Origin of the sequence: Streptomyces sp. NPDC048269 (genome assembly GCF_040652395.1) — a bacterium.
In the GTDB taxonomy this organism is placed as follows: Bacteria; Actinomycetota; Actinomycetes; order Streptomycetales; family Streptomycetaceae; genus Streptomyces.
In genome coordinates this window covers 56277-111465 of sequence record NZ_JBEZLW010000019.1, presented here as the reverse complement: position 1 = coordinate 111465, position 55189 = coordinate 56277, and the positions used below count along the sequence as shown (strand labels likewise).

Sequence of the window (55189 nt, the reverse complement as noted above, 5' to 3'; positions counted from 1 at the left end):
CGTGGCCCAGGCCGCCGCGTGCTCGGGCAGGGCGGAGGCGGGCAGTTCGCGGATCTGCTGCCGCGCGGGGGTGCGTACCTGCTCGTAGCGGTTGGAATTGGCGTGCCGGACCAGGACGTCGCTCGCCTCGCGCACCGCGGACTCGGCGGCCGAGAGGTCGGCCGCGCAGCCGCGCAGGGAGCGGCGGGCCTCGGTGGCGGACTGACGGGCCTCTTCCAGGGTGCCCGGGTGGGGCACCGGTTCCTGCTCGTCCTCGGCGTGCGTGTGGTCGCGCAGCAGGTCGCGCAGCATGGCCGCGGTCTCGTCGAAGCCGCCGGCACCGTCCTCGGCGGTGCGGTGGGCGCGCAGCAGGTCGGCATGTGCGGCGCGGGCGCTCTCCACCGCGGCCGTGTGGGCGGCGAGCTGGGCGGTGGCCGTACGCAGCAGGGCCTGCGCGTGCTCGACGTGCTCGGGGACCAGCTCCTCGGGCAGTTCGGTGTGCGCCTCGCCCTCGGCGGGGGCGTGGCGTTCGGCCTCGCCGCGCAGCCGGCCGAGCTGCTCGCTGGCGGCGGACGCCCGGGTCTCCAGCATCTGGACGAGCGACTCGGCGCGGGCCGCGGCCGCCTGGCGGGAGGGGCCGTCGGCGCCGTCGGTGCTTTCGAGGAGCTGGGCGGCGCGGGTGCGGACCTTGTTGGTGAGGCGGTCGAGCTCGGCGAGGGCGGCGCTCTCGTCGCTCTCGGCACGCGCCTGTTCGGCCCGCAGGTCGGCGCCGACGCCGACCTTCTCGTAGAGCTGGGACGCGGCGCGGTAGGCCTCGCGGAGGTCGGGGAGCGGCGCCTTGACCGTCCCGTCGTCCTCGGGGAGGGGTTCGGGGGCGCCTGCGATCTCGGCGCGCTCGGCCCGCAGGGCGCGGGCGGTGCGGCGGGCGTCGTCGGCGGCCCGCTGCGCGGCACGCCGGTCCTCGTCGGCGGCACGGGCCCGGTCCAGGCAGACCTCGGCGCGGGCCTCGGACTCGGCCGCCTCGTCGGCGAGTTCACGCAGCCGGGCCTGCCAGCCGGCGCGTTCGCGCAGGCGGTAGGCGAGGCCGGCGAGGGCGTCGGCGACGCGGCGGGCCCGCTGGGCGGTGTCCTGGCGCTCGTCGCGGACCCGGGCGGCGTCGGCTGCGGCCTCGTCGGCCTCGGCGCGAACGGTACGGGCCTCCGCGAGTTCGGCGTCGGCCTCCTCGGCGAACGCGCGGGCGGCCTCGGCCTGCTGCGCGAGCTCGGCGAGACGGCCGGGCGGGCAGCCGGTGCGCCAGGACGCGAGGCGGGCGGCGAGTTCGCGGTCCCCGGCGAGGCGCGCGGCCAGGTCGCGGATCTCGGTGTCGCGGGCGGTGGCGCGGGTGCGCAGCGCCTGGCGCTCCTCGTCGGCGGCGTGCTCGTCGTGCATGGCCGGGTTCGGCGGTACGAGGAACACCGCGTTGTCGTCGGCCTGTGGGAGGGGGGCCAGCAGAGCGGCGGCCGTGCCGACGGCGACGGTGGAGCGGGGCAGCAGGGCGGCCCCGGAGAGGACCTCGCGGGCGCGGCTGTGGGTGTCGGGGTCGGTGATGACGACGCCGTCGACGAGTTCGGGGCGGGCGGCGAGGACGGCGGCGTGGTCGGCGGGGTCCACGGACTGGGCGAGGTAGCGCCAGCCCGGGAGCGCGGGGATGCCGTGTTCGCCGAGGTACTCGACGGTGGCGAGGACGTCGGGGCCGGGCGGCAGCAGTCCGCCGTCGCCGAGGGCGCCGAGGATCCGGGAGTCGTCGGCCGCGGCGGTGCGCAGCTCGAACAGCTGGCGTTCGGCCGCCGCGACCCCGTCGGTCAGCAGGTCGTGGAGGTCCTCGGCGTTGCGGTCGAGGTCCTCGGCGGTGAGCCGGCCGGCGGTGGCACGGTGGTCCAGGGCTGCGGCCGCCGACGCGCGGCCCGTACCGGCGGCGGCGCCCTGCGGGGCGCCGGGGGCGCCACCGGGCGTATCGCGGCGCCCGTCGGACGGCGCGCCGTCGGCGGCCCGGGCGGCGCCCCGGCCCGCGGCGTCGGCCGCGGACGCGCTGGTCGGCGTACCGCCGTCGGCGCGTGTGGTGGAGCCCGGGGCGGCCGGACCGTCCGGGTTTCCGACCCCCCGGCCGGCCTCGCCCCGGGGCCCGGGAAGGCCCGGTACCCGGGCGGGGGCCTCCGGCAGGCCCAGGAGGGCGGCCAGGCGCGGGGATGCGGCGAGGGAGGCTGCGGCGCGGTGTTCGGCGTCGTGGGCGGCTTCGGCCGCGTCGGCGGCGTCCGCGGCGCGGGCGGCGGTGAGTTCGGCCCGGGATTCCGCGGCGGCGGCCTCACGGGCGGCTTCGGCGGCGCTCCGGGCGGCCTCACGGGACTCGTCCCAGGCGGCGACGGCGGTCTTCTCCGCGTCGGTGGCGGCGAGGGCGGCCCGGGCGGGGTCGGCGTCGGGCGCGGAGTCGTCGAGCCAGCCGGCCCGGACGGCTTCGGCGGTCTCCTGCTGGACCTCGCCGAGGCGCGAGCGCAGGTGCTCGGCCTCACTGCGCGCCCGCTGCGCGGCGGTGGCGGCGGCGGTGGCGTCCCGGTGGGCGGTCTCGCCGATGGCCTGCAGTCCGGCGGAGCGCTCCTCCTCCTCGTTGGCGACCCGTTCGCCGTGCTCGGCGGCGGTGTGCAGGGCCCGTACCAGTTCGGCGGCGGCCGTGGCGCGCGCGGCAAGCGCCGGGGCGGCGTCCCGCTCGGCCTCCAGGATCGCGGCGGCGACCCGGGCCGAGCGGTCGGCGGCGGCGCGGTGGCGCAGTACGTTCTCGGCGGCCTGCCAGGCGGAATGCAGCGTGCGCGCTTCGAGGAGCTCGCGGCGCTGGGCGGCGGCGGCCTTGTCGGCGACGGTCAGGGCCAGGGAGGCGTGCCGGTAGGCGAGTTCGGCGGAGACGGCGGCGCTGCGGGCGCGCGCGGACTCGGCGGCGGTGACCTCGTGGGCGGCGCCGGTGACGCGCTGGGCGAGGTCGGCGGCGCGGCCGCGTTCCTCGGTGGCGCGGGCGGACAGCCGCCGGGCGAGCGTGCGCGTACGGCGCTCGGCGCCCGCGTGGACGTCGCGCAGCCGGGAGCGGGTCTCGGCCGCCTCCACGATCTTGGTGAGCAGGTCCACCGAGCCGGCGGTGAAGTCCCGTTCGGCCATCAGCTCGGCGCGGCGGCCGAGCTTGTTGCCGAAGCCGTGGACGAGGTCTGCGAGGCCGTCCGTGTCACGGGTGTCGGTGACGGCGCGCAGCAGGAGGTCGGTGAAGTCGGAGTCCTTCTTGACCGCGAAGAGACCTGCGGCCTCGCCCTCGTCGGCGTTCATCTCGCGCTGGTAGCGGAAGAGTTCGGGGTCGAGGCCGAGGTCGGTGAGGTGCTCGTTCCAGCGGTCGTGGATCTCCTCGAAGCAGACCTCCAGGTGCGGGTACGCCTTGCCGGCCTCGGTGAGGGCGTCGCGGAAGCCCTTCATGGTGCGGCGGCGGCCCTGGGCGCCGGAGGCGCCTTCGACGGGCGGGCGGACCGCGGTGGCCTCGGCGACCGGCAGGTTGTCGAGGCTCAGGCCGGGGCCGGGACGGAAGGAGTACCAGGCTTCGGCGAACTTGCGCGGGTCGTTGGAGACCTGGCGGCCGCGCCATTCGCTGACCTTGCCGACGACCACGCACTCGCCGGTCTGGGTGTGCTGCCACTCCAGGGCGACGTGGCCGCAGTCGTCGGCGAGCAGGAACTTGCGCAGGACGCCGGAGCTGGCGCCGCCGAGAGTGTTGCGGTGACCGGGGAGCATCACCGAGAAGATCAGCTTGAGGAGGACGGACTTGCCGCCACCGTTCTCCAGGAAGAGCACGCCGGCGGGCGCGGGGCGGCGCGGCGGGCCGGTGGGCTCGTCCTCGAAGAACTCCGCCTGGGCCGGTGCCGGGTGGGGCACCGGCTCGCCGACTCCGCGCAGGTCGAGCACGGTGTCGGCGTAGCGCGCGCCGGCGGGCCCGATGGAGTAGAGGCGGATCCGGGACAGCTCGTACATGGCGGCGGACTCTCGTGGTCTTTCGTAGGTCGTACGGGGACGGGTGACTCAGGCGTGGAAGGGCAGGCCGGCGTCGGCGGCGAGCTCCAGGTCGTCGCCCTCGGGCGGCGGCAGGAGGGTGGCGGAGCCGTCACTGACGGGGACCACGCCCAGTTCCAGGAGCTCGGCCATGGCCGCGCTGCCCGCCATGTCGCGGACCTGGAGCTGGTAGCGGGGGGTGGTGCGGTAGGTGCCTCCGGCCTCGTCGCCGGTGCGCTGGAGGAAACCTGACTCGGTGAGGAAGGCGGCGGCCTTGCCGACGATGCCGGTGGTGGACCCGGCGAGGCGGCGGGCGTCCTTGGTGGCGCCGGTCGCACTGCGGCGGGCGTAGACCCGCCAGGCGGCCTCCAGGCCGGGGGCGTCGGAGGCCGGGTCGGTGTTCTCGCCGAGCTCCTCGGCGCGCTCCTCCAGACGGCGGCAGGCCTGCCGGACGAAGGAGTCGACGCCGTTGACGGTGATGCGGCCGATGTAGCCGTCGTCGGCGAGGTCCTCGGGGCGGGGGAAGGCGAGGGCGGCGACGGCGAGGTGGGCGAGGCCGTGCAGGAAGCGGTCGGCGGAGTCGGCGGCGGTGCGGCGGGCGTAGTCGCCCATGCGGACGGCGAAGACGGAGTCCTCCCCGGCGGCCACGGCCATGCCGGCGCGCGGGGACACCTCCAGGACGACGAGGCCGAGGCCGGTGGCGACGGCGTCGGCGAGGCGGCCGAAGGCGGTGTCCTCGCGGTAGCGGCGGAGCAGCTCGGCGTACTCGGCGTCACGGGCGGGGAGCAGCTTGGGCTGCAGCCCGAAGGCGACGAGCCGGGCCGCGTCCGCGGCGTCCGCCGGGGTCACGGGGGCGGCGGCGTGCGCCGGCGCGGCCGGGACCGTCTGCGCGGGCTCGCTCCACGCGGGGGGCTCGGCGTGGTGGTCGCTCACGGGTGCGTCTCCTCGGCGGTGCGGGTGTTCCGGGTGCGGGGGCGGGTGTTTTGGGTACGGGGGCGGAGGTTTTGGGTGCGGGTGGGGTGCGGCGCCGCGGCTTCGACGGGCCCCCGCACCCCCGGGCGGTGCCGCCCCATCGGGGGCTCCGCCCCGGTGACGGGCCCGGACCCGGTCCGCGCCGGCGCGGCGGCGGCAGCCCGGCCTGCGGGGCCAGCCCACCCGCCCGGACCGACGGCCCGGCGGCGCCGGGCAGGCGCGGGGCGGGACGGAACAGGTGCGGAGCTGGTCGGCTGCGCGCCTGCAGGCACGGCCCGGCCCACCACCGCGGGTACGGCTCCGACGGGTACGGAGACGGCCGCGGCCGCCCGGGCAGCGGCCCGATCGCGGCGGTCAGCGGGTACAGGCCCACACACCCCAGCCGCGGCACGGCCGCACCGAGTAGTGGTCCCGGCACCAGACGCGGCCGCCCGGACAACGCCACGGCCACACGCACCCGAAACAGCCGCTCGACCGCAACCTGCGACGACGCGTACAAGCCGACAAGATCCAGCCGCGGCACGGCCGCACCAAGTGGCGGTCCCGGCACCAGACGCGGCCGCCCGGACAACGCCACGGCCGCACGCACCCGAAACAGCCACTCGACCGCAACCTGCGACGACGCGTACAGGCCGACGGGCCCCAGCGGCGGCACGGCCGCACCTTGTGGCGGTCATGCCGCCTCCGCGCGGTCCGCGGCCATGCCGGCCGCGTCGAGGAGGGCGGTGCCGACGATCAGGTCGGCGCCGCCGAACTCGGGATCCTCGAGCTGGGTGCCGTCGTCCACCGCGAAGAGCAGCCGCTCCTCGCCCTGGCGGTAGGCCGTGCCGACGGCCGGGCTCGCCGCGTGGACGGCCAGCAGCGCCACCAGGTACGGCAGGTCGGGGTCGCTGCGGCGGGCCTCTGCGAGGAGGCCGGACAGCCGGCGCGGGGCGTCGTGCGGAAGGTCGAGGAGCTCCATCGCGGCGGTGAGCTGCTCCTCGCTGAAGCGGCTGTCGTCCGGGGTGGCGATGAGGTCCGGCTCGGGCATCTCCGCGCCCAGGTGCTCCCGTTCCACGGGCGGGGTGAGCAGGATGTCGACCAGGTCCCCCACCCGCACCGAGACCGGCGTGCGCAGTCCCGCGCCGGAGGCGAAGAAGGCGTCCGTCACCTGCCTCGCCCGTTCCAGCGGCAGCGGCAGCAGCGGGGCCACCAACTGCCCGTACAGGTCGATGCCGGAGCGCCGCGCGGGCGCGGCGAAGGCCTGGCGGTCCTGCTCGGCGCGGAAGAGCGGCCCCGCGTCCAGGAGCCGGGACTGGAGCTGGGTGTGGCGGCGGATGCAGTCCTTGACGATGTCGACGAGTTCGGCCGCCCGCCGCTTGTTGTCCGGCTCCTCAGCCTCGTCACGCGCCTTGCGGATGTTGGTCAGGATCGCGTTCTCGTGGCGGTAGCGGTCGGCGACGTGGTCGAGAGCCTCCGCGATCATGTCCGGGACGGCCTGGAGCCAGTCCACCGCCCGCACGTTCCGCCGCGTCGCGTCCAACGTGCGGCGCAGGGTCTCCGCGTACTGGACGGTGCGGTAGCGGGCCTGTTCGGCGGCGAGCTGGGCGTCCGCCAGCCGGCCCCGGCTGATCAGCACCTCCAGTTTGACCTCGGCCGCGATCTGCGCGCTGGTGACGTCGGTGTCGAGGGCGCCGACCAGGACGTTGACGGCCTCGTCGGTGGTGCGCAGGTAGACCGCGCCGCCGTAGCCGGGGACCTCTTCGATCAGCTTGAAGTCGTAGTCGCGGCGGACGTAGACCCCGTCCGGGCCGAACGTGCCGTAGATCGCGCGGAAGCCGCGGTCCACGCTTCCGACGTTGATGAGGTTCTCCAGCACCCAGCGGGCGACGCGCTCGTGCTCGGCCGCCGGGCGGCCCGGGGCCTGGGCGGCGACGCGCGGCAGCAGCCTGGCCACTATCTGCTCGTGGTCGGCGCCGGTGTCGAAGTCCATGTTGAGCGTGACGAGGTCGATCGCGGCCAGCGCGACCTCCGCCATCGCGTAGACCCCGTACTCGCCCGCCAGATTGGCCTTGCGTACGTCGAGGTCGTGCAGCGGGGCGGTGCAGGCGAGGGCGCGCAGCCGCCGGGCCAGGCCCTCGTCGGCGGCCGGGCCCGGCGCCGGGGACGGAAGGGTCTTCGCCGGGGCGGGGAGAGTCACGGACAAAGACTAGGCGGTGTCACGGACAACATCCCAAACGGCATGGTTCGGCCGGATCGTCCCCGGCCGCCTGCTCTACGCTCGGCGCATGGCTTCCATGATCGCATCCACCCCGGTGGTCGACCTCAACGCGGATCTCGGCGAGGGCTTCGGCCGGTGGACCCTGACCGACGACGAGGCCCTGCTGTCCGTCGTCACGAGCGCGAACGTGGCGTGCGGTTTCCACGCCGGGGACCCGTCCATCATGCGCCGGGTCTGCGAGCTGGCGGCCGAGCGGGGCGTACGGATCGGCGCGCAGGTCTCCTACCGCGACCTGGCCGGCTTCGGGCGGCGCTCCATGGACGTGCCGGCCGGGGAGCTGGCCGATGAAGTGGCCTACCAGATCGGGGCCCTGGAGGTGTTCGCGCGGGCAGCCGGTTCCCGGGTGTCGTACGTGAAACCGCACGGCGCGCTCTACAACCGCACCGTGCACGACGCCGGCCAGGCCGCCGCCGTGGTCGCGGGCGTCCGGATGGCGGCCGGGGCCGGCGCCACGGGCGGACTGCCGGTGCTCGGCCTCCCCGGATCGCTGCTCCTCTCCGCCGCCGCGGAGGCCGGGCTGGCGCCCGTCCCGGAGGCCTTCGCCGACCGCGCATACACGCCCACCGGCACCCTGGTGCCGCGCACCGAGCCGGGGTCGGTCGTCCACGACCCGGCCGCCGTGGTGGCGCGGGCCGTACGGATGGCCGCCGAGGGGGCGGTGACGGCGGCCGACGGGTCGCGGGTGCCGGTCGCCGCGCGCTCGCTGTGCCTGCACGGGGACACCCCGGGCGCCGCTGAACTCGCCCGCCGGGTCCGGGAGGCGCTGGGCGCGGCCGGGGTCCGGGTGGAGGCCTTCGCGTGAGGCCCCTGGTGGTGGGCGGTGAGGCGCTGCTGATCGAGCTCGGCTCGGCGGCCGAGGTCGCCGCGCTCCACGCCGAGCTGCTGCGGCGGCGGGACGCGGGCGAGCTGGGCGCCGTACGGGACCTCGTGCCCGCGGCGCGCACGGTGCTGCTGGACGGCGTACGGGACCCGGTCGGGCTGGGCGCCCGGATCGCCGGGTGGGAGGTGCCGCCGCTCACGGAGACGGAGGGTCCGCTGGTGACCCTCCCCGTGCGGTACGACGGACCGGACGTGGCCGAGGCCGCCCGGCTGTGGGGCGTGGCGCCCGGAGAGGTCCCGGGCATCGTCGGCGGCACGGTGTTCCGGGTGGCCTTCTGCGGCTTCGCCCCCGGCTTCGGCTACCTGACCGGTCTGCCGGAGCGGTTCCACCTGCCCCGGCGGGCCACGCCCCGTACGGCCGTCCCGGCGGGCTCGCTGGCGCTGGCCGGCGAGTACGCGGGGGTGTACCCGCGCTCCTCCCCCGGCGGCTGGCAGCTGATCGGGTCCACGGACGCGGTGCTGTGGGACCCGGAGCGCGAACCGGCGGCGCTGTTCACGCCGGGGGTACGGGTGCGGTTCACGGAGGAGACCGGATGAGCGGGCTGCTGGTGGTGCGCCCAGGGGCCTTGACCACGGTCCAGGACGGCGGCAGGCCGGGGTATGCGCAGCTGGGGGTCCCCCGCTCGGGGGCCTTGGACACGGCGGCGTACGCGCTGGCGAACCGGCTGGTCGGCAACCAGCCGGACGCGGCGGCGCTGGAGACGACCGTGGACGGGGTCGGGCTGCGGGCTCTGGCTCCGGTGACCGTGGCGGTCACGGGCGCGCCCTGTTCCGTACGGGTGGCAGGGCGCCCGGTGGCCTGGGGAGCCGCGGTCAGGCTGGCGGCGGATGCGGAGCTGGAGGTGGGCCGGGCGGAATCGGGGCTGCGCGGCTACGTCGCGGTGCGGGGCGGCCTGGCCGTCCCTCCGGTCCTGGGCAGTCGCTCGACGGACCTGCTGTCGGACCTGGGGCCGCCGGTCCTGTCGGCCGGGACGGTGCTGCCGGTGGGCCCGCCAGGGCCGGACCCGGTCCCGGGGGCAGACGCCTGCGGGCTGCCGGCGGCGCCTTCGGAACTGCTGCTCCCGCTGTGGCCGGGGCCGCGGGCGGACTGGTTCACGGAGGCTTCGCTCGCCGGGCTGTGGCGTTCGGTGTTCCGGGTGTCGCCGAAGTCCAACCGCATCGGCCTGCGCACCGAGGCGGGGCCGCCGCTGGTCCGCGGCCGGGGCGGCGAACTGCCCAGCGAGGGCATGGTGCTGGGCGCGGTCCAGGTCCCCCCGGACGGCCTGCCGGTGGTGTTCCTGGCCGACCACCCGGTGACGGGCGGCTACCCGGTGGTGGGCGTGGTCCCGCCGGGTCCGGCCCTGGACGCGGCAGCGCAGGCCCGGCCGGGTACTCCCGTCAGGTTCCTCCGGTCGCGATGAAACGGTCGAGGGGGCTTCGGCCAAGCACTGGGTGAGGGGGCCCGAGATCATGCAGCGCGGTGGTGACGGCCTCAGACTCAAGGTCAACGCGAAAACGGTCCCGCCGGGCTACACGCTCACGTTCCGCTGGTCGGACCACTACCCGCTCGGGAGCAGGGGGTCGGCTTCGGCGTGATCGACACCTCCAAGGTCCCGTCCTGCTCGATCGACTACTCCGAGGGCCTGGAGGAACTGCTGAAGTCGAGATCGGCGTCCCCCGGCGCCACCCCGCCCACCCGCCCGCCGGCCGCCCCGGCACCGTAAGTCCGTCCAGCTCGGTCGCCCCCGCCGGGACAGCACTCGGCCCGGCCCCCCTCACATCAGGGGGCCGGGCCGAGTGCGTGTCGGAGCGGGAGCCGGCGGGGCTACACGGCCGATTCCGGCGCGATCCGGCTGCGCACGGCCGACTGGACGTCCTCTTCCTCCGCGGGATCGGCCGCCAGGCGCCGCAGCCTGGGTGCCACGCGCGCGTCGGCCGTCTCCGCGTGCCGGGCCGCGACCTCCCGGGTGGTCTCCTCGCAGTCCCACAGGCATTCGACGGCGAAGCCCGCCGCGAACGAGGGGTCCGTACTGGCCAGGGCGCGGGCTGCCCGGCCGCGCAGGTGGGACGAGGCCGTCTCGCGGTAGATGTGGCGCAGGACGGGGGCCGCGCAGCCGATGGCGAGCCGGCCGGCTCCGTCGACCAGGGCGAACAGTCGCCGCGTGTCCGGGCCGGAGCCGCGGACGGTGGAGCGCAGGGCCCCGAGGACCAGGCCGGCGTCCTCGGCCCCGCCCCGGGCGGCCAGGGTGGCCGCGGCGGCCGCTCCCAGGGCGTCGGGGCGGTGGATCCAGCGGCGGGCGCGTTCGACGGCCTCCGGGCCGCACATGCGCTCGTACGCGGCCACGGCGGGCTCGTCGACGGCGGCTTCGATCAGGTCCAGCACGGCCGGGTTGTCCGGTTCGGCGAGGACCAGGTGGTGCAGGGCGGTGGCGCGGGCGGCCTCGCCGGAGGCTCCGGCGGCCGCCGCGAGGATGGCGGGACGGTCCTCGGGCGCGGCCACGGCGGCGAGGCAGCGCGCCGCGGGCACGTGCAGCGGGGTGCCGCGGCGCAGGCCGTCGGCGGCCCAGTCGAAGACGGCCTGGACTCCCCAGCCGGGACGGGGCCCGCTGGGCGTCAGCTGCCGCTGCCAGCGGTCGAAGGAGCCCTGCTGGCGGGCGGCGCGCAGGCGCTCCCCGTACCGCGGTGACTCCTCCCACAGGCACCAGGGCCTCGGCTCGTACGCGTCGCGGACGGCGGCGGCCAGCCGGGCCTCGCCGTCCGCCGTGGCGGGGAATCTGGCGAGGACGGGCGTGGCGAGGCCGCGCAGCCCCTCGTCGTCGTCGCGCAGGGCGAGCTCGTCGAGGGCCCAGGCCCAGTTCGCTCCGGAGGCGGCGTACCGGCGCAGCAGCATGAGCGCGTCGTCGCGGCCGTACGAGGCCAGGTGTCCCAGCACGGACAGGGCGAGGCCCGTCCGGTGGTCCTCCTCGTCGACGAGGTCGTCGGCGCTGAAGAGGTGGGTCTCGATCTCGCCGAGGGGGCCGTCGAGGTCCAGGTACAGCCGGGCGTAGTACAAGGAGCGGTTCTCGACCTGCCAGTCCTGGCGCGGGTCGCGGAGCACGCACTGGTTGAGGGCCGTGAGGGCCTCCGCCCTGGGTGCCGCGAGGGCGTGCAGCGTGCCGTCGCCGCGGCCGCGCTGGAGGAGCCCGAGCAGGGTGCCGCTCGGCGCTATGACTGGTTCGAACATGGGAATGGCCTCAAATCAAGCTGGGGACGCAACCGGGAATCGGGATTCACAGGGCCGCGTAACAGCATGTGAGGACGTTCGCCGTCAGGTTCCGCTCGATGTAGACCATTGCCTTCTCACTCTCGTCGGTGCTCCGCGACCATGGCGGCCGGTCCGGCAGGGGGTACGGACACCCGTTGTGTCCAGCCCGCTCCTGCCCGTCCGTCATGTTCGCGAATCGAATCCGTCGCCATGATGACCCAGGCGGTTTGTGCGCCGCGACCACATTTACGGCCGCCGTGACCAACCTGTGAGGTCGGGGACCGGTTCGGGCCCCGCCCTGTCACGGGCAAAAGCGGATTACTTGGCTCCGAAGAGTTCCAGCAGGTCGGCCTTGGCGAACATGCGCGCCGTGTCCACGGCGGAGGGGGTCCCGGCGTTGGGATCGGCCCCGCCGGCGAGCAGGGCGCGGATGACGGCCTCCTCGCCCTTGAAGACGGCTCCGGCGAGCGGGGTCTGGCCGCGGTCGTTGGCGCGGTCGGCCTCCGCGCCGCGGGCCAGCAGGGCCGCGACGGCGTCGGCGTGGCCGTGGTAGGCGGCCAGCATGACGAGGGTGTCGCCGCGGTCGTTCGTGAGGTTCGCCGGGACCCCGGCGTCGAGGTACGCGGTGAGCGTCTCGGTCTCACCCTGACGGGCGAGGTCGAAGATCTTGGTGGCCAGTTCGATGACGTCCTCGTCGGGGACGTCCTGGGAACCGGAGCCTTCCGGGCTGTGCTCGCTCATCGTTCGTACCGCCTTTCACTCGCTGCTCGTCCCCCGGGCCGGGCGGGCAGGGGGGTGCACGGCACTGCGTCCGTACGGGTGAATCGTCAGGGTAGCGCCCGGACCTGCACATGTCCGGGCCGGGCCGAGGCAATGATCACCCTTGCCCCCCTTCGCGCCGGACGCGCCAGTCAAGGTGAGCCGGTCCAGTGAAAAACTCCTGGATTCACCCGTATGCACCTTTTGTCGCATTGATACTTGCTGTGAGCCTGGAAGAACTGATGGTGACTGTCCCCACCCACCAGGAGAAATTCTCATGGTCCTGTCCATCTCAGGCGTGGTCCTGCTCGGCATCATCTGCTTCCTGTTCTTCAAGAAGGACGGGATGAAGCTGACGCACGCGTTCGTCTGCTCGCTCTTCGGCTTCTTCCTCGCAGGCTCCGCCATCGCCCCCAGCATCACGGCGAGCACGGCGAGCCTCGCGAGCCTTCTCGGCGGGATCAAGCTCTAGGCCGCCGCCGCCCGAAGTCACCCAGCCCCACCCGTAGTACCCGAGCACCCACAACTCCAGGAGACGCCCGTGGCCCGGCGCCCACTTCCCCGCATCCTCAGCAGCGGCACCACGTCGCTGACCCGGGGCCGCGACATCGCTCGCACAGCCGCCGACAGCGCCACGGACGTCCTCCATCCGCTCCTCACCATCGGACGCGGCCTGCGCATCCTGGCCTCGGCCGGGCGGCGCAAATGGTCCGAAACCCCCAAGGACAAGCGTGGTCCCGCGCTGTTCCTGGGAGCCGCCTGCGTCCTCGTGGTCGCGCTCGTCCCCTACGGACCGCTCCTCGCCCTGATCACACTCATGGCGGCGGCGGCCTGGCGGGGACGCGACCGCACCCCGGTGAAGACCGGGCCCAGCGATGCCGAGACCGAACGGCTCGGCTCCCTCTACGAAGCCCTCGTGCCGTACTTCTCCATCCCGGAGGACCCGAGTCCGCTCTTCGCCCACGGCGGGGACTGGGACAAGGCCTTCAGCGGCTACGAGTTCGACGAGGCGGGCCGCGTCACCCGGCTCCACATCCGCTACCCGGCCTACTTCACCGATGGCGAGGCCGCCTCACGGGCCCGGATCGAGGCATTGCTGCACGCCAAGTCCGGGCGCGGACGGGAGTATCTCTTCGACTGGGACGAGGAGGGCAACCAGCTCGACCTGAGTGTGCTGGCGGCGCTGCCGACGGGCATCGCCGCCCAGCTGTTCGTCACCTCCCCCGGTGAGGCCGTCCTCGGCTTCACCGACGCCGGAAGCGTCCAGCGCACCCTGCCCGTCCTGGAGGGCGACGAGCCCCGGGACGTACCGCCGGTGATCTGGCGCACCGGCCCCCGCTCCACCGAGCCCCACCTGCTGGCCGTCGGCCAGCCCGGCAGCGGCACCTCCACCCTGCTGCGCTCCATCGCCCTGCAGGCCCTGCGGCACGGGGGCGACGTACTGATCGTCGAGGGCGGCGCCAGCGGCGAGTACTCCTGCCTGTCCGGACGCAGCGGAGTCCTGGCCGTGGAATGCGGGCTCGCGGGGGCGCTGTCCACCCTCGAATGGGCCGCGCAGGAGACCGAGCGGCGCCTCATCGCCACCCACCGGGCCCGCGAGGCCGGCCGCCCCTCACCCGATGACACCCGGCGCCCCCTGTGGATCCTGCTGGACCGCCCGAGCGTGCTGGCCCATCTCGCGACCGCCGAAGGCGCGCCCGACCCCCTGGCCCAGCTCCAGGTGCCGCTGCGCCACGGACGGGCCGCGCACGTCACGGTGGTCGTCGCCGAGCAGTTCGACCACCTGGAACTGCTGAACGACACCGTCTGGCAGCACACCCGGGCCCGGATCGTCCTCGGACCCGCCACGATCCAGCAGATCGCCGACGTACTGGGGCTGCCCCCGCACACCACCCCGCCGGCCCAGGTACCGCCGGGGCGCGGGTACGCGCGGCTCGGCTCGGGACCGGTGCACCGGCTCCAGGTGCCCGCCACCCCGGACCCGTACGACGACGGCGCGCACCCGGCGTTCCGCCAGGCGGTACTGGAGCTCCTGCCGGAGCGCCGGGCCGACGGAACGCTGGGCAAGGCCCTGCAGGGGCAGGCCGTCACGACCTCGGAGCTCCCGTGACCCGGCTGCACACAGGCCGGAGCCGCGTGGAGAACCCGTGCCCCGGCCGCACCGCGGCCCGGGGCGGCGTTACGCCACGAACGTCCGCGGGGGTTCGGCGCCGCTGCCGCCCGCGCCCGTACTGACCAGCGCGGCGGCCGCCGCCAGGCGCGTGGCGGCCTCGTCGGCCACCGGGCCGCCCACGGTGAACGGCAGCCGGACGTAGCCCTCGAAGGCCCCGTCCACGCCGAACCGGGGCCCCGAGGGCACCCGTACGCCGACCCGCTCCCCCACCTCGGCCAGCCGGGAGCCCGAGAGACCGCCGGCGCGGGCCCACAGGGTCAGACCGCCCCGAGGGACCTCGAACTCCCAGTCCGGCAGTTCCCGCCGCACGGCGGCGACCAGCCCGTCGCGGTTCTCCCTGGCCTGCTCGCGGCGGATCCCGACGGCCTCCTGCCAGCCCCCGGTCCGCATCAGCCAGTTCACGGCGAGCTGTTCCAGCACCGGCGTCCCCAGGTCGGCGTAGGCACGGGCGGCGACCAGGCTCCGGATGACGTCGGGGGCCGCGCGGACCCAGCCGATCCGCATGCCCGCCCAGAACGCCTTGCTGGCCGAGCCCACGGTGATGACCGTGCTGCCGGCCGGGTCGAAGGAACAGACCGGGCGGGGCATCTCCAGCTCCGGGTCCAGCTGCAGTTCCACCATGGTCTCGTCGGCGACCAGCACGGTGCCCGCGGACCGGGCGGCCTCGACCATGGCCCGGCGCTGCTCCTCGGAGGCCAGCGCTCCGGTCGGATTGTGGAAGTCGGCGACGACGTAGGCGAGGCGGGGCGCGGAGTCGCGCAGCACCTGCCGCCAGACGTCCATGTCCCAGCCGGTCAGCCCGTCGGCCATGGCGACGGGCACGAGGCGGACCCCTGCCGCGCGCATGAGCTGCAGGATGTTCGCGTACGAGGGGGACTCGACGGCGATCCGCTCCCCGCGCCCCGCGAAGAGGCTGCAGATCGCGTCGATGGCGCCCATCGCGCCGGTGGTGACCATGATCTGCTCGGGCATGGTGGGGATGCCCTGCTCGGTGTAGCGGTCGGCGAGCATCCGGCGCAGGGCGGGCAGGCCCGCCGGGTAGTCGCCGTGGGTGTGCGCGTACGGCGGCAGTTCCTCCAGCGCGCCCTGGACGGCCTTGGTGAGCCAGGGCTCGGGGGCGGGCAGGGCCGCGCAGCCGAGGTCGATCATGGAGCCGAGGGACTCCGGCGGCAGCGGCTCCAGACCACGGGCGGGCAGCGGGTTCCCGGCCGGTACGGAGGTCCAGCTGCCGGCGCCCCGGCGGGACTCCAGGAACCCCTCCCCGCGCAGGGCCTCGTACGCGGCGGCGACGGTCGTGCGGCTGAGGGAGAGGGCGACGGCCAGCTCGCGCTCGGCAGGGAGCCGGGCGGCGACCGGGACGCGGCCTTCGAGGACGAGGAGGCGGATCCCGTCGGCGAGGGTGCGGTACGCGGGCAGCTTGCGGGAACCGGGCACGGCGGCGCGGTCCTGCTGGGACGTGATCAGACGTGCGAGCTGTGCGGCACCGACCGCTGAGGTCCATTCGGCCATGGCGTCCGGTCCACCTTCGTCGGATTGGCCTCGACGGGGTAGCCGGAGGCCGGGATTGGATTGAAGTACGCGGACCCAGACTGCCACGGGGCGGTCCACCTCCACCAGGGGCGCCCTCGCCCGTTCATCCGGCGTACCGGCAAGCACCGGCCGGCGGACCAGCAGCATCAGGCGGCACGAGGGATACTGCCGCCGTGACACACGTACGCCTTCGCCATCCGTATCTGGACCACCCGGCTCCGATTCCCTTCGCCCACCGGGGAGGGGCCGCGGACGGGCTGGAGAACACGGCCGCCGCCTTCCGCCGGGCCGCCGGGGCGGGCTACCGGTACTTCGAGACCGATGTGCACGCCACGGCCGACGGGAAGCTCGTCGCCTTCCACGACTCCACCCTGGACCGGGTCACCGACGGGCAGGGCCGGATCTCCGAACTGCCCTGGAAGCGGATCCGCCAGGCCCGTGTGGGGGGCACCGAGCCGCTCGCCCTCTTCGAGGACCTGCTGGAGGAGTTCCCGGACGCCCGCTGGAACATCGACATCAAGTCCGAGTCGGCCCTGCACCCGCTGGTCAACCTGATCGCGCGGGCGGGCCTGTGGGACCGGGTCTGCGTGGGGTCCTTCTCCGAGAGCCGGGTGGCCCGGGCCCAGAAGATCGCCGGACCCCGGCTGGCCACCTCGTACGGCGTGCGCGGAGTGCTCGGCCTGCGGCTGCGCTCGTACGCGATCCCGGCGGCGCTGCGCGTGGGGGCGGTGGCGGCCCAGGTTCCGGAGACCCAGGCGGGCATCCGCGTGGTCGACCGGCGCTTCGTGCGGACCGCGCACGAGCGGGGCCTGCAGGTGCACGTCTGGACCGTGAACGAACCGGAACGTATGGAGTCTCTCCTCGACCTGGGTGTCGATGGCATCATGACCGACCGGATCGACATCTTGCGCGCGGTGCTGGACCGGCGCGGGACCTGGGCCTGACGAGGGCGCGGGTGCCCGCGCGGGCTCCCGCAGGCCGCGCGACCACGGGGACCAGCGAGGGGGCGCTCATGAGTGCACGGACGGAAGACGAAGCGGAATCCGGGGCCGAGGACGGCAGACCGGCCGTCGCGGCGACGGCCGCGCGCAAGCGCGAGCAGCGGGGCTGGTACTTCTACGACTTCGCCGTCTCGGTGTATTCGGCGAGCGTGCTCACCGTGTTCCTCGGGCCGTACCTGACCTCGATCGCCAAGGCCGCCGCCGACGCCGAGGGCTTCGTACACCCGCTGGGCGTTCCGGTGCGGGCCGGTTCCTTCTTCGCCTACTCGGTCTCGGCCTCGGTGATCCTGGCCGTGCTGCTCATGCCCTTGGTCGGAGCCGTCGCCGACCGGACCGGCCGCAAGAAGCCCCTGCTGGCGGTGGCCGCCTACACGGGCGCCGCGGCGACGGCCGGGATGTTCTTCCTGGGCGGTGAGCGCTACCTGCTGGGCGGGCTGCTGCTGATCGTGGCGAACGCCGCGCTGTCCGTCTCGATGGTGCTCTACAACGCCTACCTGCCGCAGATTTCCACCCCCGACGAGCGGGACACGGTCTCCTCGCGGGGCTGGGCCTTCGGCTACACCGCGGGCTCCCTGATGCTCGTGGTGAACCTCGTGCTCTACATGGGCCACGACTCCTTCGGCCTCACCGAGGGCACGGCGGTACGGATCTGTCTGGCCTCGGCGGGCCTGTGGTGGGGCGCCTTCGCGCTGATCCCGCTGCGCCGGCTGCGGGACCGGGCCGTGGTGCGGGAGCCGGGGTCCGCGCCGGCGGTCAGCGGCTGGAAGCAGCTCGTCGCGACGCTGAAGGACATGCGGCGCTACCCGCTGACCCTGTCGTTCCTGCTCGCGTACCTGATCTACAACGACGGCGTGCAGACGGTGATCTCCCAGGCCTCCATCTACGGCTCGGAGGAGCTGGAGCTGGAGCAGTCCACGCTGATCGGGGCGGTGCTGCTGGTGCAGGTCCTGGCGGTGGGGGGCGCCCTGGGGATGGGGCGGCTGGCCCGGATCTACGGCGCCAAGCGGACGATTCTGGGCTCGCTGGCCGCCTGGGCGGTGACGCTGGGGGTCGGGTACTTCCTGCCGGCCCGGACCCCGGTGTGGTTCTTCGCCCTCGCCGCGATGATCGGGCTGGTGCTGGGCGGCAGCCAGGCGCTGTCCCGTTCGCTGTTCTCGCACCTGGTGCCGGCGGGCAAGGAGGCCGAGTACTTCTCGGCGTACGAGATGAGCGACCGCGGGCTGAGCTGGGTGGGACCCCTGGTCTTCGGCCTGACCTACCAGGTCACGGGCAGCTACCGGGAGGCGATCATCTCGCTGGTGGTCTTCTTCGCACTGGGTTTCGTGCTGCTGGCCAGAGTGCCGGTGCGGCGCGCGGTGGAGGCGGCAGGCAATCCTGTACCCGAGCGGATCTGAGAGCGGATCCGCGAGCGCGCCCGGCCCGGATCCACGAACGAATTCCGAACGAATTTAGACGTTGAAGCCAAGGGCCGGTAGTGTACGCCTTTGGCCTGCCAGGCGGACCGTTACTGCGCGCTTTAGAAGTGTAGACGTTGGGTGACATCTGCTGCCAGATGTGACAAAACGGGCATTGGTGGGTACAACAAGGGGCGGCACGACGGGCGACGCGTGACCCGGAGCGGGAATCTATACCGCCGACCGGACGTTGACCGGATGACGACGACAGCGACACCTGTCCTGTGGGCGACAAAGCCCGGGAGGCACGATTCATGAGTGAGCGAGCTCTCCGCGGTACGCGCCTCGTGGTTACCAGCTACGAGACGGACCGCGGCATCGATCTGGCCCCGCGCCAGGCGGTGGAGTACGCATGCCAGAACGGACATCGATTTGAGATGCCGTTCTCGGTTGAGGCAGAAATTCCGCCGGAGTGGGAGTGCAAGGCCTGCGGCGCCATGGCACTCCTGGTGGACGGGGACGGGCCCGAAGAGAAGAAGGGCAAGCCTGCGCGAACGCACTGGGACATGCTCATGGAGCGGCGCACCCGCGAGGAGCTGGAGGAAGTGCTTGCCGAAAGGCTTGCGGTCCTTCGTTCCGGCGCCATGAACATTGCCGTGCATCCGCGGGACAGCCGCAAGTCCGCCTGACAGCCGGACGCAAGCACAAAAGCCGAGGGGCCCCGCCACACTGTGTGGCGGGGCCCCTCGGCTTTTGTGCTTGCCGGTCTCCGGCTCTTGCCCGGGGGTCTGGCGCGCGGGGGCTCTTGGGCGGGGGCCGGCCGGGAGTTCCTGCCCCCCGGGGTTCCTTACGGGGCGAGCGGCGGGCGGTACGTCGAGTCGCCCGGGGCGCCCGGCTGCTGCGGCCGGTCCTCGCGGATGACCTCCCCCTGGACGATCTTGCCGTCGGGGTGGTGGATGCGGGCCTGCTGGAAGGCGTCGCCGAAAGTGCCGGCGGGGGACGAGGCCATCTTGCGGTCCAGCGAGCGGGCCGCGCGGCGGCCGATCCACGCCCGGACCGGCGGGAGCAGGCAGAGCAGACCCGCCACGTCGGAAAGCAGGCCGGGCATGATCAGGAGCAGACCCGCGAGCATGGTGAGGCCGTTGCCCTGGCCGGGCTGCTGCGGGGCGGGCTGCCGGCCCTGCTGTGCCTGCTGGAAGGTGTCCGCGAGGTTCTTGAAGGCACGTCGCCCGGCCCGCTTGATGACCACCACGCCCAGGATCATCCCGCCCGCGATCAGCGCGGCGACGGCCAGTCCGCCGGCCGCGCCGGCGACCAGGCCGAGCAGCCAGATCTCCAGGATCAGCCAGGCGGCGATCGCCAGGGGGAGAAACGTACGGGCGGGCGAGCGCCGCCGGGGGGCCGTCGATGTGGGAACGCCGGTCGTCATGCTCCCAGTGTGCCTGGGCGCGCGTAAGAGCGACCTCAGCCGGAGGTAGCGGCCGTCCCCTAGGGGCCCTGCCCGTCAGGCCTGGCCCTTGCCCTTTTCGGTGTCCTTGCCGGCGTCCTTGCCCGGGAGCAGCTTGGCCGCCTGGGCCTTGAGGCCCCACTGGGTGACCCGCCACAGGGCCTCCACCACGATGTCCTTGCTCATCTTGCTGTCGCCGAATTCACGCTCGACGAAGGTGATCGGCACCTCCACCACGCGGAAGCCCTTCTGCACGGCCCTGCGGGCCAGGTCGACCTGGAAGCAGTAGCCCGCGGAGGCCACCTCGTCCAGGCCCAGGCCCTCCAGGGTCTCGCGGCGGAAGGCCCGGTAGCCGCCGGTCACGTCGCGGATCGGGACGTTCAGCATCAGCCGGGAGTACGTCGAGCCGCCGCGCGAGAGGATCTCGCGGCTCTTGGGCCAGTTCACGACGCGGCCGCCCGGCACCCAGCGGGAGCCCAGGACGAGGTCGGCGCCGGCCAGCGCGGTGAGCAGGCGGGGCAGTTCCTCCGGCTGGTGGGAGCCGTCGGCGTCCATCTCGACGATCACGCCGTAACCCGCCTCCAGGGCCCAGACGAAGCCCGCCAGGTAGGCGGCGCCGAGCCCCTCCTTGCCCTTGCGGTGCAGGACGTGCACGTGGTCGTCGCCTGCCGCCAGCTCGTCGGCGAGCTTGCCGGTGCCGTCGGGGCTGTTGTCGTCGGCGACCAGGACGTGGGCCTCGGGGACCGCCGAGCGGACGCGTCCGACGATCAGCCCGATGTTCTCCGCCTCGTTGTAGGTCGGAATGATCACCAAGGCCGTACCGAGCGGTCCGTAGGTCCGCTGTCCGCCGTCGCTCACTGGGTCCCCTTTGTGCTCTCGCACGTCCTGTACGTCTGGTCGCAGAGGATGACTTTAGAACAGTGGTCGGGGCCTGCGGTCCTTCGGGCCGGTCGGACTCCCGCTGGCTGCGGGCCGCCGTGACCGTTGTCTACTGGACCGCCGGGCCCCGACCCCGGGGCCACCCTCCCCCGAAGACCTCTGGGGGTGCCCCCACCGGCGAAACCTTCCGTCGCCCCCGAGGCGCGGGCGCGGTCAGCGGACGGATCCGTCCGGCACGGACGTCCTGTGGTGGACCCGGCCGAACCTATCCGGGTCCGGGCGCCCGCACCGAACCGAGGCACACCGGATCACCCCTGTGGGCGTACGAATACCTCCCGCCCGCCGACCACCGTGGCCAGGCACACCGGCAGCTCGGCGCCGGGGGTCAGGTCGGGCAGTCCGGGGGTGCCGGAGCGGGGGTCCGTGGACCAGCGGGCGACCCGGTCGTCGGGAGCCTGGACGACCAGTTCGGAGGTCTGCCACACCGCGTAGTCGGCCGGGGCTCCGGGGATCAGGACGCCCGCGTCGTCGCGGCCGAGCGCCCGCCAGCCGCCCCGGGTGTGCGCGGTGAAGGCGGCGCGGACGGAGACGCGGTGCTCGGGGGTCCGGTGGAAGGCGGCCGCGCGGACGGTGCCCCACGGGTCGAGCGGGGTGACGGGCGCGTCCGAGCCGAAGGCCAGCGGGACACCGGCTTTGAGCATGGCCGCGTACGGGTTCAGGGTGCGGGCGCGCTCGGCGCCGAGCCGGTCGGCGTACATGCCGTCCTCGCCTCCCCAGGCCGCGTCGAAGGCGGGCTGCACGGATGCGGTCAGGCCCAGCTCCGCGAAGGCGGCGATGGTGGCGGGGGTCACCATCTCGGCGTGCTCGACCCGGTGGCGGGCCGCCCGGACCCGCGCCAGGCCGACCTTCTCGGCAGCCGCGCGGACGCCCTCCACGACGGCGGTGATCGCCGCGTCACCGATGGCGTGGAAACCGGCCTGGAGCCCGGCCTCGGTGCAGGCGGCCACGTGCTCAGCGACCGCACGCGCGTCCAGGTAGCCGGTGCCGGTGTGCGCGGCGTCGGCGTAGGGGGCGTGCAGGCAGGCGGTGTGCGAGCCGAGGGCGCCGTCGACGAACAGGTCGCCCGCTGCCCCGACGGCCCCGAGCGCCCTGGCCTGGTCGAGGTCCCGATCGGCCCAGTACCCGAAGACGCGCGGCCCGGGCCGCTCCCGCGACAGGGCCAGCAGGTCCGTGAAGTCCTCGGCTGAGGAGATGTCGGGCCCGCCGCACTCGTGTAGGGAGCCGATCCCCAGCGAGGCGGCCCGGTCCAGGGCGGCCCGCTGGGCCTCGGCGCGCTGGGCGGGCGTGACGGCGGCCAGGGCGGCGGCGCGGACGGCGTGGTGGGCGTCACGGGTCAGCGGCTCGTCGCCGTCCGGGCTGACGCCGGGTACGAGGTCCAGGAGGGCGGTGGTGACGACGGCCGAGTGCACGTCGATGCGGCTGAGGTAGAGCGGGCGGCCGGCGGCGGCCTGATCGAGCTCGGCGCGGCGCGGGGCACGGCGCTCGGGCCAGCGGGCGGCGTCCCAGCCGTGCCCGAGGAGCACCCGGTCGGCCGGACGGCTCGCGGCGTACGCCCGTACCAGGTCCAGCGCGGCGGACAGGGAGCGCGCTCCGGAGAGGTCCAGCCCGGTGAGGGCCAGGCCGGTGGAGGTGGTGTGGACGTGCGCGTCGGTGAAGGCGGGCGTGACGAGCGCCCCGCCGAGGTCGACGACCTCGTCGACGCCCTGCGCGAAGGCGTCGGCCGCGCCTTCGGAGCCGACCCAGGCGACGTGGCCGCGTTCGACCACCATCGCGGTGGCGAAGGGGTCCGCGGGGCTGTGTACCTCGCCTCCGCGCAGGAGGACGGTCCTTGTCGGTGCTCCGGCGGCGTCGGCGGAGTGGGCGGTGCGGTCAGTCATGGGGACCAGTCTCCCGCGTCCGCCCGGCCCACCCGACCGCCGGGTCCCTCCGACGCGGCTACACCCGGGGCGGGCGGGCCTCGTACGGGGTGGAGAGGACCACCGTGGTGCGCGTGGCGACGTGCGCGAGGGCGCGCAGCCGGCCCAGCAGGTCTTCCAGCTCCAGGGGCGTCGCGACGCGGACCTTGAGGATGTAGTTCTCGTCGCCCGCGACGCTGTGGCAGGCCTCGATCTCGGGCACGCCGGACAGCCTGTCGGCGATGTCGTCCGGGGCGCTCGGGTCGAACGGCTTGACCGAGATGAAGGCCGTCAGCGGCAGGCCGACGGCCTCGGGGTCGACCACGGCCGCGTAGCCGCGGATCACACCGCGCTGTTCCAGCCTGCGTACTCGCTGATGGACCGCCGACGTGGACAGTCCGGTGGCCTTGCCCAGATCCGTGTAGCTCATCCGCCCGTCCCGCACGAGCAGATCCACGATCTGGCGGTCCAGCTCCTCCATTGCGCTCATAGCCGCTCAACCTAAGGCCCAACGGCATCCCAGGCACAGTGCTGTCCGCCCACTGGAGGCATCTGCGCCGGGCATGTGACCAAGGCCACAAGCGTATGCACGCGTACGCAGGGCTGTTGTGGTTACTCGTGCCGCGCGACGGGAAGTGCTTGCTTTGGCCGAGGCCGAAGAACCAGCCCGCCCGGCCCACCCAAGGGGGAGTACATCCATGCTGAACACCACGCGCGCCGGTCGCACCGAACCGGAGCCACTGGAACTTCTCGATTCCGAGGACGGTGACCACCTCGAATACCTCGACGACGGCGAGGGATTCGAGATCCACCACGCGGTCTGCCCCGACTGCGGCCAGTCGATCGCTCTCGTCGCCGACGAGGAGTACCTGCCGCAGCACGCGCTCTGCCTGACCCCGTGGAACCCCTTCGGCCTCACGGTGTGCGCGGGCACCGGGCGCCCGGCCAGTGACGCGCTGCCCACCGTCGGCTTGATCCAGCCGTTGGAGCCGCAGGAGCTGGAGCCCGTGGTGCTCCTGAGCCTGCCGCAGGGGCTCGACTGGCGGACGCAGCCCTTCTCGCACGTCGGCGGTCCGGGCTCGCGCCCGGTCCGCGTCGTGAGCCCGGTGCTGCCGCAGACGCGGCAGCAGCACGCGCAGGCGGCCTGACCCGGCTTCCGCCGGGCAGTCCGCCGGTACGCCTCCACCCGTACGCGTTCTGCCCGTACGCGTTCTGCCCGTACGCGTCTACCAGTACGTTCCCTGCACCATGGCGGCCAGGCTGGCATGGTGCAGGATCAGGCTGTCCGGATCCGCCGGGATCTCGACCTCGCCGAAGTACGCCTGCCGGTAGGCGATGCGCAGCATCACGATCCCGTGCCGCAGGGCCGCGTACAGGGTGTGGAACTCCATGTCACGCGGTGTGTGGCCGGTGAGTTCGGCGTACCGCCGCTCCAGGTCCTCGCGGCGCAGGAAGTCCGGCAGGCCGGGCTGGCCGAAGCCGACGGTGAGGTCCTGGAAGAACCGGTGGAGGTAGACGGTCCAGCCGAGGTCCACCTCGCGCGGGACGTACGAGGCCATCTCCCAGTCCAGGACGGCGACCGGCGTGAAACCGTCATAGATGACGTTGCCGATGCGGGCGTCGCCCCAGTTGAGGACGGCCGGCCCCTCGTCCCGCGGCCACAGCTCCTCCAGGCGGGCGAACGCCCCCTCGATGAGCGGGGACGGGGCGAGTCCTCCCACCACCCAGGAGTAGTAGGCGCGTTGGGCGTCGACGTGGCGGCGCAGCGGGCTTCCTTCACCCTTGGGGAGCAGGAACTCGGCCTCCTCGCGCGGGAACTGGTCGTGCAGGCGGGCCAGCAGGGAGATGCTCGCATCCTGGAGGGCGGCGCGCTCCGCGTCGGTCGCGGCGTGCAGCCAGTTGCCCTCGTACGTGTAGGGCATGACGTCCGGCGGGACCCGTCCTTCGGCTCGGGCCATCACGAAGAACGGCGCCCCGAGCGGCTCGGGGTCCTCCTCCAGCCACTGCACGCGCGGGACGGGCAGGTCGGTGTGTTCGGCGACCAGGCTCATCACACGGTGCTGGCGCGGCATGTCGTAGGTGGGGAAGACGGTGTAGGCGGCCGGGTCGGCGGCGAGCCGCAGCGCACAGGCGCGGAGCGGGGTGTCGGGGTGCTCTATGTCGAAGAGCAGGGTCTCGCTGGACATGCCGTTCGAGCCGGGGACGGAGACGTTGGTGACCTTCGCGCCGGGGAGCTTGGTGTCCAGCCAGGCGGCGAGGCGCCGGCCGAGCTCTTCGGGCTCCCGGGTGGAGGTGCGCGGACGTGGAGCGGTGGCCATGAATACCCCTTTCCTGCTGGGCGGCTTGGCGGCTTGGCGGCTTGGTACCGGGCGCTAGGTGGTGGCTGCGTTCTGCCGGCTGTTCCGTGCTGGGCGGCTGGCTTCTGGCTGTCGGCCGTCGGCCGTCGGCCGTCGGCAGCTGCCTGCGGGGCGGCTTCCTAGGGGGCGACGGAGGAGTAGTCGGCGAAGCCGCTCGGGTCGTGCCGGCCGAAGCTGCCGTGCTCGAAGATGCCGTGGCCGATCTGCCCGTCGAGGGTGAAGCGGGCCGAGTGGTCGGTGACGCCGAAGGCGGCCATGGGGTGGGCGGCGGGGTCGGAGAGGTCGTAGACGCGGCGGTCGGTCCAGCCGCGGCCCTGCCAGGTGCCGTGCTGCCAGTCGGCGGCGGGCGGGTAGCCGGCGCCGACGGCGAGCGGGGAGGAGTTCAGGATCTCGACGCCGAGTTCGAGGGGCTTGCGGGCCGGGTCGGTGAGGTGGACGACGGCGCTCTCGGGGTGCCGGGTGCCGGGCCGGTAGCGGATCTCGGTGTGCGGCCAGCCGAGCTGGACGTCGTGGCGGCCGCTGCCCTCGGGGAAGACCTGGAGGGCCTCGCTCAGGGTGCGGTGGCCGTCGGCGTCCTCCTGGGCGATGACCATGAGGAAGCGGTCCTCGAAGCGGACCGGGACCCAGAGCCAGTGGAAGCCCTCGGGGCGGTACTCCTCGGCGGCCCGGCCGCCGTCCTCGCCGGGGATCGGCCGCACACCCCAACTGCGGTCGCGGGTACCGGTCCATTGGTGCGGGGTGAGGGTGTGCTCCTCGCCCTTGGCCCGGATGGTGCCGGTGACGTGGCCGGCCTGGACGAAGCGGCGCCCCTCCAGCATGAGGCGGTCACCACGGCGCTGGATGTGGTGGGGCTCCCAGACGGCGGGGAACTCGGCGGTCCAGGTGACGTCGTACGAGAGCCCGTCCGGGTCGTCGGGATCGGCTGCGCAGCGCAGGGTGAGCTGCTTGAGCGGGACGTCGACGGTGATGCTGAGCGGGCCGACGGAGAGGTTCATCCGGTCGTCGGTGAGGGCGTCGGAGGCCCGGACGGCCAGGAGTTCGTCGCCGACGCGGAGGGTGGCGTAGGCGTCGATGACCCCGGCGTTGGGGTAGACCCCGAGGCCGAGGATGAGAACGGCGCGGCCGGCGTGGTCGAAGACGTGGAAGATGCACCGGTCGTAGGCGTTGCGGTCACCGCTGACGAGGTGCTTCATCGACAGGGGCGCCTGGTGGACGGGGTACTCGTCGAGACCGATGGGCCGGTCGGCGGACATGGCGGACCTCCGGGACGGGGGGGCGGGGGACGGATATGACGGTACGTCAGAAACCGCATCGGGGACCAGCGGTCTGGCACGAACTGACAGGGTGGCAGGGGGTGTCGAGGGTGGGGGGCGGTGTCGAGGGTGGGGGGCGGTGTCGAGGGTGGGGGGGTGTCGAGGGATGAGGAAATGCGGCAGGCGGCATCCGGGGGGCGTGGGGCTGGGGCTTCGGAAGGCGGAAGCTGGGCCAGCGACATCCGGAGGCGAGGCGGGAGCACCGGAAGACGGAAGCCGGACCAGCGGCATCCGGCAGCGAGGCGGGATCGCGGCGGGTTGCAGACCTGGGGCGGCATCAGGGACGCGGGGCGGGACTTCGGACGGCGCAGCCACACACCCGGCACCACGAACGCGGCTCGGAGGCTCCGAACGGCGGCAGCCACACACCCGGCATCAGGGCGGCGGGGCGGTGGCTTCGGTGGTGCGGGAGCCGCTTACTCCGGATCAGGGTGGGGCTGGGGGTTTCCCGTCCGTCCCATCGTCTTCCGGGTCGGGCCGGTCCCTCAAGGGCGCTCCTTCGTCGCGTCGCTTCGCGATGGCCTTCGGCCACCCTTGACCGACCGGCCCGACCCGGAACATTCGAGGACAGACGGGAAGCCCCCAAAAGAACGGTCACCAGTGTTCAGAGTCAGGGGCGGGCACATCAGGGATGCGGGTGCCCGTCCCCCGGGCGCCGGCCAAATCCCATCACCGCCCCCGGTCAGCGGTGGGGGCGCGGGCACCAGCCCCACCCACCCCAGACAGCGACCAGCAGCCGATCGGGAGCGGGGGCGCGGCAAATCGCTACGCGCTCCTCACGTCTCGGCGTCCGGCGCCCGTCTGGGGCTGGGAACAGGCCGCCACCAATCGCTACACAGCTGAGGTGACCCGGCGGCGACCACCCCGGCACGTGGCTGGTCATAAGCCGCCCGGCCCCTCACCTGAGCACTCCCGTCAGGCGCCTGCGGGTAGTTGGGGGCACAGGAAGACGTCTGCCGGCACCACAAAAGAGCAGAAAGGGCCGGTGGTGGGCGCCGGGCGGGCGCGCTGGCGGGGGGAGCCTTGCGGGCACGCTGGCGGGCGCCGTGCGGGTAGTGCGGGGGCAAAAAGGACGGCTGGGGGAGTGTGGTGCCGGATTTTTCGGTCTCCTACTCCGGGAAGTGATCCACTCACTCTCAACTCGCATCCAAATGGGGGCAAAGTGCCCGCTGTCGCGTCCCTGGGGGCGTCTGCAGTGATCGTGGGCGGCTTATGTCCAGCCCCAGACGGGCGTCGGACGCTTGGCGGCGAGAAGCGCGTAGCGATCTGACGCGTCTGCCCGCAGCCGCATGCCGGGGGACGTCTGCAGTGATCGTGGGCGGCTTATGTCCAGCCCCGGACGGGCGCCGGACGCCTGGCCGGGAGAAGCGCGTAGCGATCTGATGCGTCTGCCCGCTGCCGCGTGCCGGGAGACGTGTGCAGTGATCGTGGGCGGCTTATGTCCAGCCCCAGACGGGCGCCGGACGCCTGGCCGGGAGAAGCGCGTAGCGATCTGACGCGTCTGCCCGCTGCCGCGTGCCGGGAGACGTGTGCAGTGATCGTGGGCGGCTTATGTCCAGCCCCAGACGGCTGCCGGACGCTTGGCGGCGAGAAGCGCGTAGCGATCTGACGCGTCTGCCCGCCTGGCCGACCCCGAGGGCTCTCTGACCGCTGCCCGGTGCGGGCTGGGCCCGCCCCCCACCCGTGCTCTCTTCCATGCGGGCCGTGTGGGTGTCTGCCCGTGCCCGCGCCCCCACCGCTGACCCGGCTCGGTGAGGTGGCTGGGCCGGCCCTGCGGGGAACCGGGCACCCGCATCCCTGATGGCCCTCGCTCCCCTCTCGAACACTGGTGACCGTTCTTTTGGGGGCTTCCCGTCTGTCCTCGAATGTTCCGGGTCGGGGTGGTCGGTCAAGGGTGGAGCGCAGCGACATCGCGAAGCGACGCGACCGAAGGGAGCGCCCTTGAGGGACCGGCCCGGCCCGGAAGACGATGGGACGGACGGGAAACCCCCAGCCCCACCCTGATCCGGAGTGAGCGGCTCCCGACAACCCGAAGCCCCCGCCCCACTTCCCTGCCGCCGCCCCGCTGAGGTCCCGCCCCCCGTAGCCCCCGCCCCGCGTCTCGATCCCGCCCAGCCTGGCCCCGGCCCCCCGTGGCCCCCGCGCACGTCCCTGGTGCCGCCCGGCTGGTGCCCCTCGAAGCCCCCGCCCCGCCCCCCTGGTGCCGCCCAGCTGAGGCGCCCCCTCGGAGCCACCGCCCGGCCCCCTGTCAGTGGGCTCGCCTACTGTTTCGCTATGAAGCCGCTGAGGATCATTGACGGGGATGCCACCAGTCCGCAGGCCAAGGGGCCCAAGGTCATCGCCCATATCTGCAACGACCTCGGCGGGTGGGGGAAGGGCTTCGTGCTGGCCGTTGCGAAGCGGTGGCCCGAGCCGGAGGCCGCGTACCGGGCCTGGCACCGGGGGCGCAGCGGGAACGACTTCGGGCTCGGGGCCGTGCAACTGGTGCGGGTACAGCCCGACGTGTGGGTGGCCAACATGGTCGGCCAGCGCGGGATACGCACCGGGAGCGGGGGGCCGCCGATCCGGTACGACGCCGTGGAGCGCTGCCTCGTCGCGCTGGCCGACCAGGCCGTCGAGCTGGGGGCGTCCGTCCACATGCCGCGCATCGGCTGCGGGCTGGCGGGCGGGAAGTGGTCCCGTATCGAGCCGCTGATCACGGACGCGTTGTGCGCGCGCGACGTGGACGTGACCGTCTACGACCGGGGGTGAGCCGTGGCAGCATCGGCTCATGCGCTATCGCTACGCCACCGACCGCGACGCGCCCGCCATGGCCGCGCTCTTCGCCGCCAATCACCGTGACGCCCTGACGCCGGAACAGCGCGCCCGGCAGGGCTTCGTACAGGGCGCGTTCGATGCCGACACGTTGCGCGCCATGGCCGGGGCCGGAGAGCTCCTCGTCGCGGACGACGAGGGCCGGGTCGCCGGGCTGCTGGCCCTGTCGGTGGCCGAGGACATGCCCGGGCCACCGCCTGCGGTCGCGGGCCTGATCCGGGCCCAGGACGTGCTGGAGTGGCAGGGCCGTCCGCTGAGCGAAACCCGCTGGCTGCTCTACGGCCCGGTGGTCGTCGACGCCGCCTACCGCGGCCATGGCGTGGCCCGGGGCCTGTTCGCCATGGCCGTCGCGGAGGCGGCCGGCCGCGCGGAGGCGGTGGTGGCCTTCATCGAGGCCGGGAACCGGCCGTCCTGGCGGGTACACGTGGACGGCTTCGGCATGATCCCGCTGGGCGACTACGTCGTCGCGGGCCGCACCTACAGCGCGGTGGCGGCGGCTGCCGCCGCCTGACCGTCGAGGAACGCCCCCCAGGCCGCGGCCGCCACGGCGAACCGCGGGCCGGCCTCACCGAGCTTGGAGTCCCGGACGTGGACGGTGTGGGGACAGGTGGCAACTTCGACGCAGTTGCTGCCCTGCGCGTCGCTGTACGTCGACTTGTGCCAGTCCAGGGCGACTTCGATGCACGCGCTGCCCTCGCTGTCGCTATAGCTGGACTTGAACCACGTCAGACGACTGCTCATAGTTCCTCCGCGAGCTTTTTGATGAACTCCGCCGACTCGCCCGCGCTGAGGGCGTTCATTCGGATCATGCCATGGGTCTGAGTGAGGGCGCTGACCCTGTCGGGGTCTGAGTACATGGCGCTTGTCTTCTGGCCCTCGGCCCAGGCCCACAGTTGGTGTTCAGGGGTCTCCAGGAGGATGAGAGGGCCGACGAGAGCCACTCCGCATGCCCGCCCGGTCGGGAGGACCTGGATGAATACATTCCGTAGTTCGCTCAGCTTCAGGAGCAGGTCCATCTGGCGACGCATGGCTTCCTTGCCGCCCACCTCCGAGCGGAGGGCTGCCTCCGCGATGATGAAGCCGTAGACCGTTTTGATGCGGCGGGTCATGGTCTCCTGGCGTCCGAGGCGGGCCCGGATGCGTTCCTCGATCGTTTCGTCGTCCAGCGGGGGACAGGCATCACTCATCAGCGCCCGCATGTACTCCTCGCTCTGGAGCAGACCCGGGATGAGGAGCGGCTCGTACCAATTGATCGCGAAGGCTTCCGCCTCCGCCGCCATGTATTCCTCCGACCGTTTCGGAAACGGCTCCGGCTTCATGTACTCCGCGACGGCCGCCAGTTTCCCGCCCGCGCCGAACATCTGGTCCGCGACCTGGAGGAGCCGCATGGTGGGCCGTCTGCGGCCCAGTTCCATCGACTTGACCGTCTCCGCGTCGTAGTTCGCCTCCGCGCCCAGTTCCTCACGGGTCCTGCCCGCCTCGGTGCGCCACAGCTTGACCTGGTTGCCGCCGTACCGCCATGCCTCGGTCATCGCCCCGCTCCTCCCCGTCCCCGGTACCGCGCGTGTACAACCGACCCCCGTCTACGCGCGGTTACTCGCCCGGCCCATACCCCTGCCGCCACCGTATGGACCATGGATCACCCCATCGAGTGGCGCTACCCCCGCGCGCCCATCAGCGTCCCCCGCGCCCGTGCCCGTTTCGCCGCTCAGGCGCGTGAGTGGAAGCTGCCCGACGAGACCACCGAAACGGCCGTGCTGCTGCTCAGCGAGCTCATGGCGAATGCCTGCTGGCATGCCCGGATGCCCGCCGGGCGGGAGGTGTGGGTGCGGTGCGGGCTCGTGGAGGGGGAGCGGTTGCGGGTGGAGGTGCTCGACGCCGGGCTGGAGTCGCCCGTGCCGCGCGTGGCCCGGCCGCTGGACGAGTCGGGGCGGGGGCTCGGGATCGTGGCGGCGCTGGCCGGGGACTGGGGGGCCTACCCGAGGGAGTGCGGGACCGGGAAGGTGGTGTGGTTCGAGCTTGCCCCGCCGACGGGCTGAACGCGGCGGCGGGGCCGGGGCTCAGGCCGCCGTGACCCTGGCCGCGAAGGCGTCCAGGTTGTCGGACATGCGTGCCAGGCGCTCGTCCAGGGTGAGGGACTCCTCGTACCGGCCGGCGCGCAGCTTCGGCTGCCGCTTGCCGCGTACGTACAGGGGGCAGGCGAGGTCCGCGCAGACGTAGATGCCGACGGTGTTGCCGTCCCGGCCCCGGGCGCCTGCCAGCGGGGCGGCGAGCAGGGTGACCCCGGAGGAGGCGTGGCCGGTCAGGCATATCTGGCAGAGGCTGGACTTCACCGCGCTGGTGCGGTTCACGGCGGGCACGCGCAGCGAGATGCCCACCGGGCCCTCGGACCCGGGCAGTACGAGATGGGCCCGCAGCGGCGCCCCCGGATCCACCCAGCCGAGGAAGTCCAGGTCCTCCCAGGGCAGTTCGGCGAAGTCGAGCGGCAGGCGCAGCCGCGCCGCCTCGCCCTTGGTGCAGTTCACGAAGGACGAGCGGATCTGCTTCTCGGTGAGTGGTTCCACGGGCGTCGACCCTACGTGTGCCCTGACCAGCCCGCATCCCAATAAATCGGGTACGCAGGAACCATTCCTCAGCGCTGCAGGATGACCAGCGGGATCTCGCGCGGCCTGGCGGACACCTGGTCGTCCTCGTACGGGGGCCACAGGCCCGTCATCATGTCCCAGTACGTGTCCCGCTCCGTCGGCGTGCCCGTGCGCGCCGTGGCCTTGAACGTGGTGGCGCCTACCTGGACGCGGGTCTCCGGGTGGGCGGTGAGGTTCCCGTACCAGGCCGGGTGGTCCGGGGCGCCGAAGGCCGAGGCCAGGACGATGAGGCGGGCCGCGTCCCGGTCCTCGCCGTAGATCAGCGGGGTGCGGACGGTGCGGCCGGTGGCGCGGGAGACCGTGGTGAGCAGCAGGGTGGGGACCCCGTGCCACAGGTGACCGTCGGCGCCCGCCGAGGTCACGTACGCGCGTACGTGGTCGAGCTGTGGGCCGGGTCTGGGGTCCGTGGGGTGGTCCCAGTCGACGTCGAGAGCGTGCATTCACCTGTCCTTAGGGTTGTGGCCCCCGGACGGCTAACGAGCATTCACCGGCTCTGGATGCGGTCCGGCTCCAGATGCGGTCCTACGCCCCGTCGTGCCCGCCCGTGTCCCGGATACGACCCCGGCCCGGGGGGCGACCCCGGGCCGGGGTGTCAGCAGCGTGCGTACGGAGCGCTACGGGAGGTAGCGCTCGATGACCTGCGGGCCCTCCTTCTCGATCAGTTGGCGCGCCTTCTCGACCAGCTCCGGAGTCAGGTCGTGGCCGGTCGCCATCACGAGGTCCTCGGGGTCGTACGGCCGTTCCCCGCCCGTGAAGAGCCGGTCCGACCGTGTGGGCTGCTGGTCCGATTCACTGTCCATCGCGTACCTCCTCCGGTGCCCCCTGGCCCCCATCCTCCGGCGGCGGCCCCATGAACGCACGTCGACGGGCCGGCGCGCCCCCAGCCGCCCCGCCCAGCCCCTCGCCGCGCCCAGCCGCCCAGCCGCCCAGCCGTCCGGCCACGGCTGAGCTGCCAACGGCCACGGCACGGCCGCCACCGGCCACGGCTCGGCCGCCACCGGCCACGGCTCGGCCGCCACCGGCCACGGCTCGGCCGCCACCGGTCACGGCTCAGCCGCCACCGGTCACGGCTCAGCTCCCCACCGTCGCCAGCGCCCCGACGGCGACCAGTACGCCACAGATCCCCAGGTTCACGGCCTTGTGCTCCCAGAACACCGCGACGAACTCGCGGATCGTGGCCGTCGGCCAGAAGTAGCGGGCCGTGGGCGAGCCCAGCACCTGCCCGTTGACCCCGGTCTTGCGGGCCATCATCGCGGCCCGGAAGGCGTGGAAGTCGTTGGTGACCACCACGCACCGGTAGCCCGGGTCGTCCGCCAGCATCAGCTCCCGGCTGAACCGCATGTTCTCCTCGGTCGTGCGGGACCGGTCCTCCAGCGTGACGTGTTCGGCCGGCACGCCGTGCGCGATCAGCCAGTCCGCCATCGCCCGGGCCTCGGAGACCTTCTCGTCCGAGCCCTTGCCGCCCGAGACGAGGAGCACCGGCGGCCGGCCGCCCCGGGCCAGCTGGGCCTCGTAGATCTCCTGTCCCTTGCGCAGCCGCGAGGCCAGCAGCGGCGGCACCCGGTCCCCGCCGAGGAGGCCCGACCCGAGCATGACCACGTGGTCGACGTCGCCCCGCACCTTGATCCGCCCGTAGAGGAAGGCGTAGCCGAGGAAGCACAGGAAGACGAAGGAGAGGTACGCGACGACCGCGACGAGGGTCGCCACGATGCCCGCGAGGACCACGGAGCCGGACAGGCCGACGACGAACAGCAGGGCGATCATCGCGAATATCCCGAGGCCCGCGAGCAGCGACAGCAGGTTCGGCAGGTGGGTGCCCTCCTTGCGGACCATGGTCATGCCGTTGGCGACGAGGAAGACGCCGAGCGCCACCAGGCCGAGCGTGGGCACGGCCAGGACCAGCAGCAGGACGGCGGTGGCCAGCCAGCCCGGCAGTGCCTTGACCTGGAGGAGCAGACCGAAGGAGAGGAAGACGAGGGTCAGGCCGAGGAGTACGGCGTTGCGGAAGCGGCGGCGGTCGTTGCGGGCGCTGAGGCAGAACGCGACGAAGAGCACGGCGGCGAGGGCGAGGGGGACCATGCCTTTGATCGTAAATGTCACCCGGGAGGGGGAGTCGGGGTCCGGCGTACCGATCGTCCCGCCAGGACGCCGGTGCGCCGCCCGTCCCGCACGACGGGACGCCCGTCGATCAGGACGTGCGGGATGCCGGTGGGCAGGGCACGCGGGTTCTCGTACGTGGAGCCGGCGGCGACCGTGTCCGGGTCGAAGAGGACCAGGTCGGCGCGGTGGCCGACGCGGACCAGGCCCCGGTCGGGCAGGCGCAGGCGGGCCGCCGGGCGGCCGGAGAGGTGCGCGACGCACTCCTCCAGGGAGAGCACGCCGAGTTCGCGGACGTAGTGGCCGAGGTACTGCGGGAAGGTGCCGTAGGCGCGCGGGTGCGGCTTCGCGCCCTGGAGGATCCCGTCGGAGCCGCCGGTGTGGACGCGGTGGCGCATGATCGCGCGGACGTTCTCCTCGTGGCCGACGTGCTGGAGGACCGTCGGCGCGAGCCGGTCGCCGAGCAGCAGCCGCCGGGCCGTTTCCCAGCCGTCCAGGCGCGTGCCGACGTACCGGCCGTACGCGGGGTCGGTGACGCCCGAGATCTCGATCGTCGACCAGTCGACGGGGACCCCGTGGCAGCCGTCGGCCCCGGTGACCTCCAGCGCGTACCGGATCCGCTCGGCGGTGGAGTCGTCGCGCAGCCGGGCGAGGACGGCCTGCGGTCCGCCCTCGCCCGCCCAACTGGGCAGCAGGGCGACGAGGGTGGTGCAGCCGGGGGTGTACGGGTAGCTGTCCAGGGTGATGTCGCAGCCCTCGGCCAGGGCCGCGTCCAGCAGGGCCAGCAGCTCGGGGGCGCGGCCCCGGTTCTCGCCGAAGTTCATGGTGGCGTGCGCGAGGTGCAGGGCGCAGCCGGCCTGCCGGGTCAGCTCGACCATCTCGGCGTAGGCGGCGAGCGCGCCGTGGCCGTACGAGCGGTGGTGGGGGCAGTAGTAGCCGCCGTACCGCGCCACCACGCGGCACAGCTCGGTCAGTTCGGCGCCGGAGGCGTACATGCCGGGGGTGTAGGTCAGGCCGGACGACATGCCGACGGCGCCCTGGGCCAGGCCGTCGGCGACCAGCTGCCGCATCCGGTCCAGCTCGGCCCCCGTCGCGGGCCGGTCGTCCCAGCCGAGGGCGTGGGCGCGGACCGTGCCCTGGGGGACGAGGTACGCGGCGTTGACGGCGATCCCCTGGCCGTCGTGGGCCCGGTCCAGGCGGTCGAGGTACTCGCCGACCGTGCGCCAGTCGAGGTCGATGTCGTCCCCGGAACCGTTCCAGCCCGCGATGGCGGCCCGTACCTCGCCCAGGGTGCGGTCGTCGGCGGGCGCGTACGACAGGCCGTCCTGGCCGAGGACTTCGAGGGTCACGCCCTGGGCCGCCTTCGCGCTGTGGTCCGGGTCGCGGAGCAGGGCGAGGTCGCTGTGGGCGTGCATGTCGACGAAGCCGGGGGCGAGGGCCAGGCCGTGCGCGTCGAGGGTCCTGCGGCCTCCGCCGGGGATGCGGCCGATCTCGGCGATCCGGCCCTCGTGCACGCCGACGTCGGCCGTGTACGAGGGCCCGCCCGTGCCGTCGACGACGCGGGCCCCGTGGATGACCAGGTCCACGGGCGTGGCTCAGAAGAAGGTGCGGACGTAGTCGCTGACCGTGCCGTCCGACTCCACCACCGGGATCAGCGGCCACTTCTCGAAGATTGTGCAGGGGTGGGCCATGCCGAGGGAGACCCAGTCGCCGACCTCCAGCGCGGTGGCGTCGGCGTCCGTCTCGATCCAGGCGTGCTGGTCGGACAGCTTGGTCACCCGGATGCCGGTCGCGGCGCGCTCGACGCCGTCGCGGGCGCTGCGCACGGTGAGCACTTCGGGCAGGCCCAGGTCGTAGGCGATGTCGCGCTTGCCGGCGTTGACGAAGGCCTGGCCGGGGGTGGGGCGGGAGACGACCTGGGTCCACAGCCGGAAGGCGGCGACCAGGCCGCCCTCGTCGGGGACGCGGTTGAAGGGGGTCAGGCCCGAGTACCAGCCGTGGTCGTGGGAGACGTACGCGCCGGAGCGCAGCAGCGGCAGGACGGGCAGCGACAGCTCCGGGACCTCGGCGAAGACCTCGGCGACGGCGTCGAACCATTCGCTGCCGCCGGCGCTGACGATGACCTCGTCCAGGCCGGTGCCGTTGAAGCGGCCCTGCTTGTCGAGGTCGGCGGCGAGCGCGGTGAGGCGGCGCAGCCAGGCGCGGACGCTGTCGGCGTCGGCCCCGGGCATGGTGGCCTCGTAGCCGGCCACACCGGCCAGGCGCAGGGCGGGGGACGCGGCGACGGCCTCGGCGACGGCCTGGCATTCGGCGTCGGTACGGATCCCCGTACGGCCCTCGGCGCCGGCGCCGAGTTCGAGGACGACGTCGATGGTGGCGGCGGCGGTGGCGCCGTGGCCGTGCAGGGCCTCCTCCATCAGCTCGACCGCGCGGACGGAGTCGACGTAGCAGACGAACCGGAAGTCGGGGTCGGCGGCGAGCTCGTCGGCGACCCAGCGGAGGGCCGGCGCGTCCACGAGCTCGTTGGCCAGGAAGATCCTCCGGATGCCGAAGGCGCGGCAGACACGGGCCTGGTGGGGCATGGCGACGGTGATGCCCCACGCGCCGTGGTCCAGCTGGCGCTGGAAGAGCTGCGGGGCCATGCAGGTCTTGCCGTGGGGCGCGAAGGCGAGGGAGTGGCGGGCGGCGTACGTGCCGAGGGCGGTGAGGTTGTGCTCCAGCGCGTCCGCGTCGAGGGTCAGCACGGGGGTGGTGAAACCGCCGGTGTGCAGGTCGCGGCGCTGGGCGGCGAGTCCGCCGACGGTGAGCCCGGCGGTCTGGGCGTCCGGGGGGAGGCCCTTGAACCGGTGGTCGACCGGTTCGTCGGCGAGGTCCTTGACGGGGTCGCTGGCCATGCGGGTGCCTCCCGGGGGTTGCATTGTGTGCAACGGTCGTTGCGTATGCCGCTGCGTGCTGTCTAACATCCCGGGTGACGGTGGGTCAACGTGCGGCGCCGTTGCCGGGGCTCGGCCGGTGGGGCTCCGCCAGTGGGTTCCGCCGGAGCCCGCCGGACCGGTGCGGCGCCGTTGCTGGGGCTCCGCCCCAGACCCCGCGCCTCAAACGCCGGCGGGGCTGGAGGGGTGCGCCTCAATCGCCGGCGGGGCTGGATTTGCCTGGCGCCGCCAGACCGGCGCGGCTGGTTTGCACGCAGCGCAACGATGCTTGCGGCGGGCTGGATTGCCCGCAGGGCAATTCCAGCCTCGCCGGCGTTTGAGGCGCGAGGCCGGGGCGCAGGCGGGAGTGGCGCTCAGCCACATCCAGCCTCGCCGGCGTTGGAGGCGCGGGTCCGGGCAGCGCCCGGGAAGCCCAGCGCAGCGGCACGGCACGGCACGGCACCGTACGACAAGGAAGGCGCACGCATGAGCCAGTCCGTGGAACGGGCGCTCGGGATCCTGCCGCTGCTCGCCAAGGGCCCGGCCGGGCTGGGGGCGGTCGCCGACGACCTCGGCGTGCACAAGAGCACCGCGCTGCGCCTCCTGCGCACCCTGCACGAGCGCGGCTTCGTGTACCGGCAGCCCGACGGCCGCTACCGCCTCGGCGCCCAGCTGTTCGCGCTCGCCGCCGAAGCCGTCGAGAACCTCGACGTCCGGGAGATCGCGCACCCCCACCTCGTCGAACTGAACAGGGCCACCGGGCACACCGTCCACCTCGCCCTCCTCCAGGACGACGAGGTCGTGTACATCGACAAGGTCGACAGCCGCTACCCGGTCCGCATGTACTCCCGCATCGGCAAGCCCGTGCCCCTGACCGTCGCCGCCGTCGCCAAGCTGCTCCTCGCCGACCTCCCCGAGGCCGAGCGCAGGAGCCTCGCCGAGCGGATCGAGTACCCGCGGTACACGGCCCGTTCCACCCCGGACGCCGCCGCGTTCCTCCGGGAGCTGGACCTCGTACGGGACCAGGGGTGGGCCGCCGACCTCGGGGGGCACGAGGAGTCCGTCAACTGCCTCGGCGCGCCCGTGTACGGGCCCGACGGGCGGGTCGCCGCCGCGCTGTCCGTTTCCGCGCCCAGTGTGGTGGCCACCGCCGACGGACTGCTCGAACTGCTGCCGCTGGTACTCCGTACCGCTCACGTCATCAGCCAGGACTATTCCGGAACAGGACCACAGGAGGCCACCCCGTGACCGAGAAGACCGCTCTCACCCCCGGCACCCACACCACCCCGCCCGCGAAGTTCTCGCACGGCGTGCGCAAGGGGAACATCCTCCAGGTCGCCGGGCAGGTCGGCTTCCTCCCGCACGTGGAAGGGCAGCCGCCCACCCCCGCCGGGCCGACGCTGCGCGAGCAGACCCTCCAGACGCTGGAGAACGTCCGTTCCGTCCTGGAGGCCGGCGGTGCGGGCTGGGACGACGTGATGATGATCCGCGTCTATCTGACGGACACGGGCCACTTCGGCGAGATGAACGAGATCTACAACGCCTACTTCGAGCAGCAGGGCCTGGGGGAAGCGCCCGCTGCCCGGACCACCGTGTACGTCGGGCTGCCGGCCGGGCTGCTCATCGAGATCGACGCGCTGGCGGTTCTCTCCTGAGCGGCGCGCGGCCGATCACCAGGGCCAGTTGGCGCCCAGCCAGGCGCCGCCGGCGGTGACGAACGCGGAGCCCAGCCAGCCGATCAGCCGGGCCGGCCGGCGCGCCAGGCTCATCTGGAAGGAGCCGACGCGCAACTCGAAGTAGGGGCGGCGCGGCGACGTGGACGGTGCCATGGCGGAACTCCTTCGGCGAGCGGCCCGCGCCCAGTGCGCGCAGACCGGTGGAGCAGCAGGCCATCACGGCCGCGCCCAGCGCTGCTGGTTCACGGAACGGAGAAGTCCGTTCCGGACGGGGCGGGTCGTGTCCCGGACGCGAACGGCACCCTCCGGACGTCCGGGAAAATCGGCGGCATGACGGACTCATGGCGCCGATTCCGCTCGGATCTGCGGGAGTTGAAGGAAGCGTCCGGTATGAACTTCCGGGCGATCGAGGAAGCGGCCAGGGCAGCGGACGCCTTCCTGCCCAGGTCGACCGTGCACGGCCTGCTGGGCGAGGCGGACAAGAGGGCCGGGAAGGAGTGCACCGGGCAGCTGGAGGACCTCGTCGAGATCCTGGTCGCGCACACCGCGGACGATGACCCGGCCGCCGCCCCTTGGCAGGACCGGGCGGCCTGGCAGCGCCGTTGGGAGGTACTCGACGACGCCGGACGCGGCGGCACCCTGCCCGACAGCCGGACCGGCGGAGCGCTCGGCTGGGACGGCGCCTTGGGGAAGCTCGGACTGGGCGCCGACACCGAGGCCGTCTGGCTGAAGGGCCCGCGCCTGTCCCGGATCGCCGCGGTCATCGGCGAACTCCAGGCGCTGGGCCTGTACCGCCAGGCCCACGACGTCGCGGGGGAACTCCTGCGCTGCGCCGAGGGGATGCTCGCACCGCACGACCCCGGCATGCTGGCCGGCCGGCACGTGGCCGCGTACTGGACCGGGGAGGCGGGGGAAGTGCGCACAGCGCGGGACCTGACCGCCACCCTGCTGGCCGACTGCCGTGAGGTGCTCGGCGAGGAGCACCCGCTCAGTCGGCTCGCCGGCCTCCGCCTCGCCGCCTGGACGTCCGGCGCGGGCGACCCGGCCGAGGGGCGTCGGCTCTACCGCGAGCTCGCCCGCGGCGGCCCCGACGACAGAATCACCCTGCTCGCGCGGCTCGGCGGGGCCCGCGCCGCCCTGATGGCCGGCGAGGGCGAGGAAGCGATGGACCGGCTGTCGCGCCTGCTGCCCGACCTCGCGGCGGAGTATGCGGAGCACCACCCCGTTGTGCTGGGAGCCCGGCTCCACCAGGCGCAGGCCCACCGGGTCGCCGGACGGGCGGCGCACAGCCTTGAGCTGCTGGAGGGGCTCGTCGCCGACGCCACCGCGCACCTCGACCGGGCGCACCCGCTGACCCTGCACATCCGCGCCAGGCACGCCAACGCCGTCTGGGCCAACGGACACCAGCAGCGGGCGCTCGAACTGGCGGAGGAAACGTACGCCGATGCGGTCCGCGTCGTCGGCGCGGCACATCCCGACACCCTGTTCGCCGGCAACGCGCTGGCCATCATCCTCGCCGGTCTCGACACGGACGCAGCCGCGGAGATGTTCCGGCATTTGTACGAGCGGGCCGGCGACGTGTCGGGCGTGGAGCACTCCCTCACGCTGGCGATCGGGCACAACCTGGCCGTGGTCGTGCAACGGAACGATCCGCAGGCGGCGCGGCAGCTGTACGAAGAGGTCAGGGAGGCGCAGACGCGCGTGCTCGGCGCGGAGCACCCCGAGACGCTCCTCACCCGGATGAACATCGCCCTCACGGTGCTGGCGCTCGAAGGGGCGGAGGTGGCCCGGCCGCTCTTCGAAGAGGTCCACTGTGCGCGTGTACGGGTGCTGGGGTATGCGCATCCCCACACCGAGTACACCCGCGGCTTTCTCGTGCCCGGGGACCCGGAGCCGGAGCCGGAGCCGGCTCCGGAGCACTGAGTGGGGCGCCCCCCTGGCGGTGGGGCGCCCCCGTCACGCGGGAACTACGAGCAGTACTGGGCTTCCTTGCCGATCGAGCGGTACATGCAGTCCGCGTTCTCCAGCAGCTGGAGCACCGCGTCCTTGTTGCGTGCCGTCTCGCGGTCGATCACCTCGTCGGGCGGGTAGAAGCCGCCGCCGCCGGAGCTCGCCGGGTACATCTCGAAGGTGTAGGAGAAGATCTTCTGGTTGCCCCACAGCCAGTCGTCGATCGTGCCGTCCGTGATGTACAGGTCGCTCGACTGCTCCGGCGTGTAGCCGTTGCTGGCCGCCATACTGGTGCCGATCTTCTTGTAGACGGCGAGGTCGTCCGCGGTCATGCCGGGCGCGGTGTCGTTGTAGGTCCAGCCGAACGGCCACAGGACCAGCTCGCTGTACGTGTGGAAGTCGATCGCGGCGGTGATCTGCTGCTTGCCGCCGACGACCCGGCTGCGCACGAAGTCCGAGACCACCTTCACCTCGGGGGCCGACTCGGCGGCCGCGCCGCGGTAGGTCTCCGAGCTCTTGCTGCCGCTGGAGCCGCCGCAGCAGCCCCACTTGTAGTTCCAGTTCCGGTTCTCGTCCGTGCCGACGTACGAGGAGCCGGAGTTGGGCTGGCGGTTCTTGCGCCAGGAGCGGTAGGAGCCGGTGGCGATGTCGTACTCGCCGCCGTCCGGGTTGAGGTCCGGGATGATCCAGATCTCGCGGCCGTTGACCGCGCCGGTGATCCGGGAGTCGGTGCCGTACTTCGAGCCGAACTCCTTGAGCAGGTACAGGGCCATTTCCACGGTCAGGTGCTCGCGGGCGTGCTGGTGGTGCGTGAAGAGCACCTCGGGCTCGGCCTCGTCGGTGGCGACGTTGTCGCTGATCTTGATAGCGATGAGGTCGCGGCCCTGGTACGACTTCCCGATCACCCGCTTGCTCATGATCCCGGGGTACTGGGCGATGCGCTGGTCGATCTCCGCGTTCGCCTCGGCGTAGTTGTGGTACTTGGAGTCCGCCGAGGGGAAGTCCATCGTGCCGGCCGCGACCCCGGGCAGGTTGCGGTCCGGGGGGCCGGGCAGGGCGGTGAGCTGGTAGCCGAGCGCGCGCAGGTTCTTGGCCTGCATGGTGTCGGCGCTGACCACGACCGTGTGGTCGTCCACCTCGTCGATCGACACGCCCGTACGGAGCAGGGCGGTGCGGTCGGCGGCCGTGGAGGGGCCGTGGATCCGGTACTGGACGATCGCCTCGTCCTGGGTGGCGGTGGACGGTGTGGGCGGTGGCGATGCCGTAGCGCTCATGCCGTAAGCGGGTGCGCCGAGCGCGAGCGCCAGCAGGGCCGCCGTGGCGGCGGCCCTTCGGCGGGTGTTGAGCCGCATGCGTTCTCCTGGGTGGGGAGTGTGGGGGTAGCCGTGCGGACGCGCACAGCGTGCTCTCGTGGCATGTTCCGGTCAAGAACGCGGCGTACCCGTCGAACCGAAACCGGCCACCCCCACACACCTACCGCCTACGGGAGGCCGTGGACCTTGGGACCCACCGCGTTGGACCAAGCGCTACCCGCCTTGGCGTCCCAGTTCGTCGACCAGGTCATCGCGCCGCGCAGACCGGGGTAGGTCTTCGACGGCTTGAAGGATCCGCAGCTCGTGCCCCTGGTCAGGCAGTCCAGGGCGTTGTTCACGACGGTCGGGGAGACGTAGCCGCTGCCCGCCCCGCTCGGCGAGGCCGGGACCCCGATGCCCACCTGGGACGGGTCGAGGCCGCCCTCCAGCTGGATGCAGGCCAGCGCGGTGAGGAAGTCCACCGAGCCCTGGGAGTAGACGTTTCCGTCGCAGCCGTTCATCGAGCCGCTGTTGTAGTACTGCATGTTGACGACGGTGAGGATGTCCTTGATGTTCAGCGCCGTCTTGAAGTAGCCGCCCTGAGTGGACTGCATGTCGATGGTCTGCGGGGCCATGGTGATGACGAGCGAGGAGCCCGCCTTCGCGGACAGCGCGCGCAGTGCCTGCGTCATGTAGGTCGGGTTGAGGCCGTTCTCCAGGTCGATGTCGATGCCGGAGAAGCCGTACTCCTGCATCAGCGCGTACGCCGAGTTCGCGAGGTTGTTCGCGGAGGCCGAGTCGTTGACCGAGATGGTGCCCTTCTCGCCGCCGATGGAGAGGATGACCGACTTGCCGGCCGCCTTCTTCGCGGCGATGTCCGACTTGAACTGGGCGACGGTGTAGCCGCCGAGGCCGGCCGAGTCGAGGTTGAAGGTGATGGCGCCGGGCGTGGTCGTGGCGTCGGCGAAGGAGACGGCGATGATGTCGTACTGCGCGGAGACGTCGGAGACCTTCTGGACCGTCGCACCGTTGTTGAAGTTCTGCCAGTAGCCGGTCAGCGCGTGCTTGGGGACGGCCGGGTTCGGGTCCGGATTTCCGCCGCCGGTCGTGGTGCCGGTGACCGGGGCGGACTTGGGGCCCTCGCCCGCGGCGTTGTACGCGCTCACCTGGAAGGAGTACGAGGTGGCCGCGGCGAGTCCGGTGATCTGGGCGGAGGCGCCGGTCACGGTCCGGACGCGGGTGCCGTCCTGATACACGTGATAGCCGGAGGCTCCGCTGACCGTGTTCCACGAAAGGGTGAGCCCGCTCGCGCTCTGGCCGGAAACGGCGGTCCCGGCCGGGGCGCCCGGGACGCTCGGCCCGGGGTCGGTGCCCCCGCCGCCGTCCGGCCCGAAGACGCTGAACTCGTCGACCACGTAGGCGGGCTGGCCGTACCACCCGTGGGTGTAGACGGTGACCTGGGTGGTGCCGGGGCCGGTGGTGAAGGTGGTGGAGAGCTTCTGCCAGCCCGCGCCCGAGCCGGGGGTCCAGGTGGACACGTCCTGGGTGCCGGTCCCGGTCGCGCCGAGGTACACGTAACTGCCCTGGACCTGCGTGCTGAGCGTGTACGTCGAGTTCGGCTTGACCGTGACGGTCTGGCTGCAGCGGGCGTTGTCCTGGCCCGCCGGGGTGGCCTTGAGGGCGCCGGCTCCGGCGTAGACGGGCGAGGAGACGGAAGCGCCGCTTCCGCCGGAACAGGACCAGTTGGCGAGCCCGGACTCGAAGCCGCCGTTGCGGGCGACGTTGACGTCCGCGGCCTGTGCGGTACCGGTGGCGAGGGCGGTGAGGCCGCCCGCGGTGAGGGTGGCGGCGCCGAGGAGGGCGAGGGAGCGTATGCGGTTCACGTGGGCTCCGGTGGGGGGAGGAGGGGGATGGGGGCACGTCGAGGGGAAGGGGAGGAGGGCGAGGGGCGTGTGGGGTCGTCCCGGAAAAACGGTCCGGCGGAGCCAAGTTGGTCCAGACCAATCCCGGTGTCAAGAGTCTTTGCAATGTGGCTGGAAATGGCTGACAGCCCGATCCTTGTTGTCCGGGTTTCCCGCCACCTGTGACCTGGGCCGGCGGTACGGGAATTCCCAAGGCCCTGCCCTGCCAGCGGGGACGCGGATATGGTGCTGGGGCAAGGGGGGAACGGCGTCGATCGTTTGCGGTCGCGCAGTGTGTGCGCAGTGTGTGCGTGTGCGCGACGGCTACGCGAACGGCCGTGGTGCACGGGGTGAACGGGGGGATTCGCGTGCCGACCGCCATCGCTGTCACCAGCGCCGATCTCGTACTCCCGGCCCCTGACCGGCACACGCCCGGGGCCGCCGTACTGCACCCGCCCGAGCAGCTCGACCTGGAGGGTGCGCTCGCCGAGACCAGCGCCCTGCTGGAGCGCCACGGCCATCTCGTGGCCGTCGTACCGCCCTGGCTGCCGCGCTCCACCGTCCAGCGGCTGCACACCGTACGCGCGATCCTCGAAACCGACCGGATCGCGCTCCTCGGGATCGATCTGCCGCCCCTGGGCACCGCCCTGCTGGTACGTCAGCTGCGCCAGCTCAGCGTCTGCGACTTCAGCCCCGGAATCGTCGCCTCCGCGGCGCGGCTGCTGTCCCACTACGTCTACTCCGGCGCCCTGCTGGGCTCGGTCGCCAAACTCGACCGGGTCCCGGTCGGACTGAAGGCGCACGCCAGGTCGTGGTCGCCGAGTGCGCAGTTCGCCGTACTCGCCCATCCGACGCCGCACCTGGCGAAGCTCGGGGCCGCCGGGGCGCCCGGGGGCGCGGCCGTCATCCCCGCCGGGCCCGAGTTCGCCACCCACCTCACCTTCGGCCGCGGCCAGCTCACCTCCGACTGGGTCGCGGCCGAACTCGCCCCCGCCTGGCAGGTGCAGGGCGTCATGGAGAACCCGCTGCCGGCCGCCTCACCCCGCTGGTGGGGCACGCCCAAGCTCGTCGAGTTCGCCGCCGGGATCCCCGACCTGTCCGTGCTCTACCAGCTGGTCTCCTCGGTCCGCCGCGAGGAGTGCCGCTGGTGCGGCCTCGAACTCATCGGCGACCGCTGCGGCTTCTGCGCCGCACCCCTGAGCGCACCGCCCCCGTCGGCCGTGCCGGCGAGCACCGCCCGATCCAGACCCTGACCGACCGACACATCGAACGAACGAAGAACGGCGAGGTACTCCGGCTCATGAACTCACGCCAGCGCCGCGGCGTCATTCTGCTGCTCCTGTCGGTCCTGTGCGCCCTGGGGGCCTTCGCCGGAGTCCTCGTGGTGATCGGCGACGTCAACTCCAAGGTCGGCTCCGAGGTCGTCGCGTACCGCGCCAAGGGCGACATCACGCCGTACAGCCCGCTCTCGGCAGGGCAGTTCGAGGAGGTCAGGATCCCGAAGCGGTGGCTTTCGGAGACCGCCGTCACCGACCTCGGTGCGCTCCGGGACAAGATCGCGCTGACCACCCTGAAGAAGGGCTCGCTGCTCCAGGCGGACATGTTCGTCGACCGGCCGCAGCTGCAGCCCGGCGAGCAGGAGATCGCCATCATGATCGACGCGGCGACGGGTGTGGCCGGAAAGATCACCTCCGGCGCGAAGGTCAACATCATCGCCACGTTCAAGGGCGCGAAGGACACCGACCCCTCGCGGTCGGTGATCATCGTCGCCAATGCCCGGGTCCTGGGCGTCGGCAAGCTCACCGCCCTCGACAAGGACAGCGACCGCAAGGGTCCCGCCGAGGCCGTCCCGATCACCTTCGCGCTGAACACCAAGGACACCCAGCGCGTGGCGTACGCCGAATCCTTCGCGGAGCACGTGCGCCTGGCCCTGGTGGCACCCGGCACCGACTCGGCGCCGAGCGCGGGCGACCGTACGTACACCCTCGACGGGGACAAGTGAGGCGCGCATGACCACCCGAATCCTCCCCGCGGCCGGCGACCCGGACGCCGCGCGCGTCATCGTGACCCTGCTCAGCCAGCTCCCGGCCTCGGAGCCGGCCGTCCCGGTCCCCGACTCCACCACCCTCCTGGACACCCTGGCCCGCCTCGCCGCGGAGTCGATCGACGAACTCCCCGAGGTTGTCCTCGTCCACGAGCGGATCGGCCCGGTGCCCGCCCTGGAGCTCATCCGGGAGGTGGCCCTGCGCTTCCCGGCGGTCGGCGTCGTCCTGGTCTCCTCGGACGCCGGACCGGCCCTCTTCTCCGCGGCCATGGACTCCGGTGCGCGGGGGCTGATCGGCCTTCCGCTCTCGTACGAGGAACTCGCCGCGCGGGTCCAGGCCGCCGCCCAGTGGTCCGTCGGCGTACGCCGCCACCTGGGGCGGGGAGCTGCCGAGGCCCTGACGGCCGGGCCCGGCGGCCGGGTGGTCACGGTCACCGGGGCCAAGGGGGGCGTGGGCACCACCTTCACCGCCGTGCAGTTCGCACTGGCCGCGGCCGCGTCGGGACGGCGTACGGCACTGGTCGACATGGACCTCCAGGCGGGAGACGTGGGCTCGTACCTCGACGTACAGTTCCGGCGCTCCATCGCCGACCTCGCCGGGATCCAGGACATCTCGCCGCGGGTGCTCCAGGACGCGGTGTACGACGACAGGACGGGGCTGGCGCTGCTGCTGGCCCCGGCGGACGGCGAGCGGGGCGAGGAGGTCGACGAGCGGGCCGCCCGGCACGTCATCGGCGCGCTGCGCGGCCGCTACGAACTCGTCGTCATCGACTGCGGAACCCAGGTGACGGGCGCCAACGCCGCCGCGGTGGAGACGGCGGACGTGGCCGTGCTGGTCACCACCCCGGACGTGGTCGCGGTGCGGGCGGCCAAGCGGATGGTCCGGATGTGGGAACGGCTCCAGGTGCGCAAGGCGGAGGACACCGCGATGGTCGTCAACCGCTGGAGCAAGCACACCGAGATCCAGCCCGCCCTCATCGAGAAGATCACCAAGACCCGCGCCACCCGCACCCCGGTCCCGGCGGCCTTCAAGGAACTCCAGGCCGTGGTGGACGCGGGCCGGGTCCAGGACCTGGACAACCGCTCCACCGTCAAGCAGGCCCTGTGGACCCTGGCGGGCGAACTGGGCCTGCTGGCGGCCCCGGAGGCTCCGGATCAGCAGCCCACGGGCGCTTCGCTGGCGGTCCGCGCCCCGGGACCGGTGGCGCGGCTGCGCCGAGGCCGGGAGGGCTGACGCATGCCGTCGCGGAGACCGGGGGACAAGGGCCAGGTGGCGATCGAGTTCGTCGGCACGGTGCCGCTGATCCTGCTGCTCGTGGCGGCGGTGTGGGAGTGCGTGCTGATCGGCTACGCGTTCTCCCTGGCGGGCAACGCGGCGGACGAGGCGGCGCGGGCGGGGGCGGTGACGGGGGACGCCGCGTGCGTGGCGGCGGCGGGGAAGCACATCTCGGCCGCGTGGGGCATGGGTACCCCCCACTGCCGGAAGGAGGGCGACATCTACAAGGCGACGGTCACGCTGAAGATCCCCGTCCTCTTTCCCGGGCTCAACTTCGGCACGATCGACGGCACGGGCGGCGCGGCGATGGAGAGGGAGACGGAGTGACGTGAACAGGCGACGCATGCGCTCCGACCGGGGCCAAGTGGCCATCGAATACATCGGCTTCGTGCCGATCCTGCTGTTCGTCGCCCTGTGCGGGATCCAGCTCGGCTGGGTCGCGTACGTCCACGAGCAGGCCGACAACGCGGCCCGCACGGCGGCGCGGGTCGAGGCTCAGCACCGCGGGCGGGGGGAGGCCGCCGGACGGGCCGCCATCCGTGAAGGGCTTGCCGCGGACGTCTCGGTGCCCTCCGGAGGCGACGCGGTGACCGCGACGGTGACCATCAAGATCAATGCCATCGTGCCCGGCCTCGACATCCCGGACGCCGTGGCCACAGCGGTCATGCCCAACGACGATCCGAAGGGCCCCTGACGATGAGCCTGCGTTCCCGGGTCAACACCCCCGACGACCGGCACAGTCCGCGCGAGGACGGCCGGCTGGTCTCCTCGTACCGCGCGAAGCTGCTGGAGGAGATCGACCTCGCCGAGATGTCCGCGCTCGCGCCCGCCGAGCGCCGGGCGCGCCTGGAGCGCGTACTCGGCCACATCATCAGCCGCGAAGGGCCCGTCCTCTCCACCGTCGAGCGCGCGCAGCTGATCCGCCGCGTCGTCGACGAGGCCCTCGGGCTCGGCGTGCTCGAACCTCTCCTCGAAGATCCCTCGATCTCCGAGATCATGGTCAACGGCCCCGACCAGATCTTCGTCGAGCGGGCGGGCCGCGTGGAGCAGCTCCCGCTGCGCTTCGCCTCGCACGAGCAGCTGATGCAGACCATCGAGCGCATCGTCTCCACCGTCAACCGCCGCGTGGACGAGGCCAATCCGATGGTGGACGCCCGGCTGCCCAGCGGTGAGCGGGTCAACGTCATCATCCCGCCGCTCTCCCTGACCGGCGCCACCCTCACCATCCGCCGCTTCCCGCGGGCCTTCACGCTGCACGAGATGATCGCCCTCGGCTCGCTCGACGAGCAGATGCTGCTGCTGCTGTCCGGCCTCGTCGCGGCGAAGATGAACCTGATCGTCTCGGGCGCCACCGGCACCGGCAAGACGACCCTCCTCAACGCCCTCTCCGGCCTGATCCCGGAGGGCGAGCGCATCATCACCATCGAGGACTCGGCCGAACTCCAGCTCCAGCAGGCGCACGTCATCCGCCTGGAGTCCCGCCCGGCGAACGTCGAGGGCAAGGGCCAGATCACCATCCGCGACCTCGTACGCAACTCGCTGCGCATGCGCCCCGACCGCATCATCGTCGGCGAGGTGCGCGGCGGGGAGACGCTCGACATGCTCCAGGCGATGTCCACCGGTCACGACGGCTCCCTCGCCACCGTGCACGCCAACAGCTCCTCGGACGCCCTGATGCGTCTGCAGACCCTCGCCTCCATGTCCGAGGTCGAGATCCCCTTCGAGGCGCTCCAGGACCAGATCAACAGCGCCGTCAACGTCATCGTGCAGCTCACCCGCTTCGGCGACGGCTCGCGCCGCATCACGGAGATCTCCATCCTCGAATCGCACGGCCGCGAACCCTTCCGGATCACGACGGTCTGCCGCTTCGTGGCCCAGCCGATGGGCGCGGACGGGCGGGTCCACGGGTTCTTCGAGTACTACCCGCTGCCCCGCCCCATCGCGGACCGGCTCTACATGAACAACCAGCCGATCCCGCAGGCCTTCGGGGTCGCGCTGCCGGACGACCCCCTCACCGCCCGCATCACCCGGACCGCCCTGTGAACCCACTCATCCTCCTGACCCTAGGCGCCACGCTGCTGGCCTGCGTACTCGTGATCCTCGGCGTGCACGCGTACACGGCGGGCCGCGCGCAGCGGGCCGCCCTCATCGAACGCCTCTCGGCCACCGGGACACCGCCCCCGGCGGGCCGGCGGCGCCGCTTCCCCGGCGTCGACCGGCGGCTGCGGAAGACGAAGCTCGGCCGCCGCATCGAGATCAAGCTGGCGACGACCGGCCTGGACCTGACGCCGGGCGAGTTCTTCGTCTACATGCTGGTGGCGGTCGCGGGCACCTGGCTGGTCGCGGCCTCCTTCCTGGCCCCGTTCTTCGGCCCGGTGGCGGGCCTGATCGGGCTGTGGGCGGCGAACGCCTTCCTCAACTGGCAGCGGACCCGCCGTACGGAGCGGTTCATCAACCAGCTCCCCGAGCTGGCGCGGATCCTGGCCAACGCCACCCAGGCCGGGCTGGCCCTGCGCACGGCCATCGGCATGGCGGCCGAGGAGCTGGAGGCCCCCGCGGGCGAGGAACTCGCGCGCGTCGCCGACCGCCTCGCCGTCGGCCACTCCATCGAGGAGTCCCTGGGCGAACTCACCGAGCGGCTGCCTTCGCGGGAACTGGTCGTCCTGGTCTCCACACTCGTCCTGTCCGCCCGCGCGGGCGGCACGATCGTGGAGAGCCTGCGCAACCTCACCGTGACGCTGGAGCAGCGGAAGGAGACCCGCCGGGAGATCCGTACCCAGCTGTCCCAGGTCACGGTGACCGCGTACCTGGTCCCGGCCATCGGGCTGGGCTCCCTGCTGCTGGTGGACATGATGATGCCGGGCGCGCTGGACCGGATGACGGGGGCCTTCATCGGGCAGACCGCGGTCCTGGTCGCGCTCGGGCTCTTCACACTCGGCTTCGTCCTCATCCGCCGCCTGTCCAAGATCGACGTGTGAGGGGGCTGCCGACGTGATCGCTCTTCTCCTGGCCGTGCTCGTGGCGGTGTCCGTCCTCGGCGCCTTCCACGGCGTCCGGCTCTACCGGGCCGACGTCGAACTGCCGACCGACCTCGCGCTTGCCCTGGAGGTCGGCGCCACCCGTACGACGGCGGTCGGCTCGCTCGTGGACCGGCTGGGCATCCGATGGGCCCCGCTGATACTGCGCCTGATGGGCCCGAAGCAGGTCGCGCGCAAGCGCCGCCAGATCGACATGGCGGGCAACCCGGCCGGCCTCACGATCGACCGCTACGCGGCGCGGCGCGCGGTGTACGGGGCCCTGGGCGCCCTGGGTGCCTTCTCGATGCTGATCAACGGACAGCTGGTCCCGGCCCTCCTCATGGTCGCCTTCGGCCTGTTCTGGATCGAGGTCGGCCTGTGGTCGGCGATCCGGGTCCGCCGCGATCACATCGAGCGGACCCTGCCGGACTTCCTGGACGTGCTCGCGGTGGTGGTGAGCGCGGGGCTCGGCTTCCGGCAGGCGCTGGACCGGGTGGCGCACAAGTACGAGGGCCCGTGGGCGGACGAGATCCGCATCACGCTTCAGCAGATGGACATGGGCGTCAGCCGCCGCCAGGCCTTCGACGAGCTGCGGCGGCGCAACGACAGCGAACAGGTCGCGCAGTTCGTGACGGCGTTGCAACAAGGCGAGGAACTCGGCTCCCCGATCGTGGACACCCTGATCGCGATCGCCGAGGACATGCGCCGCACGGACGCCCAGAACGCGCGGCGGCGAGCGGCCCGGGCCGTCCCGAAGGCGACGTTCGCCGTCACCATGTTCATGCTGCCGGGGACGCTGATCCTGCTGGTGTGCGGGTTCGTGTACGGGGCGAACGTCGACTTCGGCGCGATGCTCGGGGGTGGGTGAGCCGTGGCCCGACTGAGCGTGCTCATCGCCGACGACAACCCGGTCATCAGGGCGGGCCTGGCGGCCATCCTGTGCGCGGCCGATGACATCGAGGTCATAGCGCAGGCGGCGGACGGCCGTGAGGCACTGAGCCTGACCCGCCGGCACGCTCCGGACGTGGTCCTGCTGGACGTCCGGATGCCGGGGGTGGACGGCATCTCGGCGCTGCCGCACCTGGTGCAGCTGGCTCCCGTGCTGATGCTGACGTACAGGAAGGAAGCCGAAATCGTCCGGGAAGCCCTGCTGTTGGGCGCCGGAGGCTACCTCGTGCACGGGGAGTTCACGGCCGATGAGCTGCTCCGCGCGATCCGCGATGCCCCCGAGGGCCGCCCCCACTTCACCCCGACGGCGGCGAGCGCCCTGCTCGCCGAGCTCAGGGCCTCTTCGCAGCAGCAACGAACTGTGGCACCCTCTTCTGAGCGGCTGAACAACTCTGTTGCATTCGGCCTGAGTTCGCGGGAGGTGGAGGTCATGGACCTGATCGCATCCGGGATGAACAACCAGCAGATCGCTGCCACCTGCTTCATCAGCGAGAAGACGGTCAAGAACCACATCAACCGCATCTTCGCGAAGCTCCACAGCGCCACGCGCAGCGAGGCGATAGCCCGCTGGCTGGGAACCGCCCGTCCAGGAGTGACCGGTCATGGGTAGACGGAGTGCGCAGTGGGTCCGTAATTGGGCCCCGAGACCCTTGGTTACGAGAGGTAACTCGCCGTACCGTCCGCCCATCGACAGCGTCACCGGCCCGGGAGGGAACCCCCATGTTGCAGAACACCCTGGCGAGGATGCGGAAGCGGTACGCGGGCACAGGCACGAGGGATCGCGGCCAGACGGCGTTCGAGTACCTGGGGATCATCTTGGTGGTCGTGGTGATCATCGGGGCGATCGTGGGCACGGGCATCGGGCAGACGATCACAGCCAAGATCACGTCCCAGATCGGCGCGATCACCGCAGGCAAGTGACGGAGGAAGGCTTCCTGAGCGACAAAGGGCAGGCCTTCCCCATCTACATCGTGGTGGTCGCTGGCCTGCTCTTCGCCGCCCTCGCCTTCTTCGTCGTCGGAATGGCCGGTGCCACCCGCAGCGATGCGCAGGGGGCAGCGGATGCGGCGGCCCTGGCGGCGGCCCGTGAAGCCAGGGACAACGTGTTTCTTGGGCTCGATTTGCTCGCCCTCAAGCCTGCCGACTGGGAGAAGATTGCCAACGGAGACCTCCTTGATGGGGAGGGCGCCTGTGGGATGGCCACCGAGTTCGCCGCGCTGAACGATGCCACCGCGAACTGCACAGTGGCCATTCCTGAGTTCACCGTCGCAGTAACTACCAACGACACGGTGGGGAGCTCGGTAATACCCGGGAGCGGGGACCTGCCAGGCAAGGCCACAGCCAAAGCCCGGATCGAACCGCGATGCGAGCTCCGTTCGGCCCCCACTCCTGCTCCTAGCCCCACCCCTTCACCGGCGTCGACAGCTAGCCCGTCGCCCTCCCCTGGGGCCGGGAGCGTCACCTTTGTGTGCAGCGGGAAGTCCCTCGCCGTGGATCCGGCAAAGCCAGGCGCGGTGTCCCAGTTGGCGAGGGCACTCTTCACCGTACGACTGGTCGACTGACAACGCATGAGAGACAAGGAAGCTGCATAAATGAGCATTCGGCACACGGTGAAAGCCCGTGGGGGAGCGGCCGTAGCGGTTGCGGCGGTTCTCGCCCTCGCATTGGCCGGGTGCGGCGGTGGCGATGACGGTAAGTCGAAGGGGCCGCAGGGGTCTGCCGCAGCTAGCCCTCAAGGTGCCGCTCCTCAGACATCCGCGCCCGGCGGGAGCGCCAGCCCGGCACCTACACAGGTACTGGCCACGGCCAATGGTGAGGACGGCATGGTGATGACCGTCAATTCGGCAACTCGTGACGCCGGAGGATTCCTGACCATCAGCGGTCAGTTCAAGAACGGCGGTAGCGCCGACTATGCGAAGACACCCGCCTGGAGAGGCAACGAGCTCACGCAGAGCGGGACGTCGATCGCCGGAGTGACGGTGACCGACAAGGCAGGCAAGAAGCGCTACTACGTACTGCGCGACACGGACGGCCGGTGTTTGTGCACCACGGGAATCGCCCTCATTGAGCGGGGCGCGGCGATTCCGTTCTTCGCTCAGTTTCCGGCGCCGCCCGCCAGCACAACGGAGGTTGAATTCAACCTGCCCACCTTCGCCACGGCGACCGTCAAACTCTCCGGGTGACCCCATGACTAAACGCCACCGCCTGTCCGCATCCACGGCCGTCGTCGGTCTCGTCATCGCCGGGGCCCACTTCATCGGCGTGACCAGCGCCCACGCCGACGGCGTCAAGCCGTCCGTACCCCCCGGCACGGAACCGTCCGCCTCCGCTCCCGTGCCGATCGATTCGAAATCGCCCGGGCTGAAGATCCCCCAGGGCGGCACCCTCGCACCCATCAAGGTGCTCGACATCGCCGAGGTCGTCGAGGACCTCGGCGGTGAGCAGCGGCGGCAGGAGACCAACCAGACCGTCATGATGGCGCTGCAATCCGAGGTGCTGTTCCCCGAGGACAGTGCCGTCTTCACCGCTCAGGCCGCCGCCCGCATCCAGGCGATCGCGCAGGAGATCAACACCCAGAAGGCCACCCGCATCCGCGTCTTCGGGTTCACCGACGATCAGGGCAGCTACGAGCACGGCAAGGAGCTGTCGAAGCAGCGTGCCGACGCCGTGCAGGCGGAGCTGGCCAAGACGGTGACGAACCCCGGCGTCGTCTTCGACGTCCGCGGGTACAGCGAGGACTACCCGATCGCCGACAACGGCACCGAGGAAGGCCGCAAGAAGAACCGCCGCGTCGAGATCACCTTCCCCCGCAGCGCCGGCGGCTGAATCACAGCCAGCAGGAAGGTGGTCGGCTCAGCCCCCGCCCCCGTATCCACGCAGCTGCGTGGGAGCCGGTTGGGCCGGTGAACGGGGCTCGCGCGATCGGCCGGAGGCGTGTCCGACGGGTAGAGGGTGCATACGGAGGGGGGCGGCGACCGGGAGTCGGTCGCCGGGGTATCCCGACACCGCCACCGGCACCGCCACCGACACCGACACTGTGTCGTCGGGGTCCGCCGAGGGTGCGGCCTAGCCGGAGATCGTCGTGGGAGTTCTCTTATGCGATGACCTTCCAGCCTTTGCGCGGCAGGGATTCTGTGCCTGCTCAAGTGCGGGCCGCGCCTGGGCGCGAGGGACCGCTTGCAGCGGCCGTTCATCGCTCACGTTGACGATCTGCGGGTCGATCGGCGGGGAGTCGCCCAGCTGCTCGTTCCAGTGGTGCAGCCCCCGGGGATAGCAGAGCGTCACGCCGGCCTCCAGCCCGTGTCCGGACCGGCCGGCTTCCCGTCCGGCGTGTGGCGGACCGGGTGCGTCGTAGACGGGCTGCGTGTGACCCGCAGCTCGCTCAGCCGGGAGCGCCCAGCGCCGTCAAGTCGCCCAGCCGTCACGCCTTCGTGACGTGCCGACCGGATCCGCGAGTGGACGCGGAGTCCCCGGCGAGGCCGGCCCGCAGCAGAGGTGAGTGAAGATCACCGGGAGTGATCGGCCGTGGCCGTGGCGTTGCTGCTGCCTGGACGACGGCGTGCGACGGGCGTGCCGCGTCGAGGGCATGAGTACGCGTACTCAATCGAGCCGTCATCCTCCGGGACTGGCCCCTCTCCTCACCTGCTGGTTTGTCATAAGTGCGTCACAGCTGGCCCGTTGCTCGTTGCAGGAGCGATGTATGTTAGAAAATCAGACATGCTGACGATCGTTCGAGTGTGCGGGGGAGTGGGATGAAGTTCGACATGGGAACGCAGGTTCTGACGAACCTGATGTCGGGGTCGCGGAATTCGAGTACGGACCTGGGAACGCTGATCAAGCTGCTGGTGGACGCGGCGCAGCCGCTGGAGGGCAAGTTCAACGGCCAGGGCAAGGTGGCGTTCGACTCGTTCAAGGTGCGTTCGGACGGCATCGCGAAGGAGCTCAACGCTTCGCTGGCCGCGATCCTCGGCGGCCAGTCGGGCATGGAGCGCGCCTTCGGGTCGGGTGACCAGGAGCAGGGCGAGAACGCGCGGCAGCAGCAGTCGGCGGCGAACTTCGACGCGGCCCGCTTCTCGGGTCGCTGATCTTCTTCACGGGGAGTGTGGTTGTGATGGCTGGTGACAGGGACCGTCGTTCGTACGACATGGGCGCCTCGACGGAGGCGCAGGGCAACATCAAGGCGGTGATCGCCCAGCTGGAGCAGGTGATCGCCGCGCGTGAGTCGCAGGTGGCGGCCGCGATGGCGGACTTCGCGGCGGATGGTGTGGCGGACGACTACCACGCCAAGGAACTGCGCTGGAAGAACGCCTCGCAGGAGGTCAAGAACATCATCCGGCTGCTGAACGCGACGCTGGAGAAGAACGACGGCACGGCGCAGCAGACGCTTCAGCGAGCCAAGGCCGCGGTGGACAACATCGGCTGAGCAGGATCGTTTCAGCGGGC

At 72.6% G+C, this 55189-nt stretch carries 54 protein-coding genes (1 of these 54 running past the window's edge); 31 read left to right on the top strand and 23 right to left on the bottom strand.

Annotated features, from left to right (window positions below):
- From AB0D48_RS21830 to AB0D48_RS21820, 3 genes are all read right to left on the bottom strand, one after another.
- Positions 1-4014, bottom strand: the 5' portion of a protein-coding gene (locus tag AB0D48_RS21830) for a hypothetical protein (protein ID WP_362399239.1). It extends 831 nt beyond the left edge of the window; only the first 4014 of its 4845 coding nucleotides appear in the window; its start codon is at positions 4012-4014; its stop codon lies off the left edge, out of view.
- A gap of 48 nt (positions 4015-4062) precedes the next feature.
- Positions 4063-4965 (bottom strand): hypothetical protein, encoded by a 903-nt coding sequence (locus AB0D48_RS21825; RefSeq protein WP_362399236.1) that lies wholly within the window; start codon positions 4963-4965, stop codon positions 4063-4065.
- A gap of 712 nt (positions 4966-5677) precedes the next feature.
- Positions 5678-7183, bottom strand: coding sequence for a hypothetical protein (locus AB0D48_RS21820; protein ID WP_362399233.1), 1506 nt, complete (start codon positions 7181-7183; stop codon positions 5678-5680).
- A gap of 115 nt (positions 7184-7298) precedes the next feature.
- Between AB0D48_RS21820 and AB0D48_RS21815 the strand changes: the two genes are divergently transcribed.
- From AB0D48_RS21815 to AB0D48_RS21800, 4 genes are all read left to right on the top strand, one after another.
- Positions 7299-8066, top strand: coding sequence for a 5-oxoprolinase subunit PxpA (locus AB0D48_RS21815; RefSeq protein WP_362399295.1), 768 nt, complete (start codon positions 7299-7301; stop codon positions 8064-8066).
- Positions 8063-8680 (top strand): allophanate hydrolase subunit 1, encoded by a 618-nt coding sequence (locus AB0D48_RS21810; protein ID WP_362399229.1) that lies wholly within the window; start codon positions 8063-8065, stop codon positions 8678-8680. Before AB0D48_RS21815 ends, AB0D48_RS21810 begins: the two co-directional genes overlap by 4 nt.
- A complete protein-coding gene (locus AB0D48_RS21805) occupies positions 8677-9543 on the top strand; it encodes a biotin-dependent carboxyltransferase family protein (RefSeq protein ID WP_362399226.1) in 867 nt (288 codons plus the stop codon). The genes AB0D48_RS21810 and AB0D48_RS21805 overlap by 4 nt, the downstream gene beginning before the upstream one ends.
- A gap of 171 nt (positions 9544-9714) precedes the next feature.
- Positions 9715-9846 carry a hypothetical protein gene (locus tag AB0D48_RS21800; RefSeq protein WP_362399223.1) on the top strand — a complete coding sequence of 44 codons (132 nt, stop codon included), beginning with the start codon at positions 9715-9717 and terminating at the stop codon, positions 9844-9846.
- A 101-nt stretch (positions 9847-9947) separates the two neighbouring features.
- Here AB0D48_RS21800 and AB0D48_RS21795 read toward each other — a convergent pair whose 3' ends face one another.
- Together AB0D48_RS21795 and AB0D48_RS21790 are read right to left on the bottom strand one after the other, a co-directional pair.
- The gene (locus AB0D48_RS21795; RefSeq protein WP_362399220.1) at positions 9948-11345 is read right to left on the bottom strand and encodes a HEAT repeat domain-containing protein; all 1398 of its coding nucleotides are present in this window, start codon (positions 11343-11345) and stop codon (positions 9948-9950) included.
- A gap of 339 nt (positions 11346-11684) precedes the next feature.
- Positions 11685-12107, bottom strand: a complete 423-nt coding sequence (locus AB0D48_RS21790) for an ankyrin repeat domain-containing protein (protein ID WP_362399218.1) — start codon at positions 12105-12107, stop codon at positions 11685-11687.
- Positions 12108-12402: 295 nt separating this feature from the next.
- Between AB0D48_RS21790 and AB0D48_RS21785 the strand changes: the two genes are divergently transcribed.
- Together AB0D48_RS21785 and AB0D48_RS21780 are read left to right on the top strand one after the other, a co-directional pair.
- The gene (locus tag AB0D48_RS21785; RefSeq protein ID WP_030031218.1) at positions 12403-12597 is read left to right on the top strand and encodes a hypothetical protein; all 195 of its coding nucleotides are present in this window, start codon (positions 12403-12405) and stop codon (positions 12595-12597) included.
- A 69-nt stretch (positions 12598-12666) separates the two neighbouring features.
- Complete coding sequence (locus tag AB0D48_RS21780) at positions 12667-14235, top strand: ATP-binding protein (RefSeq protein WP_362399215.1); 1569 nt, start codon at positions 12667-12669, stop codon at positions 14233-14235.
- A gap of 69 nt (positions 14236-14304) precedes the next feature.
- Here the strand turns inward: AB0D48_RS21780 and AB0D48_RS21775 are convergent, their stop codons facing one another.
- Positions 14305-15807 (bottom strand): PLP-dependent aminotransferase family protein, encoded by a 1503-nt coding sequence (locus AB0D48_RS21775; protein ID WP_362399213.1) that lies wholly within the window; start codon positions 15805-15807, stop codon positions 14305-14307.
- A gap of 194 nt (positions 15808-16001) precedes the next feature.
- Between AB0D48_RS21775 and AB0D48_RS21770 the strand changes: the two genes are divergently transcribed.
- The 3 genes from AB0D48_RS21770 to AB0D48_RS21760 all read left to right on the top strand — a co-directional run bounded on the left by AB0D48_RS21770 (position 16002) and on the right by AB0D48_RS21760 (position 18912).
- On the top strand, positions 16002-16772 hold the full coding sequence (locus AB0D48_RS21770) for a glycerophosphodiester phosphodiesterase (RefSeq protein ID WP_362399210.1): 771 nt from the start codon (positions 16002-16004) through the stop codon (positions 16770-16772).
- A 68-nt stretch (positions 16773-16840) separates the two neighbouring features.
- Positions 16841-18223: an MFS transporter gene (locus tag AB0D48_RS21765; RefSeq protein ID WP_362399207.1), complete on the top strand. Its 1383-nt coding sequence runs from the start codon at positions 16841-16843 to the stop codon at positions 18221-18223.
- Between the two features lie 314 nt (positions 18224-18537).
- On the top strand, positions 18538-18912 hold the full coding sequence (locus AB0D48_RS21760) for an RNA polymerase-binding protein RbpA (protein WP_007262928.1): 375 nt from the start codon (positions 18538-18540) through the stop codon (positions 18910-18912).
- Between the two features lie 158 nt (positions 18913-19070).
- On the opposite strand, the gene fxsA is transcribed toward AB0D48_RS21760, so the two are convergent.
- The 4 genes from fxsA to AB0D48_RS21740 all read right to left on the bottom strand — a co-directional run bounded on the left by fxsA (position 19071) and on the right by AB0D48_RS21740 (position 22985).
- Positions 19071-19652, bottom strand: a complete 582-nt coding sequence (fxsA, locus tag AB0D48_RS21755) for an FxsA family membrane protein (protein WP_362399204.1) — start codon at positions 19650-19652, stop codon at positions 19071-19073.
- A gap of 75 nt (positions 19653-19727) precedes the next feature.
- Entirely contained in the window at positions 19728-20528 is an 801-nt protein-coding gene (locus AB0D48_RS21750; RefSeq protein WP_362399201.1) for a polyprenol monophosphomannose synthase, read from the bottom strand.
- A gap of 329 nt (positions 20529-20857) precedes the next feature.
- The gene (locus AB0D48_RS21745) at positions 20858-22486 is read right to left on the bottom strand and encodes an amidohydrolase (protein ID WP_362399198.1); all 1629 of its coding nucleotides are present in this window, start codon (positions 22484-22486) and stop codon (positions 20858-20860) included.
- Positions 22487-22544: 58 nt separating this feature from the next.
- Entirely contained in the window at positions 22545-22985 is a 441-nt protein-coding gene (locus AB0D48_RS21740) for an Lrp/AsnC family transcriptional regulator (protein ID WP_030663734.1), read from the bottom strand.
- Positions 22986-23202: 217 nt separating this feature from the next.
- Between AB0D48_RS21740 and AB0D48_RS21735 the strand changes: the two genes are divergently transcribed.
- Positions 23203-23652 (top strand): hypothetical protein, encoded by a 450-nt coding sequence (locus AB0D48_RS21735; protein WP_362399195.1) that lies wholly within the window; start codon positions 23203-23205, stop codon positions 23650-23652.
- 78 nt (positions 23653-23730) lie between these two features.
- Here AB0D48_RS21735 and AB0D48_RS21730 read toward each other — a convergent pair whose 3' ends face one another.
- Both AB0D48_RS21730 and AB0D48_RS21725 read right to left on the bottom strand, forming a co-directional pair.
- Complete coding sequence (locus AB0D48_RS21730; protein ID WP_362399192.1) at positions 23731-24822, bottom strand: phosphotransferase family protein; 1092 nt, start codon at positions 24820-24822, stop codon at positions 23731-23733.
- A 158-nt stretch (positions 24823-24980) separates the two neighbouring features.
- On the bottom strand, positions 24981-26114 hold the full coding sequence (locus AB0D48_RS21725) for a hypothetical protein (protein WP_362399189.1): 1134 nt from the start codon (positions 26112-26114) through the stop codon (positions 24981-24983).
- A 2334-nt stretch (positions 26115-28448) separates the two neighbouring features.
- Here AB0D48_RS21725 and AB0D48_RS21720 point away from each other — a divergent pair.
- Together AB0D48_RS21720 and AB0D48_RS21715 are read left to right on the top strand one after the other, a co-directional pair.
- Positions 28449-28925 carry a macro domain-containing protein gene (locus tag AB0D48_RS21720; protein ID WP_362399186.1) on the top strand — a complete coding sequence of 159 codons (477 nt, stop codon included), beginning with the start codon at positions 28449-28451 and terminating at the stop codon, positions 28923-28925.
- A 19-nt stretch (positions 28926-28944) separates the two neighbouring features.
- Positions 28945-29499: a GNAT family N-acetyltransferase gene (locus AB0D48_RS21715; protein ID WP_362399183.1), complete on the top strand. Its 555-nt coding sequence runs from the start codon at positions 28945-28947 to the stop codon at positions 29497-29499.
- On the opposite strand, the gene AB0D48_RS21710 is transcribed toward AB0D48_RS21715, so the two are convergent.
- Together AB0D48_RS21710 and AB0D48_RS21705 are read right to left on the bottom strand one after the other, a co-directional pair.
- A complete protein-coding gene (locus AB0D48_RS21710) occupies positions 29466-29729 on the bottom strand; it encodes a DUF397 domain-containing protein (RefSeq protein ID WP_362399179.1) in 264 nt (87 codons plus the stop codon). The genes AB0D48_RS21715 and AB0D48_RS21710 overlap by 34 nt on opposite strands.
- Positions 29726-30520 carry a helix-turn-helix transcriptional regulator gene (locus AB0D48_RS21705; protein WP_362399176.1) on the bottom strand — a complete coding sequence of 265 codons (795 nt, stop codon included), beginning with the start codon at positions 30518-30520 and terminating at the stop codon, positions 29726-29728. Before AB0D48_RS21705 ends, AB0D48_RS21710 begins: the two co-directional genes overlap by 4 nt.
- A 102-nt stretch (positions 30521-30622) precedes the next feature.
- On the opposite strand from AB0D48_RS21705, the gene AB0D48_RS21700 reads away from it, so the two are divergent.
- Positions 30623-31027 carry an ATP-binding protein gene (locus AB0D48_RS21700; RefSeq protein WP_362399173.1) on the top strand — a complete coding sequence of 135 codons (405 nt, stop codon included), beginning with the start codon at positions 30623-30625 and terminating at the stop codon, positions 31025-31027.
- 21 nt (positions 31028-31048) lie between these two features.
- Here AB0D48_RS21700 and AB0D48_RS21695 read toward each other — a convergent pair whose 3' ends face one another.
- From AB0D48_RS21695 to AB0D48_RS21670, 6 genes are all read right to left on the bottom strand, one after another.
- The gene (locus AB0D48_RS21695) at positions 31049-31552 is read right to left on the bottom strand and encodes an FBP domain-containing protein (protein WP_362399170.1); all 504 of its coding nucleotides are present in this window, start codon (positions 31550-31552) and stop codon (positions 31049-31051) included.
- Positions 31553-31620: 68 nt separating this feature from the next.
- Positions 31621-32073, bottom strand: a complete 453-nt coding sequence (locus AB0D48_RS21690) for a nitroreductase/quinone reductase family protein (RefSeq protein ID WP_362399167.1) — start codon at positions 32071-32073, stop codon at positions 31621-31623.
- Between the two features lie 174 nt (positions 32074-32247).
- The gene (locus AB0D48_RS21685) at positions 32248-32433 is read right to left on the bottom strand and encodes a hypothetical protein (protein ID WP_362399164.1); all 186 of its coding nucleotides are present in this window, start codon (positions 32431-32433) and stop codon (positions 32248-32250) included.
- A 271-nt stretch (positions 32434-32704) separates the two neighbouring features.
- Positions 32705-33712 carry a YdcF family protein gene (locus tag AB0D48_RS21680; protein ID WP_362399161.1) on the bottom strand — a complete coding sequence of 336 codons (1008 nt, stop codon included), beginning with the start codon at positions 33710-33712 and terminating at the stop codon, positions 32705-32707.
- A 17-nt stretch (positions 33713-33729) separates the two neighbouring features.
- A complete protein-coding gene (locus AB0D48_RS21675; protein WP_362399158.1) occupies positions 33730-35316 on the bottom strand; it encodes a D-aminoacylase in 1587 nt (528 codons plus the stop codon).
- A gap of 9 nt (positions 35317-35325) precedes the next feature.
- Positions 35326-36624: an amino acid deaminase gene (locus tag AB0D48_RS21670; RefSeq protein WP_362399156.1), complete on the bottom strand. Its 1299-nt coding sequence runs from the start codon at positions 36622-36624 to the stop codon at positions 35326-35328.
- Positions 36625-37128: 504 nt separating this feature from the next.
- Here AB0D48_RS21670 and AB0D48_RS21665 point away from each other — a divergent pair.
- Both AB0D48_RS21665 and AB0D48_RS21660 read left to right on the top strand, forming a co-directional pair.
- Complete coding sequence (locus tag AB0D48_RS21665) at positions 37129-37890, top strand: IclR family transcriptional regulator (RefSeq protein WP_362399153.1); 762 nt, start codon at positions 37129-37131, stop codon at positions 37888-37890.
- On the top strand, positions 37887-38297 hold the full coding sequence (locus AB0D48_RS21660; RefSeq protein ID WP_362399150.1) for a RidA family protein: 411 nt from the start codon (positions 37887-37889) through the stop codon (positions 38295-38297). The genes AB0D48_RS21665 and AB0D48_RS21660 overlap by 4 nt, the downstream gene beginning before the upstream one ends.
- A gap of 15 nt (positions 38298-38312) precedes the next feature.
- Here the strand turns inward: AB0D48_RS21660 and AB0D48_RS21655 are convergent, their stop codons facing one another.
- Entirely contained in the window at positions 38313-38471 is a 159-nt protein-coding gene (locus tag AB0D48_RS21655) for a hypothetical protein (protein ID WP_362399147.1), read from the bottom strand.
- A 177-nt stretch (positions 38472-38648) separates the two neighbouring features.
- Here AB0D48_RS21655 and AB0D48_RS21650 point away from each other — a divergent pair, with 177 nt between their 5' ends.
- Positions 38649-40241, top strand: coding sequence for a tetratricopeptide repeat protein (locus AB0D48_RS21650; RefSeq protein WP_362399144.1), 1593 nt, complete (start codon positions 38649-38651; stop codon positions 40239-40241).
- Positions 40242-40285: 44 nt separating this feature from the next.
- Here the strand turns inward: AB0D48_RS21650 and AB0D48_RS21645 are convergent, their stop codons facing one another.
- Positions 40286-41620, bottom strand: a complete 1335-nt coding sequence (locus tag AB0D48_RS21645) for a M14 family metallopeptidase (protein WP_362399141.1) — start codon at positions 41618-41620, stop codon at positions 40286-40288.
- Positions 41621-41748: 128 nt separating this feature from the next.
- Positions 41749-43443, bottom strand: coding sequence for a glycosyl hydrolase family 18 protein (locus tag AB0D48_RS21640; RefSeq protein WP_362399138.1), 1695 nt, complete (start codon positions 43441-43443; stop codon positions 41749-41751).
- Positions 43444-43829: 386 nt separating this feature from the next.
- Here AB0D48_RS21640 and AB0D48_RS21635 point away from each other — a divergent pair, with 386 nt between their 5' ends.
- The 15 genes from AB0D48_RS21635 to AB0D48_RS21565 all read left to right on the top strand — a co-directional run bounded on the left by AB0D48_RS21635 (position 43830) and on the right by AB0D48_RS21565 (position 55169).
- Positions 43830-44714: a hypothetical protein gene (locus AB0D48_RS21635; protein WP_362399136.1), complete on the top strand. Its 885-nt coding sequence runs from the start codon at positions 43830-43832 to the stop codon at positions 44712-44714.
- 47 nt (positions 44715-44761) lie between these two features.
- On the top strand, positions 44762-45463 hold the full coding sequence (gene cpaB, locus AB0D48_RS21630) for a Flp pilus assembly protein CpaB (protein WP_362399133.1): 702 nt from the start codon (positions 44762-44764) through the stop codon (positions 45461-45463).
- A 7-nt stretch (positions 45464-45470) separates the two neighbouring features.
- Entirely contained in the window at positions 45471-46739 is a 1269-nt protein-coding gene (locus AB0D48_RS21625) for an AAA family ATPase (RefSeq protein ID WP_362399130.1), read from the top strand.
- A 3-nt stretch (positions 46740-46742) separates the two neighbouring features.
- The gene (locus tag AB0D48_RS21620) at positions 46743-47108 is read left to right on the top strand and encodes a TadE/TadG family type IV pilus assembly protein (RefSeq protein WP_362399128.1); all 366 of its coding nucleotides are present in this window, start codon (positions 46743-46745) and stop codon (positions 47106-47108) included.
- A gap of 1 nt (position 47109) precedes the next feature.
- The gene (locus AB0D48_RS21615) at positions 47110-47475 is read left to right on the top strand and encodes a TadE/TadG family type IV pilus assembly protein (RefSeq protein WP_362399125.1); all 366 of its coding nucleotides are present in this window, start codon (positions 47110-47112) and stop codon (positions 47473-47475) included.
- A gap of 2 nt (positions 47476-47477) precedes the next feature.
- Positions 47478-48824 carry a CpaF family protein gene (locus AB0D48_RS21610; RefSeq protein WP_362399122.1) on the top strand — a complete coding sequence of 449 codons (1347 nt, stop codon included), beginning with the start codon at positions 47478-47480 and terminating at the stop codon, positions 48822-48824.
- Positions 48821-49759, top strand: coding sequence for a type II secretion system F family protein (locus tag AB0D48_RS21605; protein ID WP_362399119.1), 939 nt, complete (start codon positions 48821-48823; stop codon positions 49757-49759). Before AB0D48_RS21610 ends, AB0D48_RS21605 begins: the two co-directional genes overlap by 4 nt.
- 16 nt (positions 49760-49775) lie before the next feature.
- Positions 49776-50666: a DUF5936 domain-containing protein gene (locus tag AB0D48_RS21600; protein ID WP_362399291.1), complete on the top strand. Its 891-nt coding sequence runs from the start codon at positions 49776-49778 to the stop codon at positions 50664-50666.
- A gap of 3 nt (positions 50667-50669) precedes the next feature.
- Positions 50670-51356, top strand: coding sequence for a response regulator transcription factor (locus tag AB0D48_RS21595; protein WP_362399116.1), 687 nt, complete (start codon positions 50670-50672; stop codon positions 51354-51356).
- A 110-nt stretch (positions 51357-51466) separates the two neighbouring features.
- Positions 51467-51667: a hypothetical protein gene (locus tag AB0D48_RS21590; RefSeq protein ID WP_362399113.1), complete on the top strand. Its 201-nt coding sequence runs from the start codon at positions 51467-51469 to the stop codon at positions 51665-51667.
- The gene (locus AB0D48_RS21585; protein WP_362399111.1) at positions 51664-52308 is read left to right on the top strand and encodes a pilus assembly protein TadG-related protein; all 645 of its coding nucleotides are present in this window, start codon (positions 51664-51666) and stop codon (positions 52306-52308) included. Before AB0D48_RS21590 ends, AB0D48_RS21585 begins: the two co-directional genes overlap by 4 nt.
- A gap of 261 nt (positions 52309-52569) precedes the next feature.
- Positions 52570-52929 carry a hypothetical protein gene (locus AB0D48_RS21580; protein ID WP_362399108.1) on the top strand — a complete coding sequence of 120 codons (360 nt, stop codon included), beginning with the start codon at positions 52570-52572 and terminating at the stop codon, positions 52927-52929.
- A gap of 4 nt (positions 52930-52933) precedes the next feature.
- Entirely contained in the window at positions 52934-53572 is a 639-nt protein-coding gene (locus tag AB0D48_RS21575; protein ID WP_362399106.1) for an OmpA family protein, read from the top strand.
- Positions 53573-54498: 926 nt separating this feature from the next.
- Positions 54499-54831, top strand: a complete 333-nt coding sequence (locus AB0D48_RS21570) for a hypothetical protein (RefSeq protein WP_362399103.1) — start codon at positions 54499-54501, stop codon at positions 54829-54831.
- Between the two features lie 26 nt (positions 54832-54857).
- The gene (locus AB0D48_RS21565; protein WP_362399100.1) at positions 54858-55169 is read left to right on the top strand and encodes a pore-forming ESAT-6 family protein; all 312 of its coding nucleotides are present in this window, start codon (positions 54858-54860) and stop codon (positions 55167-55169) included.
- Positions 55170-55189: the final 20 nt, after the last annotated feature.

What these genes read in the sequence shown, in the direction of transcription:
- AB0D48_RS21805 (WP_362399226.1), top strand. Translation starts at nt 8,677, where the DNA reads ATGAGCGGGCTGCTGGTGGTGCGCCCAGGGGCCTTGACCACGGTCCAG.
- AB0D48_RS21795 (WP_362399220.1), bottom strand. Translation starts at nt 11,345, where the DNA reads ATGTTCGAACCAGTCATAGCGCCGAGCGGCACCCTGCTCGGGCTCCTC.
- AB0D48_RS21790 (WP_362399218.1), bottom strand. Translation starts at nt 12,107, where the DNA reads ATGAGCGAGCACAGCCCGGAAGGCTCCGGTTCCCAGGACGTCCCCGAC.
- AB0D48_RS21785 (WP_030031218.1), top strand. Translation starts at nt 12,403, where the DNA reads ATGGTCCTGTCCATCTCAGGCGTGGTCCTGCTCGGCATCATCTGCTTC.
- AB0D48_RS21775 (WP_362399213.1), bottom strand. Translation starts at nt 15,807, where the DNA reads ATGGCCGAATGGACCTCAGCGGTCGGTGCCGCACAGCTCGCACGTCTG.
- AB0D48_RS21765 (WP_362399207.1), top strand. Translation starts at nt 16,841, where the DNA reads ATGAGTGCACGGACGGAAGACGAAGCGGAATCCGGGGCCGAGGACGGC.
- AB0D48_RS21760 (WP_007262928.1), top strand. Translation starts at nt 18,538, where the DNA reads ATGAGTGAGCGAGCTCTCCGCGGTACGCGCCTCGTGGTTACCAGCTAC.
- fxsA (WP_362399204.1), bottom strand. Translation starts at nt 19,652, where the DNA reads ATGACGACCGGCGTTCCCACATCGACGGCCCCCCGGCGGCGCTCGCCC.
- AB0D48_RS21745 (WP_362399198.1), bottom strand. Translation starts at nt 22,486, where the DNA reads ATGACTGACCGCACCGCCCACTCCGCCGACGCCGCCGGAGCACCGACA.
- AB0D48_RS21740 (WP_030663734.1), bottom strand. Translation starts at nt 22,985, where the DNA reads ATGGAGGAGCTGGACCGCCAGATCGTGGATCTGCTCGTGCGGGACGGG.
- AB0D48_RS21735 (WP_362399195.1), top strand. Translation starts at nt 23,203, where the DNA reads ATGCTGAACACCACGCGCGCCGGTCGCACCGAACCGGAGCCACTGGAA.
- AB0D48_RS21730 (WP_362399192.1), bottom strand. Translation starts at nt 24,822, where the DNA reads ATGGCCACCGCTCCACGTCCGCGCACCTCCACCCGGGAGCCCGAAGAG.
- AB0D48_RS21725 (WP_362399189.1), bottom strand. Translation starts at nt 26,114, where the DNA reads ATGTCCGCCGACCGGCCCATCGGTCTCGACGAGTACCCCGTCCACCAG.
- AB0D48_RS21720 (WP_362399186.1), top strand. Translation starts at nt 28,449, where the DNA reads ATGAAGCCGCTGAGGATCATTGACGGGGATGCCACCAGTCCGCAGGCC.
- AB0D48_RS21715 (WP_362399183.1), top strand. Translation starts at nt 28,945, where the DNA reads ATGCGCTATCGCTACGCCACCGACCGCGACGCGCCCGCCATGGCCGCG.
- AB0D48_RS21710 (WP_362399179.1), bottom strand. Translation starts at nt 29,729, where the DNA reads ATGAGCAGTCGTCTGACGTGGTTCAAGTCCAGCTATAGCGACAGCGAG.
- AB0D48_RS21705 (WP_362399176.1), bottom strand. Translation starts at nt 30,520, where the DNA reads ATGACCGAGGCATGGCGGTACGGCGGCAACCAGGTCAAGCTGTGGCGC.
- AB0D48_RS21700 (WP_362399173.1), top strand. Translation starts at nt 30,623, where the DNA reads ATGGATCACCCCATCGAGTGGCGCTACCCCCGCGCGCCCATCAGCGTC.
- AB0D48_RS21690 (WP_362399167.1), bottom strand. Translation starts at nt 32,073, where the DNA reads ATGCACGCTCTCGACGTCGACTGGGACCACCCCACGGACCCCAGACCC.
- AB0D48_RS21685 (WP_362399164.1), bottom strand. Translation starts at nt 32,433, where the DNA reads ATGGACAGTGAATCGGACCAGCAGCCCACACGGTCGGACCGGCTCTTC.
- AB0D48_RS21680 (WP_362399161.1), bottom strand. Translation starts at nt 33,712, where the DNA reads ATGGTCCCCCTCGCCCTCGCCGCCGTGCTCTTCGTCGCGTTCTGCCTC.
- AB0D48_RS21670 (WP_362399156.1), bottom strand. Translation starts at nt 36,624, where the DNA reads ATGGCCAGCGACCCCGTCAAGGACCTCGCCGACGAACCGGTCGACCAC.
- AB0D48_RS21665 (WP_362399153.1), top strand. Translation starts at nt 37,129, where the DNA reads ATGAGCCAGTCCGTGGAACGGGCGCTCGGGATCCTGCCGCTGCTCGCC.
- AB0D48_RS21655 (WP_362399147.1), bottom strand. Translation starts at nt 38,471, where the DNA reads ATGGCACCGTCCACGTCGCCGCGCCGCCCCTACTTCGAGTTGCGCGTC.
- AB0D48_RS21650 (WP_362399144.1), top strand. Translation starts at nt 38,649, where the DNA reads ATGACGGACTCATGGCGCCGATTCCGCTCGGATCTGCGGGAGTTGAAG.
- AB0D48_RS21645 (WP_362399141.1), bottom strand. Translation starts at nt 41,620, where the DNA reads ATGCGGCTCAACACCCGCCGAAGGGCCGCCGCCACGGCGGCCCTGCTG.
- cpaB (WP_362399133.1), top strand. Translation starts at nt 44,762, where the DNA reads ATGAACTCACGCCAGCGCCGCGGCGTCATTCTGCTGCTCCTGTCGGTC.
- AB0D48_RS21625 (WP_362399130.1), top strand. Translation starts at nt 45,471, where the DNA reads ATGACCACCCGAATCCTCCCCGCGGCCGGCGACCCGGACGCCGCGCGC.
- AB0D48_RS21620 (WP_362399128.1), top strand. Translation starts at nt 46,743, where the DNA reads ATGCCGTCGCGGAGACCGGGGGACAAGGGCCAGGTGGCGATCGAGTTC.
- AB0D48_RS21610 (WP_362399122.1), top strand. Translation starts at nt 47,478, where the DNA reads ATGAGCCTGCGTTCCCGGGTCAACACCCCCGACGACCGGCACAGTCCG.
- AB0D48_RS21590 (WP_362399113.1), top strand. Translation starts at nt 51,467, where the DNA reads ATGTTGCAGAACACCCTGGCGAGGATGCGGAAGCGGTACGCGGGCACA.
- AB0D48_RS21580 (WP_362399108.1), top strand. Translation starts at nt 52,570, where the DNA reads ATGGTGATGACCGTCAATTCGGCAACTCGTGACGCCGGAGGATTCCTG.
- AB0D48_RS21575 (WP_362399106.1), top strand. Translation starts at nt 52,934, where the DNA reads ATGACTAAACGCCACCGCCTGTCCGCATCCACGGCCGTCGTCGGTCTC.
- AB0D48_RS21570 (WP_362399103.1), top strand. Translation starts at nt 54,499, where the DNA reads ATGAAGTTCGACATGGGAACGCAGGTTCTGACGAACCTGATGTCGGGG.
- AB0D48_RS21565 (WP_362399100.1), top strand. Translation starts at nt 54,858, where the DNA reads ATGGCTGGTGACAGGGACCGTCGTTCGTACGACATGGGCGCCTCGACG.